64 protein-coding genes (1 of these 64 cut by a window edge) are annotated in these 55,981 nt (G+C 42.7%); 29 read left to right on the top strand and 35 right to left on the bottom strand.

Annotated elements, in window-relative coordinates; translation table 11 throughout:
- Positions 1-292: 292 nt before the first annotated feature.
- The 5 genes from FLP08_RS07860 to FLP08_RS07880 form a co-directional block, all read right to left on the bottom strand.
- Positions 293-1,726 carry a hypothetical protein gene (locus FLP08_RS07860; RefSeq protein WP_156275703.1) on the bottom strand — a complete coding sequence of 478 codons (1,434 nt, stop codon included), beginning with the start codon at positions 1,724-1,726 and terminating at the stop codon, positions 293-295.
- A 163-nt stretch (positions 1,727-1,889) separates the two neighbouring features.
- Positions 1,890-3,047: a site-specific tyrosine recombinase/integron integrase gene (gene xerA, locus FLP08_RS07865; protein WP_156275704.1), complete on the bottom strand. Its 1,158-nt coding sequence runs from the start codon at positions 3,045-3,047 to the stop codon at positions 1,890-1,892.
- 131 nt (positions 3,048-3,178) lie between these two features.
- Positions 3,179-3,916 carry a tellurite resistance TerB family protein gene (locus tag FLP08_RS16405; RefSeq protein WP_202912758.1) on the bottom strand — a complete coding sequence of 246 codons (738 nt, stop codon included), beginning with the start codon at positions 3,914-3,916 and terminating at the stop codon, positions 3,179-3,181.
- Between the two features lie 142 nt (positions 3,917-4,058).
- Positions 4,059-5,441 carry an NAD-dependent succinate-semialdehyde dehydrogenase gene (locus tag FLP08_RS07875; protein WP_156275706.1) on the bottom strand — a complete coding sequence of 461 codons (1,383 nt, stop codon included), beginning with the start codon at positions 5,439-5,441 and terminating at the stop codon, positions 4,059-4,061.
- 234 nt (positions 5,442-5,675) lie between these two features.
- The gene (locus FLP08_RS07880) at positions 5,676-6,062 is read right to left on the bottom strand and encodes a DUF7670 domain-containing protein (RefSeq protein ID WP_156275707.1); all 387 of its coding nucleotides are present in this window, start codon (positions 6,060-6,062) and stop codon (positions 5,676-5,678) included.
- Positions 6,063-6,269: 207 nt separating this feature from the next.
- Between FLP08_RS07880 and FLP08_RS07885 the strand changes: the two genes are divergently transcribed.
- The 10 genes from FLP08_RS07885 to FLP08_RS07930 all read left to right on the top strand — a co-directional run bounded on the left by FLP08_RS07885 (position 6,270) and on the right by FLP08_RS07930 (position 15,201).
- On the top strand, positions 6,270-6,902 hold the full coding sequence (locus FLP08_RS07885) for a Crp/Fnr family transcriptional regulator (RefSeq protein ID WP_156275708.1): 633 nt from the start codon (positions 6,270-6,272) through the stop codon (positions 6,900-6,902).
- Positions 6,903-6,971: 69 nt separating this feature from the next.
- Entirely contained in the window at positions 6,972-7,772 is an 801-nt protein-coding gene (locus tag FLP08_RS07890) for a sulfite exporter TauE/SafE family protein (RefSeq protein WP_156275710.1), read from the top strand.
- A gap of 537 nt (positions 7,773-8,309) precedes the next feature.
- Positions 8,310-9,611: a cytochrome ubiquinol oxidase subunit I gene (locus tag FLP08_RS07895; RefSeq protein ID WP_156275711.1), complete on the top strand. Its 1,302-nt coding sequence runs from the start codon at positions 8,310-8,312 to the stop codon at positions 9,609-9,611.
- Positions 9,612-9,613: 2 nt separating this feature from the next.
- Entirely contained in the window at positions 9,614-10,654 is a 1,041-nt protein-coding gene (locus tag FLP08_RS07900; protein ID WP_156275713.1) for a cytochrome d ubiquinol oxidase subunit II, read from the top strand.
- A 93-nt stretch (positions 10,655-10,747) separates the two neighbouring features.
- The gene (locus FLP08_RS07905; RefSeq protein WP_156275715.1) at positions 10,748-11,062 is read left to right on the top strand and encodes a hypothetical protein; all 315 of its coding nucleotides are present in this window, start codon (positions 10,748-10,750) and stop codon (positions 11,060-11,062) included.
- Positions 11,063-11,064: 2 nt separating this feature from the next.
- Positions 11,065-11,550 (top strand): DUF2231 domain-containing protein, encoded by a 486-nt coding sequence (locus FLP08_RS07910; protein ID WP_156275717.1) that lies wholly within the window; start codon positions 11,065-11,067, stop codon positions 11,548-11,550.
- A gap of 127 nt (positions 11,551-11,677) precedes the next feature.
- Entirely contained in the window at positions 11,678-12,499 is an 822-nt protein-coding gene (locus tag FLP08_RS07915; protein ID WP_156275719.1) for an SDR family oxidoreductase, read from the top strand.
- Positions 12,486-13,892, top strand: a complete 1,407-nt coding sequence (locus tag FLP08_RS07920; protein WP_156275720.1) for a coniferyl aldehyde dehydrogenase — start codon at positions 12,486-12,488, stop codon at positions 13,890-13,892. Before FLP08_RS07915 ends, FLP08_RS07920 begins: the two co-directional genes overlap by 14 nt.
- A 52-nt stretch (positions 13,893-13,944) precedes the next feature.
- Complete coding sequence (locus FLP08_RS07925) at positions 13,945-14,634, top strand: nitroreductase family protein (RefSeq protein WP_156275721.1); 690 nt, start codon at positions 13,945-13,947, stop codon at positions 14,632-14,634.
- Between the two features lie 156 nt (positions 14,635-14,790).
- On the top strand, positions 14,791-15,201 hold the full coding sequence (locus FLP08_RS07930; RefSeq protein ID WP_156275722.1) for a hypothetical protein: 411 nt from the start codon (positions 14,791-14,793) through the stop codon (positions 15,199-15,201).
- Between the two features lie 11 nt (positions 15,202-15,212).
- On the opposite strand, the gene FLP08_RS07935 is transcribed toward FLP08_RS07930, so the two are convergent.
- Positions 15,213-16,211 (bottom strand): aldo/keto reductase, encoded by a 999-nt coding sequence (locus FLP08_RS07935; protein WP_156275724.1) that lies wholly within the window; start codon positions 16,209-16,211, stop codon positions 15,213-15,215.
- A gap of 161 nt (positions 16,212-16,372) precedes the next feature.
- Between FLP08_RS07935 and FLP08_RS07940 the strand changes: the two genes are divergently transcribed.
- The 8 genes from FLP08_RS07940 to FLP08_RS07975 all read left to right on the top strand — a co-directional run bounded on the left by FLP08_RS07940 (position 16,373) and on the right by FLP08_RS07975 (position 24,552).
- Positions 16,373-17,251: a sterol desaturase family protein gene (locus tag FLP08_RS07940; protein ID WP_156275726.1), complete on the top strand. Its 879-nt coding sequence runs from the start codon at positions 16,373-16,375 to the stop codon at positions 17,249-17,251.
- Positions 17,252-17,282: 31 nt separating this feature from the next.
- Positions 17,283-18,620, top strand: a complete 1,338-nt coding sequence (locus tag FLP08_RS07945) for an MBL fold metallo-hydrolase (RefSeq protein ID WP_156275728.1) — start codon at positions 17,283-17,285, stop codon at positions 18,618-18,620.
- 239 nt (positions 18,621-18,859) lie between these two features.
- A complete protein-coding gene (locus FLP08_RS07950; protein WP_156275730.1) occupies positions 18,860-19,345 on the top strand; it encodes an acyl-CoA carboxylase biotin carboxyl carrier protein subunit in 486 nt (161 codons plus the stop codon).
- A gap of 77 nt (positions 19,346-19,422) precedes the next feature.
- Positions 19,423-20,865 (top strand): acetyl-CoA carboxylase biotin carboxylase subunit, encoded by a 1,443-nt coding sequence (accC, locus tag FLP08_RS07955; RefSeq protein WP_156275732.1) that lies wholly within the window; start codon positions 19,423-19,425, stop codon positions 20,863-20,865.
- A 16-nt stretch (positions 20,866-20,881) separates the two neighbouring features.
- Positions 20,882-22,423, top strand: a complete 1,542-nt coding sequence (locus tag FLP08_RS07960) for an acyl-CoA carboxylase subunit beta (protein WP_156275734.1) — start codon at positions 20,882-20,884, stop codon at positions 22,421-22,423.
- 178 nt (positions 22,424-22,601) lie between these two features.
- Entirely contained in the window at positions 22,602-23,501 is a 900-nt protein-coding gene (locus FLP08_RS07965; RefSeq protein WP_156275736.1) for an NAD(P)-dependent oxidoreductase, read from the top strand.
- A 76-nt stretch (positions 23,502-23,577) separates the two neighbouring features.
- Positions 23,578-24,135, top strand: a complete 558-nt coding sequence (locus FLP08_RS07970) for a YeeE/YedE family protein (RefSeq protein ID WP_156275738.1) — start codon at positions 23,578-23,580, stop codon at positions 24,133-24,135.
- A 3-nt stretch (positions 24,136-24,138) separates the two neighbouring features.
- The gene (locus FLP08_RS07975) at positions 24,139-24,552 is read left to right on the top strand and encodes a YeeE/YedE family protein (protein WP_156275739.1); all 414 of its coding nucleotides are present in this window, start codon (positions 24,139-24,141) and stop codon (positions 24,550-24,552) included.
- Between the two features lie 73 nt (positions 24,553-24,625).
- Here FLP08_RS07975 and FLP08_RS07980 read toward each other — a convergent pair whose 3' ends face one another.
- The 8 genes from FLP08_RS07980 to FLP08_RS08015 form a co-directional block, all read right to left on the bottom strand.
- Positions 24,626-25,315, bottom strand: coding sequence for a cupin domain-containing protein (locus FLP08_RS07980; RefSeq protein WP_156275740.1), 690 nt, complete (start codon positions 25,313-25,315; stop codon positions 24,626-24,628).
- Between the two features lie 17 nt (positions 25,316-25,332).
- Complete coding sequence (locus tag FLP08_RS07985) at positions 25,333-26,274, bottom strand: NAD-dependent epimerase/dehydratase family protein (protein WP_156275742.1); 942 nt, start codon at positions 26,272-26,274, stop codon at positions 25,333-25,335.
- Between the two features lie 8 nt (positions 26,275-26,282).
- A complete protein-coding gene (locus FLP08_RS07990; RefSeq protein WP_156275744.1) occupies positions 26,283-26,819 on the bottom strand; it encodes an outer membrane protein assembly factor BamD in 537 nt (178 codons plus the stop codon).
- Between the two features lie 5 nt (positions 26,820-26,824).
- Positions 26,825-27,607, bottom strand: coding sequence for a hypothetical protein (locus tag FLP08_RS07995; RefSeq protein ID WP_156275746.1), 783 nt, complete (start codon positions 27,605-27,607; stop codon positions 26,825-26,827).
- Between the two features lie 104 nt (positions 27,608-27,711).
- Entirely contained in the window at positions 27,712-28,143 is a 432-nt protein-coding gene (locus FLP08_RS08000) for a YybH family protein (protein ID WP_156275748.1), read from the bottom strand.
- 11 nt (positions 28,144-28,154) lie between these two features.
- On the bottom strand, positions 28,155-28,919 hold the full coding sequence (locus FLP08_RS08005; protein WP_156275750.1) for a hypothetical protein: 765 nt from the start codon (positions 28,917-28,919) through the stop codon (positions 28,155-28,157).
- A 153-nt stretch (positions 28,920-29,072) separates the two neighbouring features.
- Positions 29,073-29,783: a LytR/AlgR family response regulator transcription factor gene (locus FLP08_RS08010; RefSeq protein ID WP_156275752.1), complete on the bottom strand. Its 711-nt coding sequence runs from the start codon at positions 29,781-29,783 to the stop codon at positions 29,073-29,075.
- A 52-nt stretch (positions 29,784-29,835) separates the two neighbouring features.
- Positions 29,836-30,477 (bottom strand): trimeric intracellular cation channel family protein, encoded by a 642-nt coding sequence (locus FLP08_RS08015; RefSeq protein ID WP_156275754.1) that lies wholly within the window; start codon positions 30,475-30,477, stop codon positions 29,836-29,838.
- Between the two features lie 156 nt (positions 30,478-30,633).
- On the opposite strand from FLP08_RS08015, the gene trxB reads away from it, so the two are divergent.
- Positions 30,634-31,626, top strand: coding sequence for a thioredoxin-disulfide reductase (trxB, locus tag FLP08_RS08020; RefSeq protein ID WP_156275756.1), 993 nt, complete (start codon positions 30,634-30,636; stop codon positions 31,624-31,626).
- A gap of 62 nt (positions 31,627-31,688) precedes the next feature.
- Here trxB and FLP08_RS08025 read toward each other — a convergent pair whose 3' ends face one another.
- The 6 genes from FLP08_RS08025 to FLP08_RS08050 all read right to left on the bottom strand — a co-directional run bounded on the left by FLP08_RS08025 (position 31,689) and on the right by FLP08_RS08050 (position 35,768).
- Positions 31,689-31,991, bottom strand: a complete 303-nt coding sequence (locus FLP08_RS08025) for a hypothetical protein (protein WP_156275758.1) — start codon at positions 31,989-31,991, stop codon at positions 31,689-31,691.
- Between the two features lie 85 nt (positions 31,992-32,076).
- Positions 32,077-32,922: a GIN domain-containing protein gene (locus FLP08_RS08030; protein WP_156275760.1), complete on the bottom strand. Its 846-nt coding sequence runs from the start codon at positions 32,920-32,922 to the stop codon at positions 32,077-32,079.
- Between the two features lie 63 nt (positions 32,923-32,985).
- On the bottom strand, positions 32,986-33,141 hold the full coding sequence (locus FLP08_RS08035; protein WP_156275762.1) for a hypothetical protein: 156 nt from the start codon (positions 33,139-33,141) through the stop codon (positions 32,986-32,988).
- On the bottom strand, positions 33,138-34,901 hold the full coding sequence (locus tag FLP08_RS08040) for a PspC domain-containing protein (protein ID WP_156275764.1): 1,764 nt from the start codon (positions 34,899-34,901) through the stop codon (positions 33,138-33,140). The genes FLP08_RS08035 and FLP08_RS08040 overlap by 4 nt, the downstream gene beginning before the upstream one ends.
- Positions 34,894-35,238, bottom strand: a complete 345-nt coding sequence (locus FLP08_RS08045) for a PadR family transcriptional regulator (RefSeq protein ID WP_156275766.1) — start codon at positions 35,236-35,238, stop codon at positions 34,894-34,896. The genes FLP08_RS08040 and FLP08_RS08045 overlap by 8 nt, the downstream gene beginning before the upstream one ends.
- Complete coding sequence (locus tag FLP08_RS08050) at positions 35,235-35,768, bottom strand: DUF4870 domain-containing protein (protein ID WP_156275768.1); 534 nt, start codon at positions 35,766-35,768, stop codon at positions 35,235-35,237. The genes FLP08_RS08045 and FLP08_RS08050 overlap by 4 nt, the downstream gene beginning before the upstream one ends.
- Before the next feature lie 322 nt (positions 35,769-36,090).
- Between FLP08_RS08050 and FLP08_RS08055 the strand changes: the two genes are divergently transcribed.
- The 3 genes from FLP08_RS08055 to FLP08_RS08065 all read left to right on the top strand — a co-directional run bounded on the left by FLP08_RS08055 (position 36,091) and on the right by FLP08_RS08065 (position 37,768).
- Positions 36,091-36,555, top strand: a complete 465-nt coding sequence (locus FLP08_RS08055) for a DUF4442 domain-containing protein (RefSeq protein ID WP_156275770.1) — start codon at positions 36,091-36,093, stop codon at positions 36,553-36,555.
- 79 nt (positions 36,556-36,634) lie between these two features.
- Positions 36,635-37,435 carry a TIGR00266 family protein gene (locus tag FLP08_RS08060; RefSeq protein WP_156275772.1) on the top strand — a complete coding sequence of 267 codons (801 nt, stop codon included), beginning with the start codon at positions 36,635-36,637 and terminating at the stop codon, positions 37,433-37,435.
- Between the two features lie 135 nt (positions 37,436-37,570).
- Positions 37,571-37,768, top strand: coding sequence for a hypothetical protein (locus FLP08_RS08065; RefSeq protein ID WP_156275774.1), 198 nt, complete (start codon positions 37,571-37,573; stop codon positions 37,766-37,768).
- Positions 37,769-37,795: 27 nt separating this feature from the next.
- On the opposite strand, the gene FLP08_RS08070 is transcribed toward FLP08_RS08065, so the two are convergent.
- The 9 genes from FLP08_RS08070 to FLP08_RS08110 form a co-directional block, all read right to left on the bottom strand.
- Complete coding sequence (locus FLP08_RS08070; protein WP_156275776.1) at positions 37,796-38,755, bottom strand: hydrogen peroxide-inducible genes activator; 960 nt, start codon at positions 38,753-38,755, stop codon at positions 37,796-37,798.
- Between the two features lie 124 nt (positions 38,756-38,879).
- A complete protein-coding gene (locus FLP08_RS08075; protein WP_156275778.1) occupies positions 38,880-39,389 on the bottom strand; it encodes a hypothetical protein in 510 nt (169 codons plus the stop codon).
- 17 nt (positions 39,390-39,406) lie between these two features.
- Complete coding sequence (locus FLP08_RS08080; protein ID WP_156275780.1) at positions 39,407-39,823, bottom strand: DUF2141 domain-containing protein; 417 nt, start codon at positions 39,821-39,823, stop codon at positions 39,407-39,409.
- Between the two features lie 103 nt (positions 39,824-39,926).
- Positions 39,927-41,258: a DUF58 domain-containing protein gene (locus FLP08_RS08085; protein WP_162430993.1), complete on the bottom strand. Its 1,332-nt coding sequence runs from the start codon at positions 41,256-41,258 to the stop codon at positions 39,927-39,929.
- Complete coding sequence (locus FLP08_RS08090) at positions 41,258-42,262, bottom strand: AAA family ATPase (protein ID WP_156275782.1); 1,005 nt, start codon at positions 42,260-42,262, stop codon at positions 41,258-41,260. The genes FLP08_RS08085 and FLP08_RS08090 overlap by 1 nt, the downstream gene beginning before the upstream one ends.
- Positions 42,222-43,451 carry a DUF4350 domain-containing protein gene (locus FLP08_RS08095; protein WP_156275784.1) on the bottom strand — a complete coding sequence of 410 codons (1,230 nt, stop codon included), beginning with the start codon at positions 43,449-43,451 and terminating at the stop codon, positions 42,222-42,224. Before FLP08_RS08095 ends, FLP08_RS08090 begins: the two co-directional genes overlap by 41 nt.
- Positions 43,444-44,205 (bottom strand): DUF4129 domain-containing protein, encoded by a 762-nt coding sequence (locus FLP08_RS08100; protein WP_156275786.1) that lies wholly within the window; start codon positions 44,203-44,205, stop codon positions 43,444-43,446. Before FLP08_RS08100 ends, FLP08_RS08095 begins: the two co-directional genes overlap by 8 nt.
- Positions 44,206-44,207: 2 nt before the next feature.
- Positions 44,208-45,065: a YciC family protein gene (locus tag FLP08_RS08105; RefSeq protein WP_156275788.1), complete on the bottom strand. Its 858-nt coding sequence runs from the start codon at positions 45,063-45,065 to the stop codon at positions 44,208-44,210.
- Positions 45,040-46,020 (bottom strand): stage II sporulation protein M, encoded by a 981-nt coding sequence (locus FLP08_RS08110; RefSeq protein ID WP_156275790.1) that lies wholly within the window; start codon positions 46,018-46,020, stop codon positions 45,040-45,042. Before FLP08_RS08110 ends, FLP08_RS08105 begins: the two co-directional genes overlap by 26 nt.
- Positions 46,021-46,053: 33 nt before the next feature.
- Here FLP08_RS08110 and FLP08_RS08115 point away from each other — a divergent pair, with 33 nt between their 5' ends.
- A complete protein-coding gene (locus FLP08_RS08115; protein ID WP_156275792.1) occupies positions 46,054-46,767 on the top strand; it encodes an RDD family protein in 714 nt (237 codons plus the stop codon).
- Here the strand turns inward: FLP08_RS08115 and FLP08_RS08120 are convergent, their stop codons facing one another.
- Positions 46,768-47,541 (bottom strand): peptidylprolyl isomerase, encoded by a 774-nt coding sequence (locus FLP08_RS08120; RefSeq protein ID WP_156275794.1) that lies wholly within the window; start codon positions 47,539-47,541, stop codon positions 46,768-46,770.
- Between FLP08_RS08120 and FLP08_RS08125 the strand changes: the two genes are divergently transcribed.
- Together FLP08_RS08125 and FLP08_RS08130 are read left to right on the top strand one after the other, a co-directional pair.
- Entirely contained in the window at positions 47,540-48,178 is a 639-nt protein-coding gene (locus FLP08_RS08125) for an NUDIX hydrolase (protein ID WP_156275796.1), read from the top strand. The two genes, FLP08_RS08120 and FLP08_RS08125, sit on opposite strands and share 2 nt — an antisense overlap.
- 74 nt (positions 48,179-48,252) lie before the next feature.
- Entirely contained in the window at positions 48,253-49,056 is an 804-nt protein-coding gene (locus tag FLP08_RS08130; RefSeq protein ID WP_156275798.1) for a lysophospholipid acyltransferase family protein, read from the top strand.
- A gap of 153 nt (positions 49,057-49,209) precedes the next feature.
- On the opposite strand, the gene FLP08_RS08135 is transcribed toward FLP08_RS08130, so the two are convergent.
- Together FLP08_RS08135 and FLP08_RS08140 are read right to left on the bottom strand one after the other, a co-directional pair.
- The gene (locus FLP08_RS08135; protein ID WP_156275800.1) at positions 49,210-49,845 is read right to left on the bottom strand and encodes a DUF8845 family protein; all 636 of its coding nucleotides are present in this window, start codon (positions 49,843-49,845) and stop codon (positions 49,210-49,212) included.
- Between the two features lie 6 nt (positions 49,846-49,851).
- Entirely contained in the window at positions 49,852-50,346 is a 495-nt protein-coding gene (locus tag FLP08_RS08140; protein ID WP_162430995.1) for a sigma-70 family RNA polymerase sigma factor, read from the bottom strand.
- Between the two features lie 126 nt (positions 50,347-50,472).
- On the opposite strand from FLP08_RS08140, the gene FLP08_RS08145 reads away from it, so the two are divergent.
- Entirely contained in the window at positions 50,473-51,780 is a 1,308-nt protein-coding gene (locus tag FLP08_RS08145) for an NAD(P)/FAD-dependent oxidoreductase (protein ID WP_156275802.1), read from the top strand.
- A 34-nt stretch (positions 51,781-51,814) separates the two neighbouring features.
- Here FLP08_RS08145 and FLP08_RS08150 read toward each other — a convergent pair whose 3' ends face one another.
- Positions 51,815-52,249 (bottom strand): hemerythrin domain-containing protein, encoded by a 435-nt coding sequence (locus FLP08_RS08150; protein WP_156275804.1) that lies wholly within the window; start codon positions 52,247-52,249, stop codon positions 51,815-51,817.
- Between the two features lie 182 nt (positions 52,250-52,431).
- On the opposite strand from FLP08_RS08150, the gene FLP08_RS08155 reads away from it, so the two are divergent.
- The 3 genes from FLP08_RS08155 to FLP08_RS08165 are packed head-to-tail and all read left to right on the top strand — an operon-like array spanning position 52,432 to position 54,848.
- Positions 52,432-53,757, top strand: coding sequence for a 2TM domain-containing protein (locus FLP08_RS08155; protein WP_156275806.1), 1,326 nt, complete (start codon positions 52,432-52,434; stop codon positions 53,755-53,757).
- Positions 53,757-54,071, top strand: a complete 315-nt coding sequence (locus tag FLP08_RS08160; RefSeq protein WP_156275808.1) for a 2TM domain-containing protein — start codon at positions 53,757-53,759, stop codon at positions 54,069-54,071. Before FLP08_RS08155 ends, FLP08_RS08160 begins: the two co-directional genes overlap by 1 nt.
- A gap of 18 nt (positions 54,072-54,089) precedes the next feature.
- Positions 54,090-54,848: a LytTR family transcriptional regulator DNA-binding domain-containing protein gene (locus FLP08_RS08165; protein ID WP_162431013.1), complete on the top strand. Its 759-nt coding sequence runs from the start codon at positions 54,090-54,092 to the stop codon at positions 54,846-54,848.
- Between the two features lie 237 nt (positions 54,849-55,085).
- On the opposite strand, the gene FLP08_RS08170 is transcribed toward FLP08_RS08165, so the two are convergent.
- Positions 55,086-55,895, bottom strand: a complete 810-nt coding sequence (locus FLP08_RS08170; protein WP_156275810.1) for an anti-sigma factor — start codon at positions 55,893-55,895, stop codon at positions 55,086-55,088.
- 2 nt (positions 55,896-55,897) lie between these two features.
- Positions 55,898-55,981 carry the end of an RNA polymerase sigma factor gene (locus FLP08_RS08175; protein WP_156275812.1) on the bottom strand. 447 nt of this gene lie beyond the right edge of the window, so 84 of the gene's 531 nt are visible here — the last part of the coding sequence; its start codon lies off the right edge, out of view; it ends in the stop codon at positions 55,898-55,900.

The raw sequence follows: 55,981 nt of genomic DNA on the forward strand, positions 1-55,981 counted from the left end.
TTTTAAATACACTATCTAATTCAGTTTTTATTTCTGATTTATCATTTTCAGACAATAATTTTTTCTTTGGATTTTCTTTACAACTAAATATGAATAGGAATATTACAATGAAGAATATGAAATTTATTTTACGCATTTTCTCTGAAATAATAGCATACAACGGTCTCGGTTATCGCCAGTTGGCGGAGTAAGGGACGCGGATTAGTCGGCTTTGTATTAGTTTGTTGGTCAAGTTAATTATTTTCTTTCTAACGCTGCCGCTTATTGGCGATGAACCGTTGTTGGCAATAGTTTAAATTTCTGGGATGTAATATTGGTCTAAAATTTCTTTAAATTTCTTTGAAGGAATTTCCTTTGATTTTTTAATTAGTTCCTTTTGGTCAATAAATACAACTTTAAATTTTCGAAATGTTTTGGTCTTTATAAAGTCAATAGCTTCTTTGGTGTATCCACCGCTTGACCAATATTCAAATATCAAGGTTCTATTACTGTAATAATTTTGATCAATAAGCCATTTTCTAATTACAGATACTTTTTTGCTGAGCCATTCCTCCAATTGATCTCGGTCGATTTTACTTTTATATCCTTTGCATTCAGCGATAACAATTTTATCTGCATAAACAGCAAATACATCAATTTCCCGTAGCTCTCCCAAATGATTTATTAATTTGCCAATATCCAAGCTCTGACAAAAATTGCTATGATAGTATCCTACTGCTAATTCGAATAAATCTCCTTTTAAATTATTTGTTTTGCCTTCTACAAGCTTATTTAATTTTGTTATCAAATCAAGATATGCTTCTGGATTAGTTTTTAAAATAGCTCCAGCATTTGTAACGGTCGTAATCAATGATTGTAGAAGTTCTTTGTACTCATCTCCAAACAGCTTATCTACAAAACCCACAATTATCCCTTTATCTTTAAGACGGTTTAGCGTTTCAAGGTCAATATCATCAACAATTAAAAATCCTAAAAATTGGGGTAATCCTTTTATTTGTTTTAGGATTTCAATTTTTTGAATAAAGAAATTTACATTTTCTTTATTCGGTTTATTTCCAACCAATACATCGGCAACAATGAATCCTGGATTTATTTTTTTGTTTTTATAGTTTGTAAGTGTGGAAACATAAGAAGGAGAAACAAAACTCCAAGAAAAAAGACCAAATTGAGAGTGGAATGTGGCAGTATTATAAGAGGTTAAACCAATTTTTCTAGCCCAATCACTGAACTGTATTAAAACAAAATTTTTTGCAGTTTCTATGGCCTTATGATGATTGAAATTATCTCTTTCTGCCAGCTGTGGATTTATTTTAATATAATCATCTTGCTTCAAAAGCACACCAAGTTCTACCAATTCATCTATTAAATTTTCAAATTTTTTATGACCCTTTAATTTCCTAATTGGACTAAAGGAATAAGAAGCTAATTCATTTTCTTTTATATAACCTGAATGGTATTCAATAGCTAATAATAAGGCATAATATTTTCTTCCTGCAATTTCGAAAGCTCTGTATAAGCCTTCATAAAAAATTGGTTTTTTATATTGAGATTGAAGATGATAAAAGGCTTGATTGTCCGAAAAAAGTCCTTTTATTTTAGTTATTGGAGCTGAAAGTCTTTGCAACCTTTTTCTTGCGGCGTCGTTACTAATTTTGTCCTTTCTTGTAATAATCTTTATTAACTCACTAGATAGCTTAGGCCCCTGTTTTTCTAGTAGTTTAAGCATATGTCACAACTCACTATTTATATATAACTAACTAATCCGCCGGTATGGAATTTTTTTTTTGAAGATAAATCTTCTTGAATTGTAAACTTATAATTTTTTTATAATATCCGAGCACCTGTTTTAAATTATTGCCAACGTGTTATATCCACGGCAATATACATTTTTATTCGAGTATGTTCCGGGATAAGCGCAGGTACGAGTCTCTTTTAGGCCCCTGCATCAGCTCCTTCAAACTCTCATCAAGCGGGCTGCGTATCTTCGAAAGATCCTTCTGGGTAACGTGGGTATAGATCATCGTGGTCTCTGGCCTGGAATGCCCAAGTAATTCCTGTATATACCTTATGTCTATTCCGTTCTCCAGCATATGGGTGGCATAGCTATGCCTTAGTGTATGTGGGGTGACTCGTTTTTTGATTCTCGCCCGGTGGCAGGACTCCTTCAAAAAACTGCGTATGGCAGAGGCCGTATATTTGCCTCCCTGCAGACCTTCCGCAAAATAGATCCCGGGAGCATAGGTTTGCAAATAGTTATGAAAAAGCGGAAGAAAAGTTTCTGCAAGCATCACATAGCGGTCCTTTCTTCCTTTGGCCTGTCTGATGAGAATCTGCCTTCGGTCTACATCGATATCTTTAAGCCTGAGGTTGATCAGCTCACCAATTCGAAGGCCCGAGGAGTATATAAGTGCCAGGATGCATCTATGTTTCAGGTTGCGCGTTGCCACCAGGAGGTCTATCACTTCCTCTTTGCTCAATACCCCCGGCAGGTATTTGGTTTTTTCAGGTCGTTTTAATTGAGAAGGATCTATCTCTTCCTGTTCCGTGAATTCGAAATAATGCTTTAGTGCACTAATGCATTGCCGGTGTGAGCTAATGGAATAATTCCTTGCAGCGATCTCGGCCTCCACGAACCTGTCTACATCTTTAAAGACATAGAATTCCTTGAAATCATGAAATCTCAGGAATTTTTCTACGAAATTTGTATAAGATTCTATGGTGCTGGAACTGTACCTGTGGCCATTAAGATAGTTCCTGAAGTCTGTGATCTCTTTTCTTTCGTTTTTAATGGAATTTTCAGGAAGATCCGGAAGCCTCGAAAAGTCTATGGCCGAATAATCCACAAAATAACCCTGGCTTATAAGATGGGTAATAAGCCGGTTCAGTTTTTTCTTTTCGGCTTCCAGGTAAAAACATCCAAAACTGTTGGACCATGATATTCCTTCCAGCAGTTTCAGGTGCTCAATCATTTGCCGGTCATAATCGAATTTAATTGCTATCAGGCTGTTCGCCTGATGCTTAAAGAGATCTAAAGTGACTTTTTTCATTGATTAGAAATAAATATTAAATATAACTGAAAAACAGACACTTAGAATTTTATTTTTTGATGTTGCGAAAGAAATTTTACAGGTGATAACCTTCTGGAAGTCAACATATAAGTAGGAGAAAAGGCTAATTCTTATTTAAGATATTCAATATCTATCTTTTGATGCCGTTTATGTAGAATGATCTTTTCGATTTCCTGGCTGGGGTGGAAAATGCTTAGCTGATAATTTGAATGCAGTTCTTCTGGAGCTTTAGGTTCCTGTCCATTCTCTCTATGACCCTTCAGGAAACTTCTGGTATTTTCCAGCATTTTTATTTCCATGTGTTTGGGGCTCATTACTACCTTATTTCCCCAGAAATTCAAAAGACTACCGGTCTTGAATATGGTTACCGTAACCCCGTCTTTGCCATTGATATGAGGTTCGATCTTAACGGCCCTGTTCTCATTTCTTTCTTCTATCAGGTTTCCGTTTGGATCCAGCCTGCGCTGCCGGGAAGATTTAAAGTAAACGTCTGAAAGGTCGAAAACAGGAATATTGCTATCGGCATCGGCGATCTTGATGCCGGCATTTTCGAATTCAGAAAAAAGCACCTCGATCTCTTTTTTATCCATTTCCCCGTCAGCATAAGCCATTTCATGCAGCATGATGGCAAGCGAATGCTTCTTGGCTTCACTCAGCCCCTCCAGGATGGCATCTGCCTGTTTTACGCTGAATTTCCTCGCTTCCTCCACGAATTCTGAATCAAAATTCATCAGCTTCATTAGCTGCCCCAGGTAGACCATTTCCCCCTTGGCCACTTTTTTATCAGCCAGGATCACTTTATCAATGGCTTTTACGATCGCTAATTTTTCGGCAAGGTTGAATTCCATTTCAGGCGGTTTTAGTTGAAATTAATAAAGCTAAATCACTGATACTAAATATACTTAATTTTGAAGTCCTGGATTTTTATTGGGCATAAAAAAATCCGAAGTAGCTCTACTCCGGATTTTACATTGAATATTTCTTATGGATCTATGCGAACATAACCGCTTTGGTATTCACAAATTCATGAAGACCAAAACCTCCATGTTCCCTGCCGTAACCGGAATCTTTCACACCACCAAAAGGCATGTTAGGTTTGGCAAGGCCAAAGGAGTTGATAAAGACCATTCCTGTGTCAAAATGAAATTTTGCCAGCTCATGGGCTTTTTCCTCATCCTTGGAGAATATTCCTCCACCTAGTCCAAATCTACTGCTGTTCGCTATGCGCATCGCATCATCGGCATCCTTTGCTTTTATTAGGGAAGCCACAGGTCCAAAAAGCTCGTCGTCGTAAGCTGGCATTCCCGGTTTTAGGTCGCCCAGTACGGTTGCCGGATAAAAGTATCCCTTGCCTTCCGGTTTTTTACCTCCGCAAAGAATCTTGGCACCTTTTTTAACGCTTTCTTCAACCTGCTCATGCAGCTGGTCTCTTAGATCTTCCCTGGCCATTGGCCCAATATCGCTATCTTCTTTGGTAGGATCCCCGGCTTTGACCTTGGACATTTTTTCTACAAAAGCTTCCTTGAACTTATCGTAAACCTTATCTACCACTATAAAACGTTTTGCGGCTACACAGGTTTCCCCATTGTTATAGATCCTTCCCTGAACACAGGTTTCCACTGCCAGGTCGAGGTCGGCGTCTTCAAGTACGATGTAAGCATCATTACTTCCCAGTTCCAGGACCGTCTTTTTAAGTTCTTCCCCGGCCAGTTGTGCGATCTTTTTCCCCGCTCCCGAGCTTCCCGTAAGGGTAACCCCGCGTACCAGGTCGTTCTTGATCACATCATCGCTCTGGTCATGTGAGATTCTTAATACTTTGAACAGGTCTTTAGGTAGTCCTGCATCCTTATAGATCTCTTCCAGAAGCAATGCGCTGCCGGTTACATTCTCGGCATGCTTAAGCAAAATGGAATTCCCAGCCATCAGGTTAGCAATAGAATATCTTACAACCTGGTAGCAAGGGAAATTCCAGGGTTGTATCCCGTAGATAACCCCAATTGGCGAATAGGTAATATATCCCTTTCCGCCTTCAGGTAATTCCCGTTCTTCGTCTTTCAGGGCCTCAGGGCCATTCTTGGCGGTATAATCACAAATTCCTGAACAAAGTTCCACTTCCTGTTCTCCCTGTTTCAGCAATTTTCCCATTTCCTGGGTCATAAGCTTTACCATCTCATCTTTTCTTTCCGCTAGCTTTTCCCCAATTTTTTTGATCACCTTCGCTCTTTCCTCCGCGCTCTTGCTTTTCCATTTTAAATAGGCATCGTGGCTGGCTTGCACCGCATCTTTCACTTCCTTGTCGCTCATGAGCTCATAAGTGTTCAATTGCTCGCCGGTGGCAGGATTATAGGTTTTTAAGTTTTTTTCTTCAGACATAATTTTTCTTTTTTTAGCTGTTTTTTATTGATCTTAAAGTTAATGAGTTTAAATGGCTTCGGCTGATAAGAGGATGTTAACAAAGCCCCGCTTTTACGCCGAGTTGATTAATCTTTTGATAAATTTTCAGCGGAAACATTAAATTTTTAGAGCTCCTAAGAATTGAAAGGACCTGAATTGAAAGTTTAAGCTGAAATGCTTTTGCTGGAAATTCAACTCTTGTTAAAGTAGATATCAATGCAGTTTCATTCGCCTGGCGATAAGCCTATCCTTTTTTGAGAAATACCAGTAAATAAGGTAGATGAATCCCGGCGGGAAGATGAGTAGTAAGAACTTGAGGTCCAGCACCCCGTTCAGGATCATGGCCAGGAGCAGGGCCAGGCAGGAGATCAGACCTCCAAGGCCTTCATACTTATAGGCGATGATAAGGCCGAGCATGCTAAATATTGGAAAACAAAGAAAGGTGAGCAGATCTCGTGGATCCTGTAAGCCACCGACTAAAGATTTTTCCGGTCCAAAAAGGTGGCCCAACAGCATGAACAATACGAACCCCAGGATAAGGCTGCCCCAGATGCGGGCAATCCATAGGCTCGTTCTGCTAATGTATCCATGCGTTCTCATCTTTATTGTGCCGATAATTTTAGTTTTCAGCAACTCTCTAATTTACGATTTCTTTCCGCTTATTACAATTTTCTGAAGCCCAGAATATTGAACTCCCAGGTATCATAAAAAATACTTTTGTAACTTGAATTCAGCTGAATAGCCTATAAATCCGCTGGGATTAATTCTGGTTTATTCTTTATAATTTTAAACTTTAAAATCATTTCAATGCACTCAGAATTGCAGGAGGCCTATGGCTTTCTATTTGAAAAAGAACTGCTGGAAGAGATAAATAAGTTCGGAAGCTTAAGAACGGCCAAAGCCGGGGAGAAGATCATCGAAATTGGCGATTTTGTAAAAGGTATGCCCTTATTGCTAAAAGGGGCCATCAAGATTCTTAGGGAAGACAGCGATGGCGATGAGCTTCTTCTTTATTTTATAGAGCGTGGCGATACCTGTGCTATGACTCTTAGCTGTTGCCTTGGGGAGACCAGGAGTGAAATTCGGGCGGTAGCCGAGACCGATACCTCCTTTATCATGGTGCCTATTTCCAAGATGGAAGAATGGACGGCCAAATATAAATCCTGGCGCAATTTTGTTTTTGAATCTTACCATTCCCGCCTTTCAGAAATGCTGGAGGCAATAGATACCATCGCTTTTCTGAATATGGACGAGCGCCTTATGAAATACCTGCGGGACAAAGCCAAGATCAACCGGGATGAGAATATCTACAGTACGCATCAACAGATCGCTTACGATATGCACACCTCGCGTGTGGTGATCTCCAGGCTGCTGAAGAAACTGGAACTCGAGAAAAAGATCTCCCTTCAACGAAACCATATTAAAGTAATAGACCTGTAGCCTTGTGTAACTCTTGTTACTGCATACGGCCCCTTAAGACTATACATTTGCCCCAATGAAAATTTACACATGGATATTTTAGAGATACTGGGTTATTTTGGAGCATTATTAATAGGATTGGTTCTTGGCCTTATTGGCGGCGGGGGTTCCATACTTACCGTACCGGTCCTGGTCTACCTTATGTCTATAAACCCCGTCACGGCAACAGCTTACTCACTTTTTATCGTGGGTTCTTCTTCCCTTATGGGGGCAGGGAGGAATCTTCAAAAGGGACTGGTTGGTTTTAAGACCGCCCTGGCTTTCGCCATTCCGGCGGTGATTACCGTTTTCAGCACAAGGAAGTTCGTGGTACCGGCCTTACCGGAAGAGCTTTTTACGATATTTGGTTTTACCGTCACCAGGGACATCGGCATTATGCTGTTCTTTGCAATTCTTATGCTATTCGCCTCGGTTTCCATGATCTATGATAAAAAGGAACTTCTGGAGAAACAGGAAAAGCCTAAATCGGCTAATTACTTACTCTTAGCCCCACTGGGTGTTCTAACTGGTTTCATAACCGGGATCGTTGGAGCAGGAGGTGGCTTTATTATAATCCCTATCCTTGTTCTTCTTGCCGGGCTTAAAATGAAAAAGGCCGTGGGTACCTCGTTGCTCATCATTGCGATCAATTCATTACTCGGATTTTTAGGAGATCTTGGCCACCAGGAAATCGACTGGATCTTTTTGCTGGTTTTTACCGGGATTTCCATCCTGGGGATCTTTCTTGGCGTTTATCTGAATAAGTTCTTTGATGGCGGGAAGCTTAAAAAAGCCTTTGGGTGGTTTGTGCTCATCATGGGGGTATACATCATTTGGAGCGAACTTTACTAATATAAAGTTAAATTTCAGCTGATTATTGAAATAAGATTAGAGTTTTTGAGCTTTAACTCACTGATTTAGTGTATTTTTAAGTTCCGAAAATTTGAATTACCACCTAACTCCCCCCAATTGTTTTTGAAAGGTTCTTTTTTCCATAGCACAAATGGAAAAAATGCCCGGTATTATAAGTTTGACAATAAAATAAAAGGAATATTTATCCGGATATTTGAACAATGTTTTTCAGGAGTTATGGTTTGGGGGGAAACAAGGGCGCCTCTTCTTATTGGTGCCAACCGAATTAAAAACCTTCTCCCTATCAGGAATTCAATCTAAGATTGGGTTTCTCTTTAGAATGGTTATCCTGTTCAGTATCCGGATATTTTTATAGCTTTTTCTCCACTTCTTAATCATTTCATAATTTTATCAGTCTATCCGAAGTTTGGCCTCTTTTACCAAGGTCAGCAGACTGTTTTTCCGTAAATTTATTGGCCGAATTAATAGAAGGATTTTAACCCCTTTGGTTGAAATTTTCTTAGAAAAACTTCCTTGATGGAGAATCTTGATTATGCCAGGCTTCAAATGGCATTTACCCTCGGCTTTCATATAATTTTTGCGTGTATAGGGATGGTCATGCCTTTTTTTATGGTAGTATCCCATAAAAAATGGCTGAATACCAGGAAACCTGTATTTCTTAAACTTACCAAAGCCTGGCAGAAGGGAGTGGCCATTTTCTTTGTGACCGGCGCCGTATCTGGTACCGCCCTTTCTTTTGAACTGGGTATGCTCTGGCCAGAATTTATGAAGCATGCCGGTCCAGTGATCGGGATGCCCTTTTCACTGGAAGGAGCCGCCTTCTTTGTGGAGGCAATCGCCCTGGGATTCTACCTCTACGGTTGGAACAAACTGCCGGAAAAATTTCACTGGCTCACCGGGATTATCGTGGGAATTTCTGGAGTGGCCTCAGGAATACTCGTGGTCTCTGCCAATGCCTGGATGAATTCGCCCGCCGGCTTCGATGTGGTGAACGGTGAATTCGTGAATATAGATCCCGTGGCCGCCTTCCTTAATGATGCCTGGTTTACCCAGGCCCTGCATATGACCCTAGCCGCTTTTGCCGCCACCGGGTTTGCCGTGGCCGGGATACATGCCTTCCAGATACTGCGGAACAAAAAGCCCGAACTTCATAAAGAAGCCTTTAAAATAGCCATTTTCTTTGGAGCGGTGGCCGCCCTGTTGCAACCTCTTAGCGGCGATCTTTCTGCCAAGGATGTTGCTGAACGTCAGCCGGTAAAACTTGCCGCGATGGAAGCGCACTATGAGACCGGCAAGGCTGCGCCGCTCTACGTGGGAGGAATTGTAGATGAGGAGAACAGGGAAGTGAATTACAAACTCGCGATCCCTAAAGCGCTTTCTTTCCTGGCATTTGGAGATTTTGATGCAGAGGTAAAAGGCCTTAACGATTTTCCAGATGATGAGCTTCCGCCCGTTGCCGTAGTTCATTACGCTTTTCAGACCATGGTAGGTATAGGTACCCTGATGATGATCGCAGGCCTGGTATATTTTATAAGTCTTAGAAAAAGATCATGGCTGGATAACAGGAAATACTGGTGGCTGTTTGCCTTGATGAGCCCACTAGGCTTCATTGCCGTGGAAGCGGGTTGGGTGGTAACCGAAGTGGGCAGACAACCCTGGATCGTTTATAATATCATGAAAACTTCTGAAGCGGTTACGCCCATGCCGGGGCTTAAATATAGTTTCTACCTCTATGTGACAGTTTATCTGGCTCTTGCGCTCACTGTGGCATGGCTTATGAACAGGCAGATCAAAGTGTTAAATCGCTCAATTGGATAATTATGTTGTACGTAGTATTATTTTTTACGTTTTTCTCCCTGTTCCTGTATGTGTTCCTGGGCGGGGCCGATTTTGGAGCCGGTATCGTGGAACTTTTTTCTTCCAGGGACAACCGAAAACTCAACCGTGACACCATTTACAAGGTGATGGGACCGGTTTGGGAGGCCAACCATATCTGGCTTATCATTCTTATTGTGATCTTGTGGATCGCTTTCCCGGCCTATTTCAATATCATAATTATTTACCTTCATATCCCGCTTACCCTGGTACTCTTAGGGATCACTATGCGGGGTGTGGCTTTTATATTCAGGCATTATGATGCGCTGGTTGGTGAATCCCAGATATGGTATAACCGTATGTTCAGGATCTCCAGCCTTATAACTCCTGTTTTCCTCGGGATGTCTTTCGGGGCTTTGCTCAGTGGGGAGATAGTGCTTACTGAAGATTATTCTGAAGTGAGTTTCGCCGATATTTTCCTTCATCCCTGGCTGAATGTTTTCAGTTTTTTAACTGGGCTTTTCTATGCAGCATTATGCGGATTCCTGGCATCTACCTTGCTTATCGGTGAGACCGAAGGTGAGGTGAGAAGGCTTTACAGTAAAAAGTCGGCCATCTATACCATCGTACTGGTGATTCTTGGTGGGGTAGTCTTATTTTACGGATTCCTAACCGAAATGGTCTTCGTTAAGGACTTCCTGGCGAATTTCTATTCGCTTAGTGCAGTTTCCCTTTCGGCAATCCTGCTGATTCCTTTATGGAAAGCTATTAAGGAAGAACATAGCCTGTTAACGCGATTCTATGCCGCGGTACAGATCTTACTGGTGCTTTTTGCCGCAGTTCATACACACTTTCCCAACCTTATCATCACCCAGACCGGGGAAGTAAGTATGCTGGAAGGGATCGCGCCAGATTCGGTCATAGAAGTTTTGGGCATCTCGCTTATCGTAGGAGGAGGCATCATCCTGCCCGGGCTTTTCCACTTGATGAAATCCTTTAACATGATCAGGATCCCAACGCCTACGCCAAAGAATGAACAGAATTAAAGCTCAAAAAAACTTTAAAATCCCAATGAATCTTTGCAGTGGTAGGTTTTTTGGCTAATTTCAGGTCCAGAATCTAATTAAAACCCAGAGTAAATGAAATCTTCAATTTTAAAAGGAATTTTTTTCAGTACAATTTTGCTTTTTATCGCCTGTGGTGAAAGTACAGATGTTGTAGAATCAGGAACCTACCAGGGAACGGTAAAAGAGGTTGAGGCCGAAAAGACCGAGATCTATGTGTCTACTGATGATAACAAGACCCTGGAACTTTATTTCACCGAGACTACTAGTCTTACCAGGAATGGAAGCGAAGTAGACTTTTCTGAGCTTGAGGAAGGACAGAAAGTTGAAGTAGAAGTAGAGAAAAAAGGAAAAAGACTGGATCCCATTTCAGTGAAAATAATGGAATAAAAATGGATCAGTTACCAGATTTTTGGCGGACAGAGGTGTTTCATCCTCTGTCCGTTCATTTTCCTATCGTTTTGTTATTAATGGCCAGCCTGTTCAAACTAATAGGACTTTGGTCTTCCCGTATCACCTGGGACCACGGCGGTAGGTTTTTATTGATCCTTGGGGTCATAGGTGTCTGGCTCTCGATTTATACCGGCAACCTGGCAGATGGCATAGTCTCTCGTCAGCTTTGCGATCCTACTGTGCTTAAGGAACATGAGAATTTTGCTTACACCACCGCCTGGATATTTACCATTGCCCTGCTCATCGATATTTTAACCAGGTATATAGACCTGATCAAAACAAGGATAACCGGTATAATTCTGGTCATCCTGATGCTGGCAGGCTCAGCCAGCTTGGCCTATGTAGGTCACCTGGGAGCCGAGCTGGTCTATCAGCAGGCCGCCGGGGTTAATGTCCCTTCAGGAGATTGTTCAGAGTTCAATTAAGCTTACTTCGCTTAGCTGGAACGCACTTGTTTCTCTTCAAATTATTCGTCTATCCGCAAGAATAATCTCATTCTTGGCCAATTAGTGCTGAAAAATCCTATTTTTAAGTTCGAATTTAAACAGAACTTTGACGAAATTTAAAGACAAGACCGTACTCATTACCGGTGGGGCCTCAGGGATAGGACTGCTTATGGCCAGGCAGGCTGTTGAAAAAGGTGCTTCAAATCTTATTGTATTAGATTTGGATCAGGCCGCTTTAGAACGAATGCAAAAAGAGCTAAGCTCTCCTGTTTCCCGCCTGTTAGCCTTAAAGACCGATATTACCAGCGAGCAAGAACTTCAAAAGGCACTTCAGCAAATAAGAGCTGAAAAACTGGAAGTAGACATCCTCATCAATAATGCCGGGGTAGTAACCGGTAAGAGTTTTCACGAACACAGTCTAAGCGACATAGACAGGGATATGAAGGTGAACTCCATCGCGCCTATGAAACTTACCAGGGAATTGATACAGGGAATGCTCAAAAGAAAAACCGGCCATATTGTGAATATCTCATCTGCAGCCAGTATGCTTTCCAATCCCAGGATGTCGGTCTACTGTGCAAGTAAGTGGGCCATGACCGGTTGGTCAGATTCCTTACGTATAGAGATGGAGGAGGCGAAGACCGGAATACAGGTGCTTACAGTAACCCCGTATTACATAGACACCGGGATGTTTGCGGGGGTTAGATCGCCGCTCATCCCTATTTTAAAACCCGAAAGAGTGGTCGGGAAGATCATAAGGGCCATTGAAAAAGATAAGATCGTTTTAAGGACACCATGGATTATTTATACCCTGCCGTTTGTAAAAGGCATCCTGCCTAAACGAATGCTCGATGTGGTAATTGGTAAATTCTTCGGAATATATCATTCTATGGATAAATTTAAAGGAAGAAGTAATGACCAAAGCTGAATTAGAAGGACTATTGAACAGGCAGAAAACGGCTTTTCAAATGGATCCTCCCGGTCTTGAGAGGAGGATGGATAGCCTTAAGAAGCTTTCAGATATTATTGAAAATAATAAGGAAAGGCTTATAGAAGCTGTAAATAAGGATTTTGGCCTTCGGGCAAGGGAAGAAACCCTGTTCCTGGAGATTTTTCCCCTGCAGGATGAGATTCGTCACGCCATGAAGAACCTGCGCAGCTGGATGAAACGAAGAAAAGTGAACGGCGCCTGGTTCCTTTTACCAAGTTCTGCTTATTACCAGTTTCAGCCACTGGGGGCGGTGGGCATTATGGGTGCCTGGAACTACCAGGTACTTTTAAGCCTTAGCCCACTGGTAGATGCCATTGCTGCCGGGAACCATGCGATTATCAAACCTTCAGAACTGGCTCCCCGGTCTGCTGAAGTGCTGCAGGAAATCATTAACAGCAGCTTTCCGGAAAAATATATTCATTGTGTAACGGGGGGTGCCGAGCTGGCCAGGGATTTTTCAGCCCTGCCATTCGACCATCTTTTCTTTACCGGCTCCACGAGAATTGGTAAAAAGGTCATGGCGGCGGCTGCGCCAAACCTCACTCCGGTGACCCTGGAGCTGGGAGGTAAATCACCGGCCATCATCCATCATTCATACCCGGTGAAACTTGCCGCCAAGAGGATCATGGCGGGAAAACTTTTTAATTGCGGACAAACCTGTGTCGCACCAGATTACGTGATCATGCCTGCATCCCTTAACGAGGAATTTGAAAAGCATGTAAAAGCATCAGTAGAGAAGTTCTATCCCGATATGAATAAGAACCAGCAGTTCAGCAGTATAATTAGTTCAGATCATTTTAAACGTTTGCAGGGGCTGCTTAAAGATGCCGAAGAAAATGGGGCTAAGATAGTGACCCTGGGTCCGGCCGATGATCCCTATAAAAGGTTCATGGCTCCAAGGCTGGTTTTCGAGGTAAGCCATGAAATGCAGCTGATGCAAGAGGAGATCTTTGGTCCTGTTTTACCGGTGCTTAACCTGGAAACCATGGAAGAGGCGGTAGAATATGTGAATGACAACCCCAGGCCGTTGGCCCTCTACTATTTTGATGAAAAGAAAAAAAGGATCAACTGGTTGCTCAGGAATACGCTTTCTGGTGGGGTGACCATTAACGATACGGTTTACCACCTGGCTCAGCATAACCTGCCTTTTGGTGGGGTGGGGGCGAGCGGGATGGGCCACTATCATGGATATGATGGTTTCCAAACCTTTTCCAAGAAACGTGCGGTAATGCATCAAAGGCGTCTGGCGGCTTCAGATTTCCTGCATCCTCCGTTTACCGATCTTAAAAAGAAACTTATTCATGTATTGGGGAACCTAACCAAGGTATGATTCCAGGCAAAATAAATTCAGTAATTTAAAATTGAGCATAATCAGATAAGAAATGTCTTTAAAGGAGAAAATGATCAATGGCTACCGGCATGTGGCCTATACTTCCAAAAGCCCGGATGCCGATGAAATGATCCAAAAATCTGCCGACTTTTATAAGCAATTGGATAGCCGCAGGTCGGTAAGGCATTTTTCAGATAGGGAAGTGCCGGAAGAGGTGATCAGGAATATCATAAAAACAGCAGGTACCGCCCCTTCAGGTGCTCATAAACAGCCGTGGAAGTTCTGCGCAGTTTCTAATATCGAACTTAAACAAAAGATCAGGGAGGCCGCTGAAAAGGAAGAAGAGGAGAACTATAACAGCCGAATGAGCGAACGCTGGCTGCGTGACCTGGCGCCACTGGGAACAGATACTAATAAAGACTTCCTGGAGATCGCCCCCTGGCTCATCGTGGTCTTCAAGCAGGCATACGAAGTAGATGCAGAGGGCACCAAGAACAATAATTATTATGTTAACGAATCTGTAGGTATTGCCTGTGGCATGCTGATCTCAGCAATCCATAATGCCGGCCTGGTCACCCTTACCCATACCCCAAGCCCCATGAATTTCCTGGCGAAGTTGCTGGACAGGCCAGAGAATGAAAGGGCTTTTTTGTTGCTACCGGTAGGTTATGCTGCAAAAGAGGCTTATGTACCCGATATCCATAGGAAAGAACTAAACGAGATCTGCGATTTCTATAAATAAGAACGCCGGCCCTGTAGGGAGAACCGACGTTCCAGTCATTATGAAAAAACATTCTGATTAGGACAAATAAACCTAACTTTCTTAATCGGGCGCAAGATAATATTAGAAGAAAATATAATTTGTAACAATTGTTACACAGACACTTAGTGAATAAACATGCCTAAATTATTGATCAGGAGAAATTCGGAATGGGCCAATAAGATGAGGTCTTTTGAACTCTACCTAAACGGTATCAAAATTGCCGATATTAAGGACCGTCAAAATCTTTCTTTCGAAATCCCTGAAGGCAAATACCAGTTGATCGCAAAGATCGACTGGTGTGGAAGTCAACCCCTGAATTTTGAAGTGGAAAAAGGAGAGGTAAAACGTATCGAGATCAGAGGATTTATCTATTCCAGATACCTTTTACCTGCCGCCATATTTCTGGGGTTCCTGTATTTTGGACTTTACTTTAAATTCCAGTACAACAGCCTTGTCCTGGCCACTACCATGATGGTACTTTTTGGGTATATGATGTATTTCATGAGTTTTGGCCGTAACCAGTATTTAAGGCTGTTCGAAATTTAGGTTTTCCTGGATCAGGCTGGGACCTGGGCTCTTTCATCAATAAGGCCTTCCTTTTTAAGATCTTTCCAGAACTCTGCCGGGATCTTAACATCAAAAGCCCTGGCGTTTTCTCTTATCTGTTCAGGTTTACTGGCTCCTGCGAGCACGGTGTTCACCACATCTGGTGCAAAAGAGAACTGTATAGAGGCCGTGCTGAGGTCTACCTTGTGCTTTTTCGCCACGTCCTTTATTCCGTTAAGTTTTTCTACTTTTTCGTCTGGCATCTCGCCACCGTAATTATATCGGTCTTGTCCTGAAAGCAGCCCCGCATTGAATGGAGCAGCGGCCATGAGGCCCACTTTATGCTTTTCTATTACCGGGAATAGTTCGTCCAGTGATTTCTTATGATGCACCAGGGAGTACTGAATGGCTGAAAGGAAAAGATCTGGATCTGCATCTGTATCTTCCAGTGTTTTCACGATGGGTTCTATGGTGTTGACTCCCAGCCCCCATCCCTTGATAAGGCCTTCTTCCCGCATTCGTGTTAGCTCGGGCATTGCCCCTTTACGCGCTACCTCGAAATGGTCCAGCCAGGTGTTGCCGTCTTCGTATTCATCATTATGATCTGGCGAGAGATCGTGAATAAACAGGTAATCTATTCTTTCCACACCTAAACGCTGAAGACTGTCTTCATAAGACCTGCGAACGGCCTCGGCAGAATAATCGTATTCGTAATCGAAGGGTGAAGGCTCGTTCCACATGGTTTCCGGCACCTTGTTGGTTGCCGTAAGAACACGTCCCACCTTGGTAGTGAGTATATAATCGTCCCTTTTCTTATTATGTAAAAAATGCCCGAATCGCCTTTCGCTGAGTCCAAGCCCGTACCAGGGAGAGGTGTCATAATACCTGATGCCGGCATCCCAGGCGGCTTCAAGGGTTTGTTCAGATTGTTTGTCGCTCATCACTTTAAAACCGTTTCCAATGGCTACGCCACCTAGTCCCAGTTTTTGCTTTAATACTTCCTTGCTCATAATTTATTTTTTTGTTGCTTAAATTTAATGAGATTGTTGCGGTCTCTAATTGTCTTTAACTCATTCTAACATTAAAGCAATGAGACTGTTAAACAACTGTAACAAAAGTTACTGCCGTAATGCCCTTAGATTTATATTTTTGTTTCAGAATTTGAAAAATATTGGAAAAGTATATAGATATAATCCGTGATTCATTCACTGGGTATTTTAATTACCTGGTGAACGAGATTACCCATCCCACCTGGACCAGCTATTTTTACTGGCTTATAGGTCTGTCGCTACTGGTATGGGTGCTGGAGATCCTTATTCCCTGGAGGAAGGAGCAGAAGATCTTCCGGAAAGGTTTCTGGCTGGACAGTTTCTATATACTCTTTAATTTTTTCCTGTTCTCCCTTATCGTCTACAATGCGCTTAGCAATGTAGCCGTAGAATTGTTCAACGATTTTCTGGGGCTATTTGGGATAGAGAATATTGTGGCTTTGGAAATAGGAAACCTCCCTGGATGGTTGCAGCTGTTAATCATGTTCGTGATCGCAGATTTCATTCAGTGGAATGTGCACCGGCAATTACATAGAAGGTCCTGGTTATGGGAGTTCCATAAGATACACCACAGCGTGAAAGAAATGGGATTTGCTGCCCAGTTCAGGTTTCATTTTATGGAAACCATTATCTATAAGACCGTGCAGTATATTCCCCTGGCCATGATAGGCTTCGGAATAAAGGAATTTTTTGTGGTGCATATGTTCGCCGTATTGGTTGGGCATCTCAACCATGCCAACCTGGGCTGGGGATATGGTCCGCTGGGTTATGTTTTTAATAACCCGAGAATGCATATCTGGCATCACTCAAAACAATTGCCTGAAGACAGACCCTACGGAATGAATTACGGGCTTAGCCTGAGTCTCTGGGATTATCTTTTTGGGACCGCCTATGTCCCTAAAAGCGGGAAGAAAATAGAATTAGGGTTTAGCGGTGATGAGGATTTTCCTGAAGATTTCGGGAACCAGACCTTATTTCCCTTCCTTAAAAGGATAAAGTAAAAACGAGTTAGAATCTTAAAAACCGATTAAAATGACCATAAAACAATTTAAAGACGAGCCTTTAGCTCATTATTCATACGCGATAGTTAGTAATGGAGAAATGGCTTTGGTAGACCCGGCTAGGAACCCCATGCAGTATTACAGCTATGCCGAAGAGCAGGATGCAAAGATTGTCGCGGTTTTTGAAACCCATCCGCATGCCGATTTTGTGAGCAGCCATATGCAGGTGCATGAAGAGACCGGTGCGACCATCTATGCCAGTGAAATGCTGGGCGCAGATTATCCTCATAAAAGCTTTGATGATGGAGATTCCATCAAGATCGGGGATGCAGAGTTCAGCGCGATAAACACTCCGGGACACTCCCCCGATAGTATTACTCTAGTCGCAAAAGAAAAAGATAAGACCGCCTTATTTACGGGTGACACTCTTTTTATAGGTGATGTTGGCCGCCCAGACCTGCGCGAAAAAGCAGGGAATATGAAGGCCAAGCGGAAAGACCTTGCTAAACAGATGTATGATAGTATACAGAACAAGTTCAACGATCTTCCAGATGATGCTTTGGTTTATCCTGCTCACGGTGCGGGATCTTTATGCGGAAAGAATATGAGCGATGCCTCTTCCAGTACGCTGGGAAATGAGCGCCAGGGAAACTGGGCCTTTAAAGACCAGACCGAAGATGAGTTCGTGGAAGAGATCCTGAAAGATCAGCCCTTTATTCCTGGTTACTTCGGCTTCAATGTAGATGTGAACAAGACCGGACCGGAAAATGTTCAAAGAACAAAATGGGCCAATAAGCTTAGACTTAATGTTACTGAGTTAGAGGACGGCATAAGCGTGGTAGATACCAGGGATGCAGATAAGTTCAAGGCAGGCCACCTGCCGGGAAGTATCAATATCATGGCCCGATCTGAAGATGATAAATATGAGACCTGGCTTGGGGCGATCATTAAGCCTGAAGAAGAGTTCTACTTGGTCCTGGATAGTGTGAACGATCTCGAGGAAATGCTGGAAAGAACTGCAAAGATAGGTTATGAAAAACAGGTAAAAGCCGTGGTTACTTTAGGTAAAGAAGTTTCAGAAAAGTCTGAGATCCTAGACCTGGAAGATTTTAAAAAGAATAAAGATCACTATACCATCGTGGATATTCGTAATAAAAGCGAGGTGGCTGAAGGTAAGATCTTTGAAGATGCCTATACCGTTCCGCTGAACGAACTACGTGACAATACTACCGAGATCCCTTCACATAAGCCGGTGGTGGTACATTGCGCCGGGGGATACAGGTCTGCCGCCGGTAGCAGCATCCTTGATAAATTGTTCGATAGTACTAAAGTCTATGACCTTAGTGACGATGTGAAGGAATTCAAGTAGACCTTTGATAATTTGATATAGAAACCCGGGCTTAGTTCCCGGGTTTTTTTATGGCTAATATTTGAGTTCGATTCCGAAATCCCTGAATAATTATGAATGTATTCCCTAAATACAAGTTAAATTTCAGAAAGATTCAATGAGATTCTGGGTATTTTGAGATTTCTTCAACACTTCATACCTCTTAATTTTTCTATATTTACGCTCCAAGGTCAAAAAATAACACTACATAAAGCTATTTTATGGATAAGAACTATAAGGTGAAAGTGAACGACTCCCTGGAATTTGAATTTTCAGAAGAAGAGATCGCCGCACTGGACACCCAAAAAACTTCAGACAGACATTATCATCTATTAAAGAATAACCGTTCTTTTACCGCAGAGATCTTCAAGCCCGATTTTCTGAACAGGACCTACGAGATCAAGATCAACTCTAATATTTATTCGGTCAGGATCAATAACGACCTGGACCAGCTCATTGAGGAAATGGGGCTTTCCCTGGGAAGCTCACAGCAGATCAATGATATCAAGGCTCCTATGCCGGGACTTATCCTGGAAGTGAACGTGAAAGAAGGCGATGAGGTGAAAGAAGGGGATTATCTCCTTGTTCTGGAAGCCATGAAAATGGAAAACACCCTCACCGCACCACGTGACGGGATCGTAAAATCTGTGAGCGTAAGCAAGAGCGATACGGTTGAAAAGAATGAGCTCCTTATAGAAATGGAGTAATTCACGATGATTTAAAATTTCAAAATTAATGAGAAGTCACCTCGAGCGTTAGCAAGAGGTCTTATTAAAAATTCAATATGAAGAAAATATTAGTAGCCAACAGGGGAGAGATCGCGTTACGCGTGATGAAAACCATTAAAAGGATGGGCATCGATACCGTGGCGGTTTTTTCGACAGCCGACAGGAATGCACCCCATGTTAAGTTTGCCGATGAGGCCGTTTGCATAGGAGAAGCTCCCTCCAGCGAATCCTACCTTAAAGGCGATAAGATCATAGATGTAGCAAAAAAACTGAATGTTGACGGCATCCATCCGGGTTACGGATTCCTGAGTGAGAACGCTTCGTTTGCAGAAGCTGTGGAGAAAAATGGTATTACCTGGATAGGCCCGGGTTCAAAGGCCATCAAGATCATGGGAAGTAAACTTGCTGCTAAAGACGCGGTGAAGAAATATGATATCCCGATGGTTCCCGGTATAGACGAGGCTATCACAGATACTAACAAGGCCAAGGAGATCGCCAAGGATATTGGATATCCTATTCTTATAAAGGCCTCTGCCGGTGGTGGAGGTAAAGGTATGCGTATCGTTGAAAGGGATAAGGACCTGGAAGACCAGATGAAGCGTGCTATAAGCGAGGCCGAATCTGCCTTTGGAGATGGCTCTGTTTTCATAGAAAAATACGTGGCTTCCCCGAGACATATCGAGATACAGGTACTTGCCGATACCCATGGAAACTTTGTTCACCTTTTCGAAAGGGAATGCAGCATCCAGCGTAGGCACCAGAAGGTGGTGGAAGAAGCTCCATCGGTAGTGCTGGATGATAAACTGAGGAAACAAATGGGTGAGGCGGCAGTGAAGGTAGCCAAAGCCTGTGATTATGTGGGAGCAGGTACCGTGGAATTCCTGTTCGATGAGAACCGCAATTTTTATTTCCTGGAAATGAATACCAGGTTACAGGTTGAGCATCCCGTTACCGAATATATCACCGGGGTGGACCTTGTAGAACAACAGATCCTGGTAGCCAGGGGTGAGAAACTTGAATTTAATCAGGAAGACCTGAAGATAAAAGGTCACTCCATGGAACTAAGGGTTTATGCTGAGGACCCGCTGGAAGATTTCATGCCGAGTACCGGTAACCTGGAGAAATACAGCATGCCTACCGGAGAGGGCATCAGGATAGATAATGGATTTGAAGAAGGCATGGATGTGCCTATCTATTATGACCCGATGCTTTCTAAGCTTATAACTTATGGGAAGACCAGGGAAGAAGCCATTCAGCTTATGATAAAAGCCATAGATCATTATATTGTGGAAGGCGTGAGCACGACGCTGCCTTTCGGAAAGTTCGTATTTCAGCATGAAGCTTTTAGAAGCGGGAATTTCGATACGCATTTCGTGAAGAAATATTATTCTCCTGAAGCTCTGAAAGACGAGACCGAGGAGGAAGCAAAACTCGCGGCAGTAATGGCCTTAAAGCAATACCTGATAGATAAAGAGCAGTTAAGATTACCACAAAACTAAAATTCAGAATTTAGAGATGAGTCAGAACCTCGATAAATTAAAAGAAAAGATTGCTGAAGCCCATAAAGGCGGAGGTGAAAAAAGAATTGCCAAGCAACACGAAAAGAAGAAATTAACCGCTCGTGAAAGGATAAATTACCTGCTGGATGAAAATTCGTTCGAAGAAATAGGAATTTTAGTGACTCACCGTACCACCGATTTCGGGATGGATAAGGAGAAGATCTACGGTGATGGGGTGGTAACAGGTTATGGAACCATCAACGGCAGGCTGGTGTATGTTTTTGCTCAGGATTTTACGGTTTTTGGAGGTTCACTTTCTGAAACCCATGCCGAAAAGATCTGTAAGGTGATGGATATGGCCGTGAAAGTAGGCGCACCAATGATCGGTCTGAACGATTCCGGAGGTGCCAGGATACAGGAAGGGGTGAAATCCCTGGGAGGTTATGCCGATATCTTTCACAGGAACGTAAAGGCTTCAGGAGTGATCCCTCAAATTTCAGCGATCATGGGGCCCTGTGCCGGAGGAGCGGTTTATTCTCCTGCCATGACCGATTTTACCCTGATGGTAGAGGATACCTCCTATATGTTCGTGACCGGGCCTAATGTGGTGAAAACGGTGACCAATGAGAATGTGACTTCCGAAGAACTTGGCGGGGCCAGTACGCATTCCACAAAATCTGGGGTGACTCATCTTACCGCAGCCAACGATATTATTGCCCTGGAGAACATCAAGCAGCTAATTAGCTATATGCCTCAGAACAACCAGAAGCCACCGGAAAAGCTGCCTTATGAGCTTGGAGATGAGCATAGGGAGGTGCTGGAGAGCATTGTGCCAGACAGTTCCAATAAGCCATATGATATGCATGAGGTGATCAAAGGTATCATAGATGATGATTCCTTCTTCGAAATTCATAAGGATTATGCCGATAATATTATTGTAGGTTTTTCAAGGATTGGTGGTAGAAGCGTTGGTATCATTGCCAACCAGCCTATGAGCCTTGCGGGAGTTCTGGATGTAGACTCCTCTAAGAAGGCGGCAAGGTTCACCAGGTTCTGTGATTGTTTCAATATCCCGCTATTGGTGCTGGTAGATGTTCCAGGTTTTCTGCCGGGAACAGACCAGGAGTGGAACGGGATCATCCTGCATGGTGCAAAGTTATTATATGCATTAAGCGAGGCTACCGTTCCTAAAGTGACCGTGATTACCCGTAAAGCTTATGGTGGTGCCTATGACGTAATGAACTCCAAGCATATTGGGGCCGACCTTAATTATGCCTGGCCAACGGCAGAAATTGCGGTGATGGGTGCCAAGGGAGCATCGGAGATCATTTTCAGGAAAGAGATCGCGGCAGCCGAGGATCCGGAAAAGAAACTGGCAGAAAAGGAAGCTGAATATGCCGAGAAGTTCGCCACTCCCTTTGAAGCTGCCCAGCGTGGCTTTATCGATGAGGTGATCATGCCGAAAGATACCAGGCGAAAACTTATAAAAGCTTTTAGCGCCCTGGAAAACAAACATGTGCTAAGACCAAACAGAAAACACGGGAATATCCCATTATAATTGAAAGGCCGAAGAGATTTCGGCCTTTTTTATTTAAAAAATCGTCATCCTGAACTCTTTTCCGATAAAAATGGAAATTAGATTTTTTTGGATGCTGAATCAAGTTCAGCATGACGTCTACGAATATCCAGTTTAAATTCTCAAGCTGAACCTGCTTCAGCCTTCTAAAATTTTCTTTATGAAATTCAACAAGATCGTTTGCATTGATGAAACCAAGCTGAATGAAAAGGCGATAGGTGAATTAGAAAAGTATGCCGATGAGGTGGTAGTGCATCACGATTATCCCGATTCTGAAAATGAAAAGAAGGAAAGGATAGGCGATGCCGAAGCCATCATCGTTTCCTGGCGAACCCAGATAGGGGAAGAGCTTATTAAAAGCTGCCCCAGGCTGAAGTATATCGGAATGGCCTGCAGCCTGTATGACGAAGAATCTGCTAATGTGGCGGTTCGTTATGCAAGGGAACAGGGAATTAGCGTTAAAGGCATCAGGGATTACGGGGATCCCGGAGTTGCCGAATTCATTATTTCAGAATTGATACAGCTTCTCAATGGCTACCGGGAGCACCAATGGAAAAACCTCCCCAGTGAACTCACCGGCCTCAGGATCGGTATAATCGGCTTTGGGGTAACGGGGCAATTACTAGCAAAATGCGTGTATCCATTTGGAGCTGAACTTTATTATTACAGCAGGACCAGGAAGAAAGAGAAGGAGTCGGGTATTCAATATCTTGATTTACCGGACCTGTTAAAGACCTGCGAGGTGATCTCCTTTCACCTTCCAAGGAATGTCGAGCTAATGAAGCAGGAAGAATTTAGCAAATTCGGTAACGGCAAGATCCTGGTCAATACTTCGCTGGGATTGCCATTCGAGGAGAAGGCTTTCCAGGATTGGATAAAGAAAGAAGGCAATTTCGCGATCTTCGACGGAGACGGGAAAAAGGAATTAAGCAGGGAAACAGAAAAACAGCCAGGAGTGATCGCCCATCAGTCCAGTGCGGGCTGGAGTTCCCAGACTCTTGTAAGGCTTTCAGAAAAGGTGCTACAAAACATTTCAGAATATTGCGCTGAAAATGGATAGGAGAGCAGATTTGTAACCATTGTTACTGATATTGGACCTATCTTATCGTTTCTTTGCAACTCAATGAAAAACAATTATGGAATTTATATTACAACCCTGGCCATGGTACGTTGCCGGGCCATTGATCGCCCTTATCATGTTCCTGCTCATCTTCCAGGGAAGACAGTTTGGAATGTCCTCGAACCTTAGAACCATCTGTACCATGTGTGGTGCCGACTCTAAAGCCAGTTTTTTCGATTTTAACTGGAGGGCACAGCGATGGAATCTTATCGTAATTGTAGGTGCGGCCATCGGTGGTTTTATTGCCATGAATTTTCTAACACCAGATCCTGCAGTGGAGATCAACCCGGATACAGTTACACAATTAAAAGATCTAGGTTTTAAAAGTACCGGCTCAGCATATCTGCCAGATGAACTTTACAGCCTGGAAGCCCTGACCAATTTCAAATCGCTGTCGATTTTGATCATTGGCGGAATCCTGATAGGCTTTGGAGCCAGGTGGGCCGGAGGTTGTACTTCCGGGCACGCGATTTCTGGCCTTAGTAACCTTCAGTTGCCGTCACTTATTGCCGTTGTAGGTTTCTTTATTGGAGGCCTGGTGATGATCCATTTATTGTTTCCCCTAATATTTTAGAGTATGAAAGTTATAGGATATTTATTTACAGGTATATTATTCGGAATCGTGATGTTTAAGTCTGAAGCGGCCAGCTGGTTCAGGATCTACGAAATGTTCAGGTTCGAATCTTTCCATATGTACGGGATCATTGGCTCTGCCCTGGTACTGGGAGTACTGGGAATACAGCTTATAAAACGAAAAAAACTGAAGGACGTAAACGGCGAGCAGATACAGTTTGTTCCCAAGAACAAGAGTTTTAGCCGTTATATGTTCGGTGGGATCATTTTTGGTCTTGGTTGGGCACTTGCCGGGGCATGCCCTGGACCAATCTATACGCTTATCGGCGCAGGTTATGTTTCAGTGATCGTGGTATTTCTAGCCGCGATTTTTGGAACTTTCCTCTATGGCTTGTTAAGGGATAAATTACCGCATTAAGTATATATGAATTAAAGCAACAGCTCCTGGAAACATAGATTCCAGGAGCTGTTTTGTTTTATTAAGGTCTATATTATTTTACTTTTTCAGCCTTCATATAAAGTTCGTTGGCCTGGATCTTTTCTATCATATCCTTGCCTTTATCGGCCATGGCCTTCCAGCTCGCCGAGTTATGGATCTTGTCATAGGTTTCTGAATCTGGCCAGACGCCTTCCATAAAATATTTATACTTGTCATCCTTCTCGGTGATCTTATAAAGGTGGTATCCTGCTCCCGGGTAACCTTCATCGCTAATGGCCTGGTTCATCTCCTTTAGGAAATCGTTCAGCTGTTTTTCGCTAACCCCTTCCGGAAGTTCAAATAAATGAAGGCTTTTCTTGCCGGCAGCCATAGGCTTGTTCTTCATTTCTATCTGTATCACTTCAAATGGCTTGTTCCCAATATTTTTAGGCTGGTGTTTGGAAGGTCCTACCCAGACCACGTCCCCGGCATTTCCGGCCATTTCCATGGCTTTACCGTCTTCGCCGGTCATATTGGCCTTATAATCTGTTAGGAAAACCGCTACACCCTCTGGATGAGAATGCATTTTTGATTCTTCGCCCGGTTTGTAATTAATTCGCAATACCCTGACCTTTTCGTTATCTACGGCCACCTTATAATGCTCGGGATCTATTTTCGTGGCATCCTGAGCAGTCAGTTTAAGGCCGTTGGTGAGGATCAATAATACGAGGCATGATTTTAAAATATTCATTAGTCTTTTCATTTTTCTGGAATTTAAATTTATGTATTACTAAAACTGCTCAATGGTTTTCTCGCAGGATTAAAATCTATGCCCAGGTCCTTCCGGGCAAGCCTGTTGCTATAGACAAACCTGGGTTTTACCAAAGGCTTTTCTCCGTTGAGCATCCTGGAAATATCTGAGATCTTCCAGCTCTCACTGCTTAAGAGATAGTTCTTGCCGTGATTTCCGCTGGTAATTGCGGCTTTATAAACCCCTTCAGCAACATCCTCGACATCTACCAGGGCAAATTCCACGTCTTCATCGAACAGGACCTGGGTAAAGGCGTCCTGGGGTTTCCCAGATTTGAACAATTGCTGTAATCCCACCGAAGTGGAGTCTTCCCTTTCCGATAGGGGGCGCCCTATCACGGTCACCGGGGAGACACTTACGATCTCGGTATCTACCTTGGTGTTTTCCCTAACGAATTTGCGTACTTTCTGGTCTGCGAAATATTTCGCCTGGGCATAGGGAATATTTGTTTCGTCAAGGTAGGGTTCATCTTTTTCGGTATAAAGATGATCCGGATCCCTGTTAGCCACGGGATAGGGGAATGAGGTATTGTATGCGGCCACTGAAGCTACGAACACGATCTTCTCCAGTTCGTTATTCTCCTCTGCTATCCTCAGGAAATTCTCTGTTCCCTTAAGTGTTGGCTCAAAAAGGTCTTTTTCAGGATCATCTGTCCCTAGTTTAAATGGTGTTCCGCAATGTATAAGTATATCGCAGCCGCTGGAAAAATTCCTTAAGGCGGCGAGATCCTGAACATCCAGGGCTTTAATGGAAAGTTTCTCCTCATGCCCCAGTTCAAAGAGATGTTCATATTTATGGCTTTTGGAGATATTGGTTACAGAAACCTTGACACTATGGCCGCTCTCCAGAAACTTTTTGGTGATGTAACTCCCTATAAATCCCGCTCCGCCCGTAATTCCTACGTGTTTCATGATCTGGATTAATTAGAAGCTGCATTAATGGAATCCTGTTTTGCCTTCTGCTCCATCATGTCCTGCATTGCCATGGTCATGATCGCATTATCCCAGTATCCATGCTCCCTTACGATCTTACCGTTCTTAAACTGGGCGGTGAGATGTACGGGAATGGTAACCTCCTTATCGCTTTCCGAAAGCTTGGCCTTCCAGTCGCCCCAGTAATTCACCCAGGTATTCCCGTCGTCGGTGAGCACCATTTCAAATTCGTCTTCTGAATCTACAAAACCATATTCCGAAAGATCAGCTAAATCCTGTTCGTGTCGTTTTATGATATCTGAAATATTCTTACCATCGGTGCTGTTATGATAGATCTTGGCGGTATCGGCGTAATGTTTTTGCATGGCCTGCCAGTCACCTTTTTCATAATCAGCTATAGCTGCTTTCAGGGTATTGATCTCCTCAGAATCCTGGGTGTATCTTACCTCTTCCTTTTCCTTGCTGGTATCTCCGCAGGAAGCTGCAAGGCCAGCAATTAATAATATTAATATGAACTTTTTCATGATCTTTAGTCTTTTGCAATATTTGTATTAGATGGTTGATAGGCCAGGTCTGGTCTCATTCCACCGCGTTTCACCGTATAGGCTTCAACATATTCTAAAACCTCGTCGAAGGCTTTCTTTCCTTCTTCAGCCAGTAATTTCTGGTTTTCCAGGGCCATATTATCATAATCTGCCGCGTCTTTGGCTGAAATTACCGCGGTATAGAAGTCCCCAACATTTCCGAAGCCACTGCGGTAAATGCGGTAATGCATTTTTGAATTCTTGGAAGCAAAAAGCTCCTTCAGGCTTTTAAGTTTAGCCTCTAATTTCTGGGTATTTCCTGCAGAAACATCCATCCTGTGCCATACGCGGTATTCTTTCCCGGGGGTATTTGTGCTAAGGCCATCTGGCATATAAGAAAGAGCAGGCACGAGCATGCTAACATAATCGCCGTGCTTGTCGTAACATTTATTGAAATTCTCGAACATCCTGGTGAACTTTTCATCACCTACTTTTTCTCTCAGATCTTCAAAATTCATTTCCTGGATCTGTGCAAGATTTTCTATAGGGGTGATCGCCAGATAGGTGCCATCGTCCATGGAGGCCACGGCCCACTGAATTCCCTGTACGTTATTGTTCTTACAGGCGTCTACAAGCTCCTTGGAAGCCTTTTCATACTCCTCGAACATGGCAGGTTTCACCTGGTCCTCGTGTATTAAATATGCCTGTGCTTTACCTTCCTGGGCCATGAGACTGCCACTTACAAGAAGACAAATTAGAATACTGGTAATCATACTGCTTACTTTCATAATTGAACTTTTAGAGTGATTTGTAATTATTGAAATTGCCAGGCAGGGTAGGTAGCAGCAGAGTAAATGCAGGGTATTTTGAACTTATTTCACGAATGATGATTTTATGGTTTTGGCCAGCGGTAGCTTTTGGTAACTCTCCATTTGCCATCCTTTCTTTCCGCGATATTTACCACCTCGATATCCCGGGTGTTATCCTCACCGTTAATATTCACGAAAACCTTGTCATGGTAAAAGAAGATATCATCTGTTAGCTGGTCTTCCGAGACGTTTTTGAAATCGATCCTTCCGCTATTCTCTTTAAAAAACCCGTTGTAGAGATTCCTGATCTCGGCAGTTCCATTAATCATAGATCCATCTGTGTGGTGGATACTTGCATCATCTGAATAGATTTTAAGAATAGCTTCGGTATCTTGATTGGCGAAAGCTTCAGAATAAGCATCCCTCAGGTCCTGTAGACTTTTGAATACGGTCTGGGCATTGGTCGTCATGGCCATAAATAGAAGGCCAAGGACTATAAAAACTGTTCTTTTCATATTAGTATTTTTTAATTATTCATGTATGATAAATCAGGCATAATATAGCCGGTTACCTTTTCTGTATCCCTGAAGTTGTTCTCTACCTTGTCCAGGACGGCCTTACCTTCATCGCCAATAATGTCTATGTTCTTTTTACGTTTTTCTTCCATCTCTGCCGGGCTCTTTGCAGCTACCGCCACCATGAAATAATAGCCCATATTGCCGAAACCGCTTTTGTAAAGCCGGTAATGCAGGTTGGAATTTTTTTCTGAATATAATTTCTTGACCTCCCGCGCTATTTCCTCGGCTTTCTCACCTTCTCCAGGCGGAATATGGTAATAGGTGAGCTCCCTGTAGTGTTCGCCTTCAGGGGTCACGGTCATCCCATTAGGCATATAGGAAAGTTCGTTGTCCAGCCGCAGGATGTAATCTCCGTGTTCAGAATAAGTGCCGTCAAAACTATCAAAGAGTTTATCGAATTCTTCTTCACCCATCTTTTTTTCAAGTTCATCAAAAGGGTTTTTATCGAGTTCGGCCATATTCTCGATGGGAGAAAGGTACATTACGCGGTTGTTGTCTGCGACAAAAGTGATCCAGCTCATATTCTTCATGTTCTGGTCTTTCGCGGCTTTCACTATTTTCTTATCACCTTCCTTATGTTTATCCATCATACCCTCTTTTACATGATCTTCATGTACCACGTAAAGCTGGTAACGGTCGTTCTGAGCCAGGGCTTTGACATTCAAGAACATTAGTAGAATAAGCCCTGCGATTAGAGTTTTAACTGACTTCATAAGATTGATATTATTGGTTTCAAGGCTGGAATTTAGTAAGTTATCCCGGCCTGAAATTGGAAATTAGGACGAGCCTGCCCGAATACTTTCCGGGATAGCCTTAAATCTTTCCGAAGGGATCTATTTCTTTAGAACAGGAATGTTTGAGGAATTTTAAATAACGCGCAGGTGTTTGAAAAGCTCGGCCCGCATGTTTTTACTAAGCGGCAGGGAATGCGAACAGATCACTACGTGATTTCCGCCAATTTCGTCTATATGCGAGATATTGGCGATATAGGAACGATGTATACGCAGGAACCTGTTGTCTGATAACTTTTCATCAACCTCTTTCAGGGTGGTTACCAGCAGGTATTTTTTATTTCGTGAAAAGACCTTACAGTAATTCCGGTCTGCTTCAATATACTGTATATCGTCTAGCGCAAGCCTTATCATCTTTTCATGATGCCGAATAAATATGCGATCGTTCATGATATAATGTTCATCCGGGTTCAGAAGGTTTTCTTCGCTTTCCGTTTCAGTATTTTCCGCAGCAGGATCAGCAACAGCCTCCAGTTTTTTGGTTCTTCGCTTAAGCGAGCGGGGCAAGAGACGGTCTATGGCTTCGGCAGTTTGTTTATTGAAATAAATAATAGGGGAGCAGAGCTTACTTTTTGCCGAGAGAGCTTCGATTCCATTGAGCTGGCCTTTCAACTGGTCATCCAGCAGGATCAGGTCTGGAACTTCCTGCTCCATGAAATGCAGGGCGTCTTTTGCCCTGGAGAAAATCCCGGTGATATTATAACCCAGCTTATAGAGTTGCAGGGACAGTTTTGCAGCCATGGGAATATCCCTTTCTACGATTATTATTTTTTCCTCTGCCGCCATCCGGTATATTTTTTATAAAGATACTGAAACTATTGGTAATCAGTAATTTATATTATCGCTTGCGTTTGCTGCTTTTCGGATGCACAGGATAAAATGAAGGCAGGGTAAGATGATATTTTACTGCCAGGATCCTTATTCCTATAACGATAAGGGATGTTACCAGGTAAATGATATCTGCGTCTACATTCAGGTCATAAAGGGTGACATACACCAATGCTCCTATAAGACAGGCGGTGGCATAGATCTCTTTCCTGAAGATCACCGGGATCTCGTTACATAAAATATCCCTTATTACCCCTCCAAAGGTACCCGACATCGCACCCAGGGCCACCGAAATGATCGGGTCCAGGCCATTGACGATCCCGGTCTCAACTCCTGTAATGGTAAAGACCCCCAGCCCGATAGTATCAAAAAGGAATAGGGATTTTTTCAAATAATTGAGCTTGTTCCTGAATATGATCGCGAAGATGGTAACTACCCCAATAAGGTAAACATATATGGTATTTTCCATCCAGCTAACCGGGGTGTTGCCCACGAGTATATCCCTTATCGTACCACCTCCAATAGCGGTAACGAAAGCAATGATGAAAATGCCAAAAGGATCCAGCCTGCGGTTCATGGCTGAAAGGGCTCCTGAAATTGCAAAAGCAATGGTTCCCAACACATCCAGTATGTTGAATAAACTCAATTCCATGCTTGGCAAAGGTAATTTTATCTTTTAATTTTGTTCGAAGTGTGGCGGTTTTCTGTCATTATTTTCAGGGGTTATTAACAAATAGACTATCTTAATAACAAAACCTGTAAGTTTTCTACTAAACTTCCTACTTTTAAACAGTGAAAAATAAGTACAATGAGTGAGAATATAGAAAGAGTTAAATGTTTGATCATAGGCTCAGGTCCTGCCGGATATACGGCGGCGATCTATGCCTCCCGTGCCGACCTTAAACCTGTAATGTATACTGGTTTGGAACCTGGCGGACAGCTTACTACTACCACCGAGGTAGATAACTTCCCTGGTTACCCGCAGGGTATAGACGGTCCCAAGATGATGATGGACCTTCAGGAGCAGGCTGAGCGTTTTGGAACCCAGGTTAGGATCGGGATGATCACCGAAGTTGATTTTTCTAAAGAAGTAGGTGGAATTCATAAGGCCTGCGTTGATAATAACAAATGGATCGAAGCTGAATCTATTATCATTTCTACTGGTGCTACCGCGAAATATCTAGGATTACCTAGTGAGCAGAGACTGCGTGGAGGTGGAGTTTCTGCCTGCGCCGTTTGTGACGGATTTTTCTATAAAGGACAGGACGTAGCCATTGTTGGTGGTGGAGATACCGCTGCTGAAGAAGCTACTTACCTGGCTAATATCTGTAACAAAGTGACCATGCTGGTGCGTAAGGATTATATGAAAGCTTCCAAGGCCATGCAGCACAGGGTAGAGAATACCAAGAATATCGATCTAAGGTATAATACCGAGGTGGATGAGATCCTTGGAGACCAGGTGGTGGAAGGTCTTAGAATGGTAAATAACCAGACCGGAGAGAAGGAAGAGATCGATATCACAGGTTTCTTCGTGGCAATTGGTCACAAGCCAAATACCGATATTTTCAAGGACTGGATCACTATGGATGATACCGGCTATATCATTACCGAAGGTAAATCTACCCGAACAAATATTCCGGGAGTATTCGCTTCTGGAGATGTTCAGGATAAGATCTATAGACAGGCAGTAACTGCAGCCGGAACAGGATGTATGGCCGCTCTTGATGCTGAGCGTTACCTGGCAGAGATAGAAACCGAAGAAGATATTGAAAAACCTCAGACAAGGCCCGAGACGGTTTAGGTTTGAAATGGTTATAAAACAAAAATCCCGCTCATGGCGGGATTTTTTATTTCCTGCGAGGTTTAGTTATCGGTCTTTACCTTGACCTCTCCATCGTCTACCTTTATTTTAGATTCGCTTCCATCTGCGCGATCTACTTTTTTCTTGTATTCTCCATCGTCTTTTTTGATCTTGATCTCATCTCCCTCGGGAGTTTCAATTTTGATCTTATCTCCATCGTCCTTGACTTCTACCTTGTTATCGGGGTCTTCCATCATACGCTGCACCTCGCTCTTTTCCTCGTTATCGTTATCGGTATTTCTACAGCTAACTAATCCGCTGATCAGGGCAAGTAAGATCAGACTGTTTTTCAATAAATATTTCATCCTTTCAATATTTAGAATTCGAGGGTAAAATTAGTCTATCGCTGAAATTCCTGCTCGGTTTTCTGAAAACTTTAATAGTAAATTCCTAGTTGAAAAGCCCTTTGCTGAATTCTTTTTTTACCAGGCTGGCCTCGTCCTTGAATTCAATAAGTTCGATCACCGGTTCATTGTAAATGTCGATCTCGCTCTTTCCGTTGGCTTTAATTTTTAGGCTTTCGGTGGCATTTACCTTCACTTCTGAATCTCCCTGCGCCAGAACATCGGCCTTGATACTGGTAAGATTCTCTCCGTCGAATTTAGAAGACTGGTCGGCCCTAATTTTGAATTCCTGTACATCTCCATCTATTCTTGCCGAGGCCTTTTCATAAATATCTACATTGAATACCGGCGCGTTTACCAGTGCCTTTACTTCTGAAGACTGGTTTAATTGCCAGTTAGCTTTACTAGCGGTGATGTTGAGTTCAGATTTGGCATCATCGCTCTGTACAAGATTGAAGGTCTTAGCGGTTAGGGTTAAAAATGCCTGCGCATCTTTCCTGGTGGTAAGATCAAAATCACCAAGGTAAAGGTCCTGTAAGGAACTTAGTTCCACCTCACCGGCTATGCTTATGTTCTTCAGGGTATCTGCAAAAGTTATTCTAAGTTCCTTTCTTTTGCTGCTTTTAATTTCCTTAATGGGTTTTATAAGAAGCACGCCATCTACAACATCGGTCTGGATAAGGTCGTGCAGGTTATCGTCTGCCTCGATCTCGATCATGGGTTTACTGCCTTTGAGGATGCCTATCTTAAAATCACCTTTAGCCTGTATACTGTGAAAGGAGTTGATATCATATTGTTCGGTCTTTACATTCCTGCTACCTTTTACTTTGTCCTGGGCTTTACAAGAAATGAAAATGATCAATAAGAGAAGGGGGAGTTTTTTTAGCATCATTAGATTTAGATTTATACCAAATATAACAAAAGCCCCTAATTAGGAGCTTTTGATCTTTAATTATCAGGATTCGAGTACCTGTTGCCGCATTTCGAGTTCAATAATGAGCTTGGTTGTATCCTGCTGAAACTCGTAATTAGCGTTTTTAGGTTCTTCTAACTGGTGACCAAAAAGAAGACCCATCATAAAACTTATCACAAAATTGACTAATGAACTCATGATGGTGTATTTATCTCTATTCCATTACTGTCTATCTTTACTCGCTTAACTTTTTTATCGTTCACTTCTACGCCTTCATCGTTTACACGAATGTCCATTTCTTCACCATTCACATTGATCCTGGCATTAAAATCATCGGCGGTATCCCAGTCCCGGTCTTCCTCTCCCCAGTCTCCATCTTCATTATCCCAGGTATCTACGGGGCAGTCTTCGCAAATGGTTTCCCCATCTATGACCTTTAGAAAATGTCCCTCCTTGCCACTGGTAAGTATATCCCCGTAAGAACCATAATTCCTGTGAAAAGAGGAGGTGTTATCATCGGCATAAAGGATAACTCCCTCAGGAAGGTAAAGAGTAACCTGAACCTCCTGGTCGCGGTATCCATAACTGGCATCTGAAGTATAGTAACTATCCAGTAATAGTTCATTCCCGATCAGGCTGGTGGAATAATTGATCTTTGCGGCCCTGTTTTTGGCATCTTCATAGTTCTTGCCTTCGGCCATTTTCACGATCTCCATTTTTCCCAGTGAATCACTGGTAGATTTAACGATTAGCCTGATGTCGTTCCCAACGATGATCTTGTTGCTGTTATCGTAGGTGATCCTGAAATCTGAACTTTTCCAGGTTCTCCCGGTATATTCACTATTATTTCTCATTCTCAGGAAAAGCGTATCTGAAGTTGCGATCGCCAGTTTCTCTGTACTGGCGACCTCACCATCAAAGGCACGATTCGTAGCCTGGCTAACCCCTATTACGGTTAGACCTATGATCGAGATAAGCCAAACTCCTAATAAGGTAAGTAAAGCTATTCTACCAAGAGATTTCAGGTTCTTCACCAGAATCTTCAGTCCTAAAACGAACAGGAAGAAAAACGGTATACCTACGGCAAAAAATGCCAGAAGGGAAATCAGCCAGATAGGCGCACCACTGTTCACCACGTCTATATAATCTGTCCATGGAGCCTCGATAATTCCGAAGGTTCCAACTGCGAACAGACCTACGAACAACCCGATCAGGGTTGAACCTGCGATCAATAACAACAATATACCTACGAACTTTACGAATAGTTTCAGACAGAACTTGATGATGTCACCAAGGGTTGTAGCTGCAGAGCTGGCTCCGGCGCTGGCCTTTTTGCCATATTTCTCATAGTCTACATTTTTTATACTATCTGAAACCTCGTGAAAACCCTCACGTATCTTTTTCTCGATATTGCTGACGGTTACCTCCTCTCCGCGCATGGCCAATTTATCGGCCGTGGTTTTAGCTTCGGGAACAAAGATCCAGAAAGCGATATATATAAGGATGAAAGCACCACTGGAGAAGATGGTAAGTAAGATCCATAAGAGTCTTACCCAGATAGCTTCTATGCCAAGATAGTGACCTAATCCTGAAGAAACGCCACCTACATAACCGTTTTCGGTATCGCGGAAAAGCTGTTTGCCAACGGTCTTGGTAGTCTTGGTTCTTTTAGGTTCATCTTCGAAGATCTCCTCATCTACCATATAATCTTCAGGTTGCCCCATGATAGTGATTACTTCTTCTACTTCTTTAATGCTGATCACCTGACGGTCATTCTTGATCTTTTCATTAAATAATTCAGCAATACGAGCCTCGATATCAGAGATGATCTCATCACGACCCTGCGTATTAGAAAACGAATGCCTTATGGCCTCCAGATACCTTTGTAGTCTGGCATAGGCATCCTCATCTATATGAAAGAATGTGCCGGCAAGATTTATATTTACTGTCTTATTCATGGTTCTTCTTTTTTTGAGTGGTTACGATATTAACTGCAGTTTGCAATTCTTCCCAGGTCCCGGTTAGTTCCCTGAGGAAAATTTTCCCTGTTTCGGTGAGCCCGTAATATTTTCTAGGTGGCCCACTGGTGGATTCTTCCCATCTGTAATTGAGAAGTCCGGCATTTTTAAGCCTGGTAAGCAAAGGGTAAATCGTACCTTCCACAACCAGCAGCTTAGCGTCTTTTAAAGTGTCCAGAATCTCTGCCACGTAGGCGTCTTCATCCCGGAGAACCGAGAGAATACAGTATTCCAGTACACCCTTACGCATCTGGGCTTTTGTATTTTCAATCTTCATAGTGTTTGTTTTTGGGTGTCATTAAACTGTTCATTTCTTGATTGATTTTGATGGTTCTGGTCCGGAGTTTCCGAACTTAAAAAATTGATGGTTAGCGGGTAATTATATAACTGGCCCTCGTTTGCCTTGATACTCGCGTTGATGACCGCAAATAGTTCAAGTACAAAAAGACCTAGTAATAAGATTCCCAGGATGCCCACTGTGATGAAAAAGGGCATGGCATCAGAGAAATTATCTATTACGAATGAATCCTGAATGAAAAACAATGGTTCATTAGCTGTGAATCTTAGCCCGAAGTAAACAAAGGTTGCCGCTCCCACTGCTACGATAAATACAGCGTATAGGAACATGCTTATCTGGAAATTCAGGGCATTTCTCCCGTGATGATCTACAAATGGATCCTGTTTTCTCGAAAGCCACAATAACATGGGAAAGATGAAGTTCCCAAACGGAATCACGTATTTCGAGAATACCGAAAGATGAAGTACGGTAGCCAGGGTCCTGTTTTGATTGATGGTTTCAGTCGTCATTTTTTTCTTGATTTAAATGTTAGATCTTAAAGGAAGATGGCTGTTAGAAAATAGATGTAGATAAAAGCTATCGCCAGATTGATCTGTGTTCTAGTTATTGTTGGATTTTTGGTGTCCGACAATCTAAATGTCTGAGTGTGAGATGATTTTTTCATGATGATTTTTGATTGATACATTTATAACCTATTAGATTCTTATACAAATATATATCTAAAAGAAGGTATTATGCAACACATAGTACTGAAAATTAACAAAAAATTAAGAATTGAATACTGGAACATATTTCCTACTTTTATAAAAAATCAACCAAAATATTATTTAAATGAAGCTTTCTCCCTCTAAATTGAATTCCTTTTTAACATTGAAATTACCAAGTGCCTGGTTATGTGGGGTGAGGGTGAAACATATAGACCAGACCGAGTGTGAAGTGGGGGTAACCCATAGGTGGATAAACCAGAACCCATTTAATTCCATGTATTTCGCCGTACAGGCCATGGCTGCAGAACTTAGTACTGGTGCCCTTGTGATGGGTAAGATCCAGGATTCCAATAAAAAGATTTCCATGCTGGTTGCCCAGAACAAATCTACCTTCACTAAAAAAGCAACCGGAAAAATAAAATTCACCTGTTACGACGGTAATAAAGTGAACGAAGCCATTAAAAAGACCATAGCTACCGGGGAGGGGCAAACCTTCTGGATGAAATCTGTGGGAGTGAACGAAGACGGGATAGAAGTATCTGTCTTCGAATTCCAGTGGACAGTAAAGGTTAAAAGCCCTAAGTCTTAACCTGAAACCTACTTGCTTGGAATAAAAATATTACTAATCCTGCTTAGAGCCTAAAGCTTTAAGCCTAATGCTTTATAAGATGAATGCACACGAAATAGATTACCAGATCTTTGGAGAAGAAATGCAATATGTTGAACTGGAACTGGATCCACAGGAAGCCGTTATTGCAGAAGCAGGTAACTTTATGATGATGGATAATGGCATCAAGATGGATACGATTTTTGGGGACGGGTCCAAGCAGAACGAAGGATTTCTGGGCAAGGTGCTGGGAGCCGGCAAGCGTTTACTTACCGGTGAAAGTCTCTTTATGACGATCTTCTCTAACGAGGTTCAGGGAAAGAAAAAGATCAGCTTCGCTTCTCCTTATCCCGGAAAAGTTATTCCAATAGACCTTACCAGGTATAATGGCAAGTTCATTTGCCAGAAAGACGCCTTTTTATGTGCGGCCAAAGGTGTTTCCATTGGGATCGAATTCAGTAAAAAGCTAGGTCGGGGATTCTTTGGAGGTGAAGGATTCATTATGCAAAAGGTAGAAGGAGACGGAATGGCCTTTGTTCATGCCGGCGGAACCATGGCCAGGAAAGAGCTGCAGCCAGGTGAAAAACTAAAAGTAGATACAGGTTGTATCATTGGTTTTACCCAGACTGTAGATTACGATATAGAATTCGTTGGCGGAATAAGGAACACAATATTTGGAGGCGAAGGTTTGTTCTTTGCAACCCTAACCGGACCCGGTACGGTATACATCCAATCCTTACCTTTTAGCAGGCTGGCCAGCAGGATACATCAGGCAGCTCCGCAGGGAGGTGGAAAAGACAAGGGAGAAGGCAGTATTCTTGGAGGATTGGGAGATGTTATTAGTGGCGATAACAGATTTTGATTTATGTTAAAGATTTAAGAAATATGTTAAAATAAATAGTTTTTATTATATTAGGCTTACCAAAAAATTAACGGCTCATAGAATATTAATACATATTTTTGACGACCTAACTTTAACTAAAATCAATTTCAAATTATGGCGCGAGCGATGTTTGAATACACCAAAACGGTACTTGCAAAAGTGAGTTTTGATGCGAACTTGTTCTGTAAAGAGGTTAAAAAAGCAATTGATCGTTTACTTCCTTATGAGATTGAGGAGCTAAGACTTTGGATTGTTGGTTTAACCAGGCAGAATCCCGAATTAAATCAATGTTTAATGTATTTAAATACTTAACTAAAAGCGGCCCAAAAGGCCGCTTTTTTAATTGGTAGTAAATTCTTTCTTTTTATTCAATGGACTTATAATCTTCACATTCTGGAAGGTTATAGCCCCTTTTACGACCCCGGCGATCGTACTGCGAAGTGCCTCGATGATCTGCATCTTTAATTCACTGCGATTGTAGATAAGGCTAACTTCCCTTGCTGGTATTGGATCCTGGAACATTTTGAGGTTCTCTTTCTCAGACTCCTTAAGGTCGAGGGTATGTAAATAGGGCAGAAGGGTCATCCCCAGCCCTTCGTTGGCCAGTTTAATAAGAGTTTCAAAACTTCCGCTTTCAAGCTGTAGCTGGTCATCTCCATAATCACGGGAAGCCTTGCAAAGATTAATGATACCATCTTTAAAACAATGCCCGTCTTCCAGCAATAATATTTTGTTGATGTCCAGGTCTTCCACGGTGATCTTATCTGAAGTTTCCATCTGCATTCCCTGCGGAATATAGGGCACGAAAGGCTCATAGTAAAGCACGTTCTCCTTGATGCCTTCAACCTCCAGAGGAGTGGCCGCAATGGCTGCATCCAGGTGTCCTTCCTTAAGTTTTTCGAGTATCGCCTCTGTGTGCAGTTCCTCGATTTTCAGTTTTACCTTGGGGTATTTCTTGATGAAGCTGCCAATGAACATCGGTAAAAGCGTAGGCATAATCGTTGGTATTACCCCTAAACGGAATATCCCGCCAATAAATCCCTTCTGCTGGTCTACGATATCCTGTATCCTGTCGCTCTCGTTAACTATATTGCGGGCCTGCTGTACTATCTTTTCCCCAACCTCGGTAAGCTGTATAGGCTTTTTTGTTCGGTCGAAAATGGTGACTTCAAGTTCTTCTTCCAGTTTTTGGATCTGCATACTTAGGGTAGGCTGGGTTACAAAAACTTTCTGGGCCGCTTTAGTGAAATTCTTATGTTCTGCGACTGCAAGTACATAATGGAGCTGGGTAATTGTCATTTCATCAAGTTTACTTACACAAAGGTATAAGTTTTTCTTATTTTAAATGCAATTTAACTTTGTTTTATCTATTAGAAAACCCTTCCTGATAGGGAAGGGTTCAATGATAAAAAATGATTGATGATTAGATCCTGTCCAGGGTCATTTCAAAGAACTGGATCCAGTTTCCCTGCCGGCTATATTCGCCTGTTTCATGCCATTGGCCCTTATCATTGATACTGATGATGTACCTTACATTTGGGTTTGGATACCAGTAGAAATTCCCATCCTTTAATTCGGCTTTAAAGCTTCCTTTCATCCCATTCTGTAGAAAGGACTGAAATTCATAATTGCCAGATTCCTTTTCGCTGGTCACCACGGCCAGGGCATTGTGGATGAGCCTGCCCTTCGCGGTTCCTTTTCCTTCGATGAGCAAGGCGGTGCTATCGAGTTTGAACTGTACGGTCTCAGATTGATCGAAATGATATTTATTGCCATCCTGGGATATTCTCCAGCCTTTTCCTTTCCATTCACCGGAAAGAAAACTAAGCTTCTGGATAGCAGATTTTGCCTGCTGGTCGGTTTCGAAAGTTTGCGCATTTAATGCGGCAACACCTATGATCAGCGTGACAAATATGGAGAATAAAGTTTTCATGATTTCAAGTTTAAATCTTAGAACCTGATGGTTAGTTCCTTATTGTTCCCGTCGAAATCGAATTTGGATTCTTCCCAGATTGGTGGCCCGTAAGTCATCGAATTGCCGCTGCTTCCGTAATCCTCGGTCGGTATACCGCTGGCATCAAAATCCATCTTGTTATTCTCGTTCTTATCGTGCATCACCAGTAAGGCGTAGGTTCCTTCAGGAACATTTTCGAATTGTGCCACAGCCCTTCCATCAATGATTTCGGCTTTTACCGAAAATTCCGGGGCTGCTTTCATAAAGGTCTCTGCGGAATAAAGTCCGAATTTCACACTGCCTTCGGTTCCATTCACGTTGGGTACAGTGGCGCTGATGCTTCCCGAATTACCGGTCTGGGCGTTTACAAATGATCCGAACAAGATTGCTGCTAATAAAGCTAAGGTTTTCATAATGCTATTGTTTTTTGATTATGGAACAAACTTAGCCTCAAAGCACAGCTTCCGAAAAATCTTTTAACCGAACTGTAGAATTTGTAAACCGAATTGTAATTAACTAAAGTAAACCCCTGGACTTGATCTCCAGGTATTTGTTTATAGCGTTGATGCTCAGGTCCTGAGGAGGAGTAAGCAGGGCCTGTATCCCGTGTCTTTGAAGTTCTCTGGCCATGAGACTTTTATTATGCGCATATTGTTCGGCTATGGTCTGGTGGGCGCTTTCGCTTAGGTTAGCCGGTGCGATTTCGGTTAGTCGGATCATTTCGGTATTTTCAAAAAAGATCACCACGACCAGGTGCTGCTTGGCCAGAGCTTTAAGAAAAGGCAGTTGGCGCTGCAGCCCAGACATATGCTCAAAATTGGTATAGATCATCAACAGGCTGCGATGGCTTATATATTTTTTTACCCGGGAATACAGCAGGCTGAAATCGCTGTCGTAAAAGCCAGTATTTACGTTATAAAGGGCCTCCATGATCCTGCTTAGCTGGCTGAGCTTAGAACTGGCTTTCTGCAGATGGTCGATCTTATTCGAAAAGGAGAGCATTCCCACCTTGTCCTTTTTCTTAAGGGCCACATTAGAAAAAGCCAGAGAGGAGTTTATGGCATAATCCAGCAGGCTAAGCCCCTCAAAAGGCATCTTCATCACCCTGCCGCAGTCTATTATAGAGTAGATTGGCTGTGATCTTTCATCCTGGAACTGGTTCACCATCAGGTTGCCATGTTTGGCCGTGGCTTTCCAGTTAATGGTCCTTACATCGTCACCCCGAACATATTCCTTGATCTGTTCAAATTCCATGGTATGGCCAATTCGCCGGATCCGCTTGATACCATGCAGGTTTATCTTCTGGTCGAGCGCCAGGAAATCCAGTTTCTTCATTTGGATAAAAGAAGGATAAACCTTCACCATCTGGTCCTTATTAAAGGTGTATCTCCTTTTGGCCAGTTTAAAAATACTGGAAACATAGATATTCAGGTTTCCGAAGATATATTCACCACGCTCCAGGGGTTTAAGGAAATATTCAAATTCTATGCTCTTATGGGGTGTAAATCTTATTTGCTTAAGGAAATCCCTTTTCTGAAACTGTACGGGGATCTCATCGATCACCTCCGCATTCAGCCGGAAGCCATACTTATTCGCGATCTCTATCACGACCCTGTTATCATCTGAATTCGAAAACTTTTCAGGTAATATCCGGTCTGCCTCGATCCCATTAACCCGGAAGAGGGCTGACACATCTGTAAGGACTAAAATTCCCAGCACCGAGGTCAGGATCCAGGTAATACTGTACAGGGGTGAAAACCAGAAGGAGATCAGGAAAAGAATGGAGATGCCGAACAGCGCGTAAAAAAGCCGTTTCCCAAAGTACAGGGATCTAATGAATTTGAGCACTAACGAGGGATTTCTACAGATTGGGTGATCATATCTATAACGCTGCCTGCGGTCATACCTTCCATTTCGCGGTCTGGAGAAAGTATAAGGCGATGCCCAATTACCGGTTTTAGCGCATTCTTAATATCCTCGGGGATCACAAAATCCCTGGCATTGATCGCCGCAAATGCTTTAGCTGCGTTCATCACGGCAATAGAAGCACGCGGACTGGCGCCCAGGTACAAATGCGGATGATTCCTGGTCTTGTTAATAAGCTCGGCAATATAATTAAGCAGTTTTTCTTCGATGATGATCTCATGTATCTGCTCCCTAAGTTCCGCCAGCTGTTCCGGTGTTAAGACAGCTTCTATTTCGGTTTCAGGCAATTTTCCTTTTCTATCGTGGTGGCTCTGCAGGATCTTCACTTCATCGTCAAAAGAAGGATAATCTACTTCGATCTTGAAGAGAAAACGATCCAGTTGCGCTTCCGGCAGGGCATAGGTACCTTCCTGTTCTATGGGGTTCTGGGTCGCCAGGACCATAAAGGGCGCCTCCATCTTATATAATTTACCGTCTATGGTCACCTGCCTTTCTTCCATGACTTCAAAAAGCGCGGCCTGAGTCTTGGCTGGAGCACGGTTTATTTCGTCTATCAGCACGATATTGGAGAAAATGGGACCTTTTTTGAATTCAAATTCTGAAGTCTTCATGTTAAAAACCGAGGTTCCCAGCACATCGCTGGGCATCAGGTCTGGGGTGAACTGTATCCTGCTGAAATCTGTTTTCAGGCATTTCGCGAACAACTTTGCGGTAATGGTCTTGGCTACACCGGGAACACCTTCAATAAGCACATGACCGTTGGACAGAAGTCCCACGATCAAAAGTTCCACAAAATTATCCTGGCCTACGATCACCCGGGAAAGCTGTTCTTTTAGCTTTTCTACGGAATCTTTCAATCCTTCCAGGGGGATGCGGTTCTCGAATTTAAGTCCTTCTTCGTTTTGCTGAGTTTCCTGCTTGTCCATGGGTATGTTTAAATGAATTTATGCTTTTTGATAGTTCGAAAAAATCCTGCTTATCACTATCCTGCCGATCCTGAAAAGTAAAGATTCTATCGAAAAGTTCTTTGGTCTTATCCAGACTATTTTCGCTTTTCACCGCCAGGTCCCGGTAAAACTGATCATTGATCTCAGAGGTATCCAGGCGGTAATTATTTCTGATATATTCCAGGAAGAGGTTAATCTTCTTTAATCCGAGTTCATGAAATTTTTCCTGTTCAAGGTAAAGCTGGGAGATGGTTTCGGTAAATTCAAAAGACCTGTTCCTGGGTGGCTCTACCACCGGGATAGATCGCTGTTTTCTCTTTCCTTCAAACAGGATGAACAGTATCGCCGCGATAAGTACGAAATAATAGGCCCATTTTAATGGCCGGTTGTTGAGCAGGATATAGAGCGGTGAGGTGAAAAAGCTTTTCCCGGCTTTATAATAGGCATCCCAAAGTATGTTCTTTCCCTTTAAATAGGCCAGAAGAGCCTCTGTGTACCGGTAATTTTCATCTTTAAGCAAAAAGTAATTGCTGAAGGCCTGCGGGGTAGAGTGCAGGTAGATCTCTCCATTCCCAAATCTGGCCTTTATGAAATTTATCTTTTCTTCAGTTTTTTTCTCTCCGAAAGCTGCCGTACCAAGAACCTTATGCTCTAAAGTATCGATTTTACTGAAATATACGCCTGCCAGGTCCTGGTCGAATTCCAGGGCCTGCTCCATTCTAAGGGCAGGATTTACAAGATTTAATTTTGGTCTTGACTTAAAGCCTTCAGAAGAAATATGATTTCTAAGCTCTATTTTCAAGGTGTCGGCCAGGTTAGGGCCAAAATCATAGGCTGAAATGAACAGGCTGTTCCCCTGGGCCACCCATTTCAATAGATCGTCCAGTTCCTCATTGTCGAAACCTACATAATTGTTCAGGAAAAAATAGGTTCCTTGCTGAACGGTATCATTTAGAAATTCGTAAGGCGGGATCCTGATCTCCCTTATACTGTCTGAAGTAGAATTTTTCCAGCTTTCATAAAAAACGAAGGCTCCCAGCGGGATCTTGTCCTTAGAAGTGAAACTCGGGTTCCAATTGATGGGGTCTGGTTCTGTGCTCTCCAGCCATGCCAGGGAAGCGATTAGGAGGATGAATAATCCCAGGGCGATCTTGTAGGTTTTATTCATAAGATCTCGAGTTAAGTGCTTCCTCCATTCTTAAAAAACCTTTTTCTACCAGGCGGTAATCTGTTTCTGAAACCTGGAAACTTCCGTACCAGATGAATTCATAGAGTTTCGAGATCTCATGAAAATGCTTCCTGATCTTTTCGTTCTGTATCTCTTCAGAATAATCCTTATTGGTCTTTTGAAATTCGTAATCTATGAGGTTTAGGCGGTCCAGCTTTCTTAATTCGTTGAGATAATAATAACGAACGGCAAGCCTGAATTGGCCTTCCTGTACCGCTTTTTTTATCAGGAACGGCAGGTCTTCGTTCTTAACAAGTTCCTCTTCTTCACTTAAAAATACTTCGCTGTTCCTTGGTTCCTTTAGGATATGCCCTCCCGGGTTCAGCCTGGAAAAGAGCCAGGCTACGAGACCTAGGAAAATAATCAGTAATAAGAATGGAAGGATCTCGATAAAAAATGCCAGTATACTGCCCGGCTGATAATCGCCAAAAAGCCAGTTAAGAAACTGGTTGAATTTTGCATTGATCCATTTTTTGAACCTCGTCCACCAGGTTTCCTTTTCGCCGGTCTTTAAATAATCGAATTCCTTTTGTGTTTTATAAGTATTTAATTGATCCTTGTTGAATTCAGCAGGCGAGAGACCTTCAGTGCTGTCAAACACCACTTCTTTTTTTCCGGCAATAGAATCTATCTCTTGCGGATAAATATTTCCGAAAAGAAAAAAAATAAGAAGGTAAATCAGGCCTTTTTTCAAGATCAGTTATTGTTTCCCAGGTTCTGAATGGTTTCGTAGGTCCCGGTAAAATTCTTCTTTTCGTTCAGATTAAAATAGACCAGCGCAACACCAATAGGAGTTATGCTATAGATAAGATATTGCAGGGTCGAGGTAACGGCGTTTAAAATAACGTAACCGGGCCCAAAGACCTCTCCAACGTTCCCGGAAGATGATTCAGAAGCAACGGTAAAGGTTCTAATGAAAATGTAAATGATCGCCGGCAGCTGGAAGACCAGGCCTACCAGGTAAACGATGATCCCTATACATAGGATGCTGGCGAAAGTCATCCACCAGTTGTTCTTTACCAGGTTAAAACAACTCGATATACTTTCAGCAATACCTTCTCTTCTAAAAACAAGCACCGCTGCGGCCAGGCTTAGAGGTATGGTCACATAGATTCCAGGGATAATGAACAGCATGGTTCCGGCGAAAATGAGGATCCAGCAGATTAGAGTGAGCAACAGCAGTTTTCCGAAGTCGGCCTTCATGCCGGCGCTTACTTCTGTAGCCTTTATTTCTCCATTATTATTTATGTAGGAAAGTATAATGTGGTAAATGGTACCGTTCATGGTAGCTACAAACAATAGGTAGGCGAGCATCATTAGGCTCAGGGAAACCAGGATTTCTGAACCCTGAAAACCACCCTCGAAAAAAGAAGTCCCCAGTGTAGTCCAGGTATAATAGGTAGCGGCTGCAATAAGCAGTAGCAAGACAGGCCCCACTATTTTCAGGTAGATCTTCCCGGCAGCCTTAAAATTCTGCCTAATAAACTGGAAAGTTACGCTAAGGATCTCTCCCAGCTCTCGTTGTCTTTTAAATTGAATGGGGTCTTGGTTCATTTTTAGATTTTTTTAGAAGGTATAAAGGGTAGTAAACATAGTAAAACAATATCAAAGCCAGGGAGGATAGAATTATCAATACCGCCAGCCAGTCGGGCATACCGGTGACCCGTGTCACAAAACCTTCCAGTAAACCGGCGACGATGAAAAATGGCACCGTGCTAATCACAATCTTCAGGCCTTCTTTTATCGCCATGGTAAAGGATTTTAAACGAGAATAAGTACCGGGGAAAAGAATTCCTTTGCCGACCACCAGGCCGGCACAACCGGCAACAATAATTACTGAGATCTCTATCGTGCCGTGGATCCATATGGTTCGTGCAGATTCCCAGAGAAGTCCCTTGTCATAAAAGAAATACTGAAAACTTCCCAGCATCACCGCGTTCTGCATTAGCAGGAAGGCAGTTCCCAAACCGGCCAGGACGCCCATTGAGAAAGCCATCAGGGAAACCCTGATATTGTTGATGGTTATGCCCAGGAACATATCGGTTTCTGAAGCCTTTTTATAAACAGCCATGGGATCATTGTTCGCAATATTCTCCAGGGTCATGTTCACATAAGCATCTCCAAGTATGGAGCGAACGAAAGCTGCGTCTGATGCCGAGCTGTATGCGCCTATCAAGGTGAAGCCGGTAAATATCAGGAAGCTTAAAAGCAACATTTTCTGGTGTTTGTGGAACTGTGCCGGAAACTCCCTGGTATAGAATCTTATGAACCTGTTAGCGGGTTCTTTTTTAGATTTATAAATCTTCTGGTGATAGGAGGAAGCCAGGCCGTTCAGGTACCTGGTAGTGTTGCTTTTTGGATAAAAGGTCCTGGAATAGCTTAGGTCGTCACTAAGGTCTATATAAACGTCTGAGATACTTTCTGGGGAAAGCGTCGCCTTATTTTCAAGCAGACTTTCGTACTTAATCCATTTATCTTTATTTTGCCTGACAAAAGCCGCCTCGCGCATCTTTTTATAATATAACCCAAAGTAACATATTTAATGGATAACTTTCAAATTGAAACCGCTCAAAATATAAGTATAGAACAGAATGTGGCGGGAATTATGGAGCGAATCCTCGCTTTTTTGATAGATCTATCCGTTATAATTATTTACCTGGTTATGGCCTCTCTGGTTATGGCCGGTCTTGGAGAAGATAGCGGAAGCCAGATGATGTATTACCTCGTTCTGGGTTTACCCTTTTTTCTTTACTTCCTGCTATGGGAAACTTTATGGGATGGAAGAACGCCTGGGAAGGCACTTTTACAGATTAGGGTAGTGAAAAAGGATGGCTCCAGGCCGGGATTTTCAAATTACCTGATTAGATGGCTGCTTAGGTTCATAGATATTAGTCTGACTTTTGGAGGAGTGGCCGTGGTGACCATACTTTTCAACGGAAAAGGCCAGAGGCTGGGAGATATTGCCGCGGGAACTACCGTGATTTCTGAAAAGAAGAAGGTAGGCCTGCATCAAAGCCTTTCTGTAGATATTCCTGAAAATTACCAGCCTAAATATCCCCAGGTAACCGTTTTGAGCGATGCCGATGTTCAGCAAATCAAAAACCTTTACCAAACGGCGGTGAGAGAAGGCCAGCACCATATCATCATTTCGTTAAGCGAAAAGCTGACTGAGCTTATGGACGTAAAGCCCGATGAAAGGCCTGTAGATTTTGTTCGCCGGGTGATCAATGATTACAATTATTACACCATGCAATGATCAGTCAAGGATCTCGATATCCATTTCTACATTGTTGATTGGCCATTCAGAATTACCCGTTTTCACCTGGGCGATCTTTTCGGCCACATCCATTCCACGAATCACCCTTCCAAATACCGTATGATCATTATTTAGGTGAGGCGTGCCACCCTTGTCCATAACAATGAAGAATTCAAAAGGGGAAGAAGCCTTGCTCACGTTCTGTTCAGCATATTTAGCTGCTGAAAATGCTCCATAGGTATGTTGGTGACCTGCATCGAACTCGCTAGGAATGAGATAATCGCCCACGTCGCCGCGCATACTAGCGGTCGACTGATTGTCTGCATTCCCGCCCTGGATAACGAATCCCGGTGCGACCCGGTGAAAGAAGGTATCATTGAAATATTCATTTTTAACTAGCATGATAAAATTTGCCCGGTGCAGGGGAGTGTCCCGGTAAAGTTCTACATCTATATTTCCATATTTGGTCTTGATGCGTACACGGGTTTCCGGGTTCTCCTTCCCATATTCGGTAAGGGTTGGGATAAGTTCTTCCTGGGCAATGGGGAACATCGGGTTTTCTTCGATCTTAGATTTCTCCTCTTTTTTTGCCAGTTCTTGTTTTCTCAATTCAAAGATACTATCCCTGGCGCGCTGGATAGAATCCTCTTTTTGCTGGGCTTTTAACTCTTCAGTCGTTCTGGTTTCCCCATTTTTTGAGGACTTTTCCGTATCTTCACAACTTGCGAAAAAGAGAATAGAGAAAATTGCTATTAAAGAAAGCTGTCTGAACATGGAGTTTGAAATTTTTAAAAACAGGATTTCAAAGTTAAAAAAAATGCAGCTTCCCGGTGAAGCCGCGCATAGAAAACTAGCCCCGCTTATAAGGATCAATGAACTGGATAATATAGATATGTCTAAAAGGAATCCCCACGAAGCCGGAGTAATGGCTGTTTTTTATCCAGATGAGATGCGGGATACGCGTCTGGTCTTAATCCTAAGAAAAACCTATAATGGGGTACATTCCAATCAGGTTGGGTTTCCCGGTGGCAGGGTAGAGTTAGAGGATGAGGATCTTGAGCAGACGGCCTTACGGGAGACCGAAGAGGAAGTTGGGATCTATCGGCACGATATTGAAGTGGTAAAGAAACTGAGCCGGCTCTATATTCCACCTTCTAACTTCTGGGTGCAACCTTACCTGGGGATCATGCATACAACCCCAGTTCTAAAGGCCCAGGAATCTGAAGTGGAACAGATCCTGGAAGTAAGACTAAGCGAATTTCTAAATGATGATAATTTGATCACGGAAAACCTGAGCACTTCTTATGCCAATAACATCGAGGTACCAGCCTACAGGTTGAACGGTCACGTGGTGTGGGGGGCTACCGGAATGATGTTAAGTGAGATTAGAGAGTTGCTTTTAAAAATATAATGTGGAAAGTATTATTATATTTGCCGCCGGTTCTATAAAAGCTGGAAAATAACCGGTCAAAAAGATATCAAAAAATGGGATTATTCAAGAAGAATCCATTTGGGCATTATTTAATTTTGAAGAAGTGGTTGATCCGTGTATTCGGAGTACTCACCCACAGGAGGTATCGTGGTTTCAATGAACTGCACATAGAAGGTTCTGAGATCATCAAGAACCTCCCAGATACCAATGTACTTTTCGTTTCCAATCATCAGACCTATTTCGCAGATGTTACGGCCATGTTCCATGTGTTCAATGCCAGTCTTAGCGGGAGGGTAGACAGTATTAAAAACATTGGTTATATCTGGCAGCCAAAGCTTAATATCTATTATGTTGCAGCCAAGGAAACCATGAAGGCCGGTCTGCTTGCCAGGATCATGGCTTATGCCGGTGCTATTACCGTAGAAAGAACATGGAGGGCCAAGGGCAAGGAGATCAAGAGGGAGGTTAATCCCAATGATACTGAGAATATCGGTAAGGCCCTGGACGATGGCTGGGTGATCACTTTTCCGCAGGGAACTACCAAACCCTTTAAGCCAATTAGAAAGGGAACCGCCCATATAATCAAAAATCATAAACCCATTGTGATCCCTATCGTGATCGACGGCTTTAGAAGGTCTTTCGATAAAAAAGGTCTAAGGATCAAGAAAAGAGGGATCTTGCAGAGCTTCCAGATCAAAGAGCCACTGGATATCGATTATGAGAACGACAGTATCGAGGAGATCGTGAGCAAGCTGGAATATGCCATCGAGCAACATCCGTCTTTCCTGAAGGTAATTCCAACCGAAGAGATCAAGGCCATGGAAGACCTGAACGAACAGAGAAGGTGGGGCTACTAAACTAGACTTCAAATACCGATACTTAACCAAGTATATATTTCTGCCTTAAATGGGGCTTCAGGCGAAAGATCAAGAGGCTTTATATCCTCTAAATATTTTGATTAGGAATGCTTTTATTCTTCCCCAGAAATATCAAAATTTAAGCTCTAAGCTCTATTCCATTTCAAGCTTTTTAAGTTCCTTATAGTTCTTAAGAAGTCTTTTTAGCAAGATCCCGTAAACAACGCGGTAAATAAGCCAGATCACTCCCAGTAGAAGGCCTAGTGCCAATAGGGTTCCTCCAATAAAGATGAGCCATTGGGTAGCATCAAATTCCATATTTGCATTATCTGCCGATTCTACAGCGTGGTTCCTTATCATCAGGAAAACCGTGATCAGGAAAACCACTCCGCTGGAAATAAGAATAAAACCTATATAGTATTTCACCGTTTTTCGGGTCTTCAGGATATTCTTCATAAGCCTGGAAGCACTATCTGTAGTAGAGATGCTTTGGTAATTCTTGTAGAATCTGTAGATGAAATAAAAGGTTATAAGGTAACTTACAATGTAGACTATAATAGTGAATTCGGTAAGCTGGTATTTCTCCATCTGTTGCCAGTATTCTTCATCTGCCAGGAAAATGTTCAGGACAGCTCCAAGAAGGAATTCAAGGATGCTAATCACAAAGATCCATTTAACGATAGACGAGGATCGCTTCCAGATCATTTTATAGATTTCATCATAGGAAAGGTGGGGCAGGTTCTTCTCCTGCTTCTTCCAATCCTGTTTTAGTAGGTCTAAATCATCCATATGTCACTAAGGATTAATGATGTTCTTCAATTTTGTTTTTACCCTGTTCATTTTTACTCTCGCATTCACTTCAGAAATCCCCAGGGTATAAGAGATCTCTGCATAGTTCTTATCTTCCAGGTATAGAAAGACCAGGGCCTTGTCTATATCGTTCAGCTGCTTTATCGCATCGTACATTAGCTTAAGGTGCCTCTCGGCCTCATCATCATATTCCTCCGCCTTTATCTTGAAATGAACCGTATCATAATCCTGGGTACGGATGCTCCTTTTTTTCTTTCGGTATAAGGTGATCGCTGTATTCAGGGCCACCCGGTACATCCAGGTACTGAATTTTGAATCACCCCTGAACTTTGGATAAGCCTTCCATAACTGTATCGTAATTTCCTGAAAAAGATCATTATGAGATTCCTGATCATTGGTGTAGATACGACATATCTTATGGGCAATGTTCTGGTGCTTCTCCAGGTTGGTTACAAACTGATGCTCTAATTCTTTGTTCACGAATGTTTGGTTAGCAAGTAATAGGTAGAAAAAATATAGGCTATGTTACAAAAAACTTTAATTTAAAGTTAATCCATCCTCCATTCCCTTCATAAATAGTAAATTTGGGTAAAACCAGCCGAACTTATGAATATCCCAAGAACTGACTTACCCAGAGTAGTGATAATTGGAGGTGGTTTTGCCGGAATTGCACTGGCCCGAAAGATCCTGAAAGAGGAGATGCAGATGGTGCTGCTGGACAGGCATAACTACCATACGTTTCAACCCTTATTATATCAGGTTTCTACCTCGGGACTGGAACCAGATTCCATAGCATACCCACTTAGGAAGATCACCCGGTCCAGCAAGAAATGTTTTTTCAGGCTTGCCGAGGTGACCTCAATTTCTGCAGAAAAGAATACCGTACATACTAGTATAGGCGATCTTGTTTATGATTACCTGGTGATCGCCACAGGATCCAAAACCAATTTCTTCGGAAATGACAGCATCGAGGAACATGGAATGTGGATGAAGACCGTGCCGCAGGCGCTGAACATCCGCAGTCTTATTCTCGAAAACCTTGAACAGGCCACCATTACCGAAGATCCCGAAAAAAGAAAGGCATTGCTCAATTTCGTCCTGGCGGGTGCCGGGCCTACAGGTGTAGAGTTGAGTGGAGCTATTGCTGAACTTCGTAACCATATCGTTCCAAAAGATTATCCAGACCTGGATCCTAACGAGATGAATATCCATCTTTTAGAAGGCCTGGACCGGGTTCTACCTCCTATGAGCGAGCATGCCTCGAAAAAAGCTCAGGAGATGTTGGAAGAGCTGGGGGTAAAGATACACCTGAATACCATGGTGGAGAATTATGATGGACATCTGGTTAAGACCAATACCGACCTGGCCATTAAGACCGAGACCTTTATCTGGTCTGCAGGGGTTACCGGTGCTCCGGTAAAAGGCTTAAACGCCTCGGCCATGGTAGAGAAGGCCAACCGCTACCAGGTGAACGCATTTAACCAGGTGAATGGCTATGAAAATATTTTTGCCATCGGGGATATCGCCTTGATGCAAACTGAAGAATTCCCTAAAGGTCATCCTATGGTGGCCCAGCCGGCCATTCAGCAGGGAAAACACCTGGCCAAGAACATCAAGCATTTAATAAGGGGGGAGAAGCTGGAACCATTTGAATATTTTGACAAGGGGACCATGGCTACGGTAGGTCGGAACCGCGCGGTGGTAGACCTGCATAAATGGAAGTTCTCTGGTTTCTTTGCCTGGTTCGTATGGATGTTCGTGCATCTATGGTTCCTGGTAGGTTTCAGGAACAGGACAGTTACCTTCTTTAACTGGATCTATAATTATATAAATTTCGATAAGGCGGCAAGGCTGATCATAAGGCCTTTTAAAGGTCAGGAAGAGACCATGACCCTGGATGAGGATAAAGTATAAAAGTAAAGCCCCGCAAATTGCGGGGCTTTTTTTATTATCTGTTTTCTTTGATCTCCTTGTTATAACTCGAAGCCAGATCGGTCTTTTGCTTTTCGGTCAGGGCTTTCCCCGCCATCTGGAAAACCTCATGTTCTTCCTCATCTAAATGATGTATCAGCTGGTGCTGCAGTTCCTTGGCAATCTTTAGCCAGTTAGAAGCATCCATTTCAGTATCCTCAAGCTGCTCTACCAGTTCATCCATTTCGTGGTGTTCTGCTACGCTATGACGGGCTTTTTCCTGGGTTAGGTCCTTTTCCATAAGCGGGACGTAAAAATGTCTTTCTTCCGCATCTTCATGTATCTTCAATTCATGCTTAAGATTTTCGAAGATCTTTTTTCTCTCTTCTGTTTTGCCTTCTGTCTCTATAAGTTTGGCAATGAGGTCACGCTGGATCTCATGCTCCTGTCTTAGTGCTTCAAAAATGGTCATTATTTAATTTTTTGGATTTCATCCAAGTTATTCAATTTAATGTTAAAGAATAATTAATTTTAAAAACGAAAAGCCAAAATTGAGATAAGACTACAATTCAGTATCGAAAATCAACAACTCAGTATATTGAATTTCGGTTTACTGAAGTTTGAGGGCAAATTTGTACATAGAATATATAATGAATGACACATTTATTTAAAATACTAAGGATTAGTATAGCCATTACCCTGGTTCTTTTTTCGGTCCAGATAATTTTCGACAGTGAGGAGTCTTTTGGTGCGCTATTAGAATTAAAGACCTGGGGAACCTATTTTTTCTACTGTTTCGTGCTTACGGCTGTGAACAGCATCTATTTTATATATTTTGAGAGGAAGATAGGCTGGGAGGATGCCAGCTTACGTACTATCCTGCTGGCTGCCGGAGGCTCTGTGATACTCACCTTATTATTTTATTTTCTCTGCCGCCTCACAGATGAAACTCTATTTAAGGGGCGAAGTCTGCAGGAATTCATGGATGGAGAAAGGATCTATTATTATTACGGACCTTTACTATTCATCACCATTATTTCCCTCTTTTTCCACTTGGTGTATTTCTATAAGGCACTTCAGGAAAAAAAGGTAAAGGAGCAAAAGATCATTGCTGGTACGGCTTCAGCAAAATTCGACGCCTTAAAGAACCAGCTGGACCCACATTTCCTGTTCAATAGCCTTAACGTGCTGGCTTCGCTAATAGATGAAAATCCGGACCAGGCACAACGGTTCACCACAGCTTTATCAAAAATATACCGTTACGTTTTGGAACAAAAGGATAAGGAGTTAGTGAGCGTAAAAGAGGAACTGGCCTTCGCCAGCACTTATATGAAACTGCTCAAGATGCGCTTCGAGAACAGTATCTTTTTCGAGATCCCTGAAGAGTTATCGAATGAAGACGCCAAGGTAGTTCCTTTATCCCTGCAATTGCTGTTGGAAAATACCATCAAGCATAATATAGTAAGCGAGGACAGGCCTTTAAAGATCAGAATATTCGAGGAGGATGGGAACCTGGTCGTTGAGAACAATTTTCAGAAAAAAGAGGTGCTGGGCAATCGCAAGGGCGTCGGGCTTCAGAATATCGTGAACCGCTATCACGTGGTGACAGATCGCAAAGTTCTAATAGAACAAACCGAAGATAATTTCAGGGTTAAGCTACCCATATTAACTAAACAAATTTCAATTATGGATACTAATGAGATCAACCAGGAGAATGCTTATTTCAAAGCAAAACAGAGGGTGAAGGAGATCAAGGAATTCTATGCGAACCTTATTTCCTACTGCGTGGTAATACCATTCCTTATTTTTATTAATTACTATACTTACTGGAATTTTCAATGGTTCTGGTTCCCGCTATTCGGCTGGGGAATAGGTCTTACCGTACATGGATTTTCGGTATTCGGTTACGGCAGCCAATGGGAAGAACGAAAGATCCAGGAATTAATGGAAAAGGAACAACAAACTAAATCGTGGAAATAATGGAAAGAGATTATAAAAAGGAGTTTAGCTACAAGGCAGCTCAAAAAAAGGTAAAGGATATAAAAGGCTTTTATGTTCATCTGCTGATATTCATTGTTATAAATTCTGCCATATTGGTCCTAAGCACTCGTGATACCGGTTTTATCCAAGGCCTTACTGAATGGTCTAATTATTCAACAATATTTTTCTGGGGTATTGGTCTGTTAGCACATTGGGCCGGTGTTTTTGGACCTAATATCATGTTTGGTAAAAACTGGGAGGAAAAGAAGATCAGGGAATTGATGGATAAGGATAAAAAACAACTCTGGAAATAAACTTAAAAAATCATAGTGATAAACGTAATTATTATTGAAGACGAAAAGCCTGCTGCCCGCCGGTTACAGCGTATGCTTTCAAAACTGAACATCGAGGCCGAAACAATGCTGCATTCGGTAGCCGAAGCGGTAAGCTGGTTTAACTTCAATGAACATCCAGATCTTATTTTCCTGGATATCCAATTAAGCGATGGGGTTTCCTTTGAGATCTTTGAGCACGTAAAAACCGAAGCAGCGATCATCTTTACTACCGCTTATGATGAGTATGCACTAAGGGCTTTTAAGCTTAACAGCATAGACTACCTTTTAAAACCTATAGATGAAGAAGAGCTGGAAGCGGCTATCAATAAGTTCAGGGCAACGAAAAAATCTACAAACGGAATCGATGTGAATGAGCTGAGGTCCTTACTTACCCAAACCGGGAATGTAGAACGGTCTTATAAAACACGCTTTACCGCTCAGGTAGGTCAGCATCTGAAACTCGTAGAGACTGGGGATATCGCCTGTTTTTATTCTGAAAATAAGGCTACCTATATACATTGTTTCTCCGGAAGGAATTATCCTGTGGAGATACCTCTGGAGCAGCTTGAAAATGATCTAGACCCAGAAAAGTTCTACCGCATTAACCGGAAGTGTATCCTCAACATCAACGCCATAAAAGATATCGTTTCTTATACGAATTCCCGCCTGGAAATAAAACTTGAGAATTTTGATGAATTCCAGCTTATCGTAAGCAGGGAAAGGGTTAAGGACTTTAAATCCTGGCTGGATAGCTGATCCCTAAATGTTAAAATTGGAGTTTTTAAAACCGCACTGCATCTGCCTCCGTATATCTTGATACAACTCTAAGTTTGTTTGAATAATTTTTGGTCGAATTATTTTAAATTGAGTTTTTGATTTTTTTGGTTGGTTAGATGCTTAGAAAGAAGACAGTTCCCTCCGGAACTTTTCTAAGTATTTACAAAAGTAAGCCCCACGACAGTGGGGCTTACTTATTTTATATCATTTACTTAATTAGGGAGCTGCTGCGACTACCCCAAGTACATAGAGCTGATCCATGGTTGGCGATTCGCTACCACCTTCAGGCTCCAGGGTGATTCCAAAGGCCTGCGATTCGTTCGCATTCTCCAGGGCAAATATCTTATTGTTGTCTGCCGCAAAGTCCTCAAGCAAGCCTATGCTGGTGGGAGTTAACGGTTCGAGCTTTAGAGACCAAACCTGGTAAACTTTTCCACGTGGTGGTTCCGGCAGGTTCTCGGCATCTATATATGCCTTGTTCTCTTGTTTATTCCAGTAAACCGCGGCATAAGCTCCCGGAGCGGCCTGCTGTCCCTGTAGCTGTATCTTAGAAACATTTTTATCTCTAAGTACGGCTAGCAGTTCCTCGGTTTTTTCAGCATCCTCGCGGGCATCAGCGATCTGTTGTTCCAATTTAGCCGATCTCGCTTTTTCCGAACTAAGCTGTTCTCTTAGGTTGTTCTTGTCTTCAAAAACAAAGAACAGACCTACAAGCAGGGCAAGACAGGCTGCCCAGCCAATATAGGCCACCCAATCGGTCTCTTTTTTCCTTTCTATATTGATCACCGTGCCATCAGGCTTGTTGCCGAGTTTTCTTCTAATATTGGCCAGCAATGCTTCTGCATCATATTCCGGTGCAGCGGTGGCAGAAAGTTTCTGCAATGCCAATTCGATCTCTTCCACCTCCTGGCGAATTTCAGGGTGTTCCTTTAGCACTCTGCTCACTTCACGGCTTTCAGCCTCGGTAAGGGCGCCGTAAACGTAGAGTTCTAAAATTCCCGATGATATGTATTCTTTTATATCCATGCTTATTCTGCTAAGATTTCCCGAAGTTTATTGATACAGGCCCTGTTCCTTGTTTTAACGGTTCCCAGAGGCATATCAAGCTCCTC

It is taken from the genome of Christiangramia aestuarii (genome assembly GCF_009735585.1).
Lineage (GTDB): Bacteria > Bacteroidota > Bacteroidia > Flavobacteriales > Flavobacteriaceae > Christiangramia > Christiangramia aestuarii.

Bases quoted from the DNA above. Each gene is read 5' to 3' on its own strand.
- FLP08_RS07860 (WP_156275703.1), bottom strand. From the start codon at position 1,726: ATGCTTAAACTACTAGAAAAACAGGGGCCTAAGCTATCTAGTGAGTTA.
- xerA (WP_156275704.1), bottom strand. From the start codon at position 3,047: ATGAAAAAAGTCACTTTAGATCTCTTTAAGCATCAGGCGAACAGCCTG.
- FLP08_RS16405 (WP_202912758.1), bottom strand. From the start codon at position 3,916: ATGGAATTCAACCTTGCCGAAAAATTAGCGATCGTAAAAGCCATTGAT.
- FLP08_RS07875 (WP_156275706.1), bottom strand. From the start codon at position 5,441: ATGTCTGAAGAAAAAAACTTAAAAACCTATAATCCTGCCACCGGCGAG.
- FLP08_RS07880 (WP_156275707.1), bottom strand. From the start codon at position 6,062: ATGAGAACGCATGGATACATTAGCAGAACGAGCCTATGGATTGCCCGC.
- FLP08_RS07885 (WP_156275708.1), top strand. From the start codon at position 6,270: ATGCACTCAGAATTGCAGGAGGCCTATGGCTTTCTATTTGAAAAAGAA.
- FLP08_RS07890 (WP_156275710.1), top strand. From the start codon at position 6,972: ATGGATATTTTAGAGATACTGGGTTATTTTGGAGCATTATTAATAGGA.
- FLP08_RS07895 (WP_156275711.1), top strand. From the start codon at position 8,310: ATGGAGAATCTTGATTATGCCAGGCTTCAAATGGCATTTACCCTCGGC.
- FLP08_RS07900 (WP_156275713.1), top strand. From the start codon at position 9,614: ATGTTGTACGTAGTATTATTTTTTACGTTTTTCTCCCTGTTCCTGTAT.
- FLP08_RS07905 (WP_156275715.1), top strand. From the start codon at position 10,748: ATGAAATCTTCAATTTTAAAAGGAATTTTTTTCAGTACAATTTTGCTT.
- FLP08_RS07910 (WP_156275717.1), top strand. From the start codon at position 11,065: ATGGATCAGTTACCAGATTTTTGGCGGACAGAGGTGTTTCATCCTCTG.
- FLP08_RS07920 (WP_156275720.1), top strand. From the start codon at position 12,486: ATGACCAAAGCTGAATTAGAAGGACTATTGAACAGGCAGAAAACGGCT.
- FLP08_RS07925 (WP_156275721.1), top strand. From the start codon at position 13,945: ATGTCTTTAAAGGAGAAAATGATCAATGGCTACCGGCATGTGGCCTAT.
- FLP08_RS07930 (WP_156275722.1), top strand. From the start codon at position 14,791: ATGCCTAAATTATTGATCAGGAGAAATTCGGAATGGGCCAATAAGATG.
- FLP08_RS07935 (WP_156275724.1), bottom strand. From the start codon at position 16,211: ATGAGCAAGGAAGTATTAAAGCAAAAACTGGGACTAGGTGGCGTAGCC.
- FLP08_RS07945 (WP_156275728.1), top strand. From the start codon at position 17,283: ATGACCATAAAACAATTTAAAGACGAGCCTTTAGCTCATTATTCATAC.
- FLP08_RS07950 (WP_156275730.1), top strand. From the start codon at position 18,860: ATGGATAAGAACTATAAGGTGAAAGTGAACGACTCCCTGGAATTTGAA.
- accC (WP_156275732.1), top strand. From the start codon at position 19,423: ATGAAGAAAATATTAGTAGCCAACAGGGGAGAGATCGCGTTACGCGTG.
- FLP08_RS07960 (WP_156275734.1), top strand. From the start codon at position 20,882: ATGAGTCAGAACCTCGATAAATTAAAAGAAAAGATTGCTGAAGCCCAT.
- FLP08_RS07965 (WP_156275736.1), top strand. From the start codon at position 22,602: ATGAAATTCAACAAGATCGTTTGCATTGATGAAACCAAGCTGAATGAA.
- FLP08_RS07970 (WP_156275738.1), top strand. From the start codon at position 23,578: ATGGAATTTATATTACAACCCTGGCCATGGTACGTTGCCGGGCCATTG.
- FLP08_RS07975 (WP_156275739.1), top strand. From the start codon at position 24,139: ATGAAAGTTATAGGATATTTATTTACAGGTATATTATTCGGAATCGTG.
- FLP08_RS07980 (WP_156275740.1), bottom strand. From the start codon at position 25,315: ATGAAAAGACTAATGAATATTTTAAAATCATGCCTCGTATTATTGATC.
- FLP08_RS07985 (WP_156275742.1), bottom strand. From the start codon at position 26,274: ATGAAACACGTAGGAATTACGGGCGGAGCGGGATTTATAGGGAGTTAC.
- FLP08_RS07990 (WP_156275744.1), bottom strand. From the start codon at position 26,819: ATGAAAAAGTTCATATTAATATTATTAATTGCTGGCCTTGCAGCTTCC.
- FLP08_RS07995 (WP_156275746.1), bottom strand. From the start codon at position 27,607: ATGAAAGTAAGCAGTATGATTACCAGTATTCTAATTTGTCTTCTTGTA.
- FLP08_RS08000 (WP_156275748.1), bottom strand. From the start codon at position 28,143: ATGAAAAGAACAGTTTTTATAGTCCTTGGCCTTCTATTTATGGCCATG.
- FLP08_RS08005 (WP_156275750.1), bottom strand. From the start codon at position 28,919: ATGAAGTCAGTTAAAACTCTAATCGCAGGGCTTATTCTACTAATGTTC.
- FLP08_RS08010 (WP_156275752.1), bottom strand. From the start codon at position 29,783: ATGGCGGCAGAGGAAAAAATAATAATCGTAGAAAGGGATATTCCCATG.
- FLP08_RS08015 (WP_156275754.1), bottom strand. From the start codon at position 30,477: ATGGAATTGAGTTTATTCAACATACTGGATGTGTTGGGAACCATTGCT.
- trxB (WP_156275756.1), top strand. From the start codon at position 30,634: ATGAGTGAGAATATAGAAAGAGTTAAATGTTTGATCATAGGCTCAGGT.
- FLP08_RS08025 (WP_156275758.1), bottom strand. From the start codon at position 31,991: ATGAAATATTTATTGAAAAACAGTCTGATCTTACTTGCCCTGATCAGC.
- FLP08_RS08030 (WP_156275760.1), bottom strand. From the start codon at position 32,922: ATGATGCTAAAAAAACTCCCCCTTCTCTTATTGATCATTTTCATTTCT.
- FLP08_RS08035 (WP_156275762.1), bottom strand. From the start codon at position 33,141: ATGAGTTCATTAGTCAATTTTGTGATAAGTTTTATGATGGGTCTTCTT.
- FLP08_RS08040 (WP_156275764.1), bottom strand. From the start codon at position 34,901: ATGAATAAGACAGTAAATATAAATCTTGCCGGCACATTCTTTCATATA.
- FLP08_RS08045 (WP_156275766.1), bottom strand. From the start codon at position 35,238: ATGAAGATTGAAAATACAAAAGCCCAGATGCGTAAGGGTGTACTGGAA.
- FLP08_RS08050 (WP_156275768.1), bottom strand. From the start codon at position 35,768: ATGACGACTGAAACCATCAATCAAAACAGGACCCTGGCTACCGTACTT.
- FLP08_RS08055 (WP_156275770.1), top strand. From the start codon at position 36,091: ATGAAGCTTTCTCCCTCTAAATTGAATTCCTTTTTAACATTGAAATTA.
- FLP08_RS08060 (WP_156275772.1), top strand. From the start codon at position 36,635: ATGAATGCACACGAAATAGATTACCAGATCTTTGGAGAAGAAATGCAA.
- FLP08_RS08065 (WP_156275774.1), top strand. From the start codon at position 37,571: ATGGCGCGAGCGATGTTTGAATACACCAAAACGGTACTTGCAAAAGTG.
- FLP08_RS08070 (WP_156275776.1), bottom strand. From the start codon at position 38,755: ATGACAATTACCCAGCTCCATTATGTACTTGCAGTCGCAGAACATAAG.
- FLP08_RS08075 (WP_156275778.1), bottom strand. From the start codon at position 39,389: ATGAAAACTTTATTCTCCATATTTGTCACGCTGATCATAGGTGTTGCC.
- FLP08_RS08080 (WP_156275780.1), bottom strand. From the start codon at position 39,823: ATGAAAACCTTAGCTTTATTAGCAGCAATCTTGTTCGGATCATTTGTA.
- FLP08_RS08090 (WP_156275782.1), bottom strand. From the start codon at position 42,262: ATGGACAAGCAGGAAACTCAGCAAAACGAAGAAGGACTTAAATTCGAG.
- FLP08_RS08095 (WP_156275784.1), bottom strand. From the start codon at position 43,451: ATGAATAAAACCTACAAGATCGCCCTGGGATTATTCATCCTCCTAATC.
- FLP08_RS08105 (WP_156275788.1), bottom strand. From the start codon at position 45,065: ATGAACCAAGACCCCATTCAATTTAAAAGACAACGAGAGCTGGGAGAG.
- FLP08_RS08110 (WP_156275790.1), bottom strand. From the start codon at position 46,020: ATGCGCGAGGCGGCTTTTGTCAGGCAAAATAAAGATAAATGGATTAAG.
- FLP08_RS08115 (WP_156275792.1), top strand. From the start codon at position 46,054: ATGGATAACTTTCAAATTGAAACCGCTCAAAATATAAGTATAGAACAG.
- FLP08_RS08125 (WP_156275796.1), top strand. From the start codon at position 47,540: ATGGAGTTTGAAATTTTTAAAAACAGGATTTCAAAGTTAAAAAAAATG.
- FLP08_RS08120 (WP_156275794.1), bottom strand. From the start codon at position 47,541: ATGTTCAGACAGCTTTCTTTAATAGCAATTTTCTCTATTCTCTTTTTC.
- FLP08_RS08130 (WP_156275798.1), top strand. From the start codon at position 48,253: ATGGGATTATTCAAGAAGAATCCATTTGGGCATTATTTAATTTTGAAG.
- FLP08_RS08135 (WP_156275800.1), bottom strand. From the start codon at position 49,845: ATGGATGATTTAGACCTACTAAAACAGGATTGGAAGAAGCAGGAGAAG.
- FLP08_RS08145 (WP_156275802.1), top strand. From the start codon at position 50,473: ATGAATATCCCAAGAACTGACTTACCCAGAGTAGTGATAATTGGAGGT.
- FLP08_RS08150 (WP_156275804.1), bottom strand. From the start codon at position 52,249: ATGACCATTTTTGAAGCACTAAGACAGGAGCATGAGATCCAGCGTGAC.
- FLP08_RS08155 (WP_156275806.1), top strand. From the start codon at position 52,432: ATGACACATTTATTTAAAATACTAAGGATTAGTATAGCCATTACCCTG.
- FLP08_RS08160 (WP_156275808.1), top strand. From the start codon at position 53,757: ATGGAAAGAGATTATAAAAAGGAGTTTAGCTACAAGGCAGCTCAAAAA.
- FLP08_RS08170 (WP_156275810.1), bottom strand. From the start codon at position 55,895: ATGGATATAAAAGAATACATATCATCGGGAATTTTAGAACTCTACGTT.